The organism is Stenotrophomonas sp. YIM B06876 (assembly GCF_030711595.1).
Taxonomy (GTDB): Bacteria; Pseudomonadota; Gammaproteobacteria; order Xanthomonadales; family Xanthomonadaceae; genus Stenotrophomonas.
In genome coordinates this window covers 1-57671 of record NZ_JAUJUJ010000014.1, presented here as the reverse complement: position 1 = coordinate 57671, position 57671 = coordinate 1, and the positions used below count along the sequence as shown (strand labels likewise).

Sequence of the window (57671 nt, the reverse complement as noted above, 5' to 3'; positions counted from 1 at the left end):
CCTACAGAAACCCCCGGCGATTCCATGACATAAACGCGATCGAAGGATCCGGATCGCCCCATCTGACTCAAGGACCGGGACATGCCAGAGTTCGACATCAATACCTCAGCCAATGAAGTCGTCGCGCTGCTGCAGCAGGGCCGCGCGCGTCATGCCGCTGCCCATCTTGAAACATTGCGCCACGGCCAGCCCCGGGTAATCCAGGAGGCGCTGGACCGCTTTGTCGCATCCCGTGCAGAAGCGCAATTTGCCACTCTGCGCCAAGCCAACAATATCCCTGTTCCTGATGCCGCTATCGTGCAACCCCTGCTGGACCGGGTGGCACAAGCGCGGCTTCCGCCTCGTTTTCCTTCCGACACCGAAACCGACAGGCTTACGCAAGCCCAGTTGCACGATATATATGCCAGCATCGTAGCCATCGGCGGCAATGACGCAGCGCGTGAGACGTTGACCGGACAGGACAGGGTGATTCTGGGATTGCGTCAGGAAAACCGCACCACACAAGGCACATCGCGGGACGGTACCCCAAACTCCCATGGCAACGGTGTTTACGATGACCGCATCGTGGTGCTGTGGACCGACGCGAGCGGCGAACGCCACGCCCAGGAATTCCACAAAGCCACGACCGAACCCACCGCGCAATACGATGGTCATGCCAAGACCGTGGTGCGCAGCCCGGGTTTCGAGGATGTCATCACCCGTCCCAAGACCCAAGGTAGCGACGTCAACGGCGATGGCGTGCGGGACCTGGGGCGCTTGGCCGAAGGCACCACCGAGATGTTGGCCACCACGCACCCGCGCACGCGCTTCCCCGATGACTTTTCGCTGCGCCCCAGCCCTACTGCGATAGTGGCCGGAACCAATCGCGTGGAGCGCGACAGCAACGGCGATGGCTGGTTCGACGCGCGCGACGTGCAGGGCGTGCAGCACCTCAACAACACGTTCAAGATCCACCGGGGCGGCAAGTACAACACCGATTCCGCCGGCTGCCAGACCATCGAAAACGACGACTACGATGCCTTCGTTGCTACCGTGCGCGGCACACCCGGGCAAACCCGCTGGCAGTATGTTCTGACCTCGGTGGCACCGGAGCAAACCTTGGCACGCGACATCGATACCCGCACACCGTTGAATTCCGTCAATGACCCGCGGATGTCGCAGCATCCCGACCATCAGTTGCTGCGTCAGATCGACACTCACCTGCAAGCGCTGGGCGGCCTCCATACCGAAAGGGCCGAGGTCCATGGCCTGGTTTTGTTGCACGAAGCCAAGGCCAGGGGCATTACCCGCGTGGACCAGATCGTGGTCAACAACGCCACCGCCACCCGGGCCGCGGGCGAAACGCTGTTCCTGGTGCAAGGTGGCGTCACTGACCCTGCTGCAGTGCGAATAGCCATTTCCGCAGCCGAACTGGCCACAACCTCCATCGACATCAGCCTGCGCCAACTTCAGGAACAGGCCATGCAATCTTTCCCTTCGATGGAACAGGACCAGCAACACCACCCACCACATGTCCGGGGCCACTGATTCATGAACAGCACACCTGTAAGGCACATTGCCGGTGCCCTATTCCTGTGGTTCCTATTGGGAGCTTCCGCTTCATCGTCTGCAACCCCGGGTAATCCGGAACCTTTGCAAGTATCCGTCCAGTCCGTGGCGAAGGCCGACATTCCCCCGTTGCCGGGCCCTCCCGGCCTCAACAGCCGACGCCCTCCCACCGACATGCGCATGCAGCAATTTCCTGCCGATATCGCAGGGACCCTGCTGTCGCTCCCCTCGGAGGATCTGCACATCCCCAGGACCGTATTGGAATACGTACTCGCGAGAGCTCCTGCCTATATAGTCAAAGTTCCCCGGGTGGCCCACCTTCCAGACAGGCGCATCAGCGCCTCCAGCCATCCCTACTTTCCCTATTTCATTTGGGTCCGCACGTTTGAATCCGAAACGCCGGGAACCACTGGCTATCTGGTTGATGTAAGCGTCGCCTGCAAACTATCGAGAGAGATTTCTCCATCCCCAACCAACACAGCAGCCATGAATCACTGTGCCGATTCGCTCACGAGCCGACTAAGCAGCGGCCTGCGCGCCTACCGCAAGGTAGCCGGCCAGCCTATCGAAGACGTCACCGCACAATTGACGCCACCGGAGCAGGTGTTGGGAAAAGTCGCGCTCAAGCGCTATGAACAACTGGGCGCAAGCGGACCGTTTCTTGATGATTCCCGTCTGGATACCGTGCCGGTGGCGCGCTGGATCGTCGAGTCAGATCCAGAAAATCCCCTGCCCAAGGATGCACACACTTTCGATTCGGGCAACTATGTCCATGCGGGCTTTCTGCTGTGGAACGGCGACCACTTCGAAACCCGCGCCACCGTGCCAGCCACGCTATGGCCGTGCCCGGTGGATCCTCCGCAGAAAGATCCCTGGCGATGCCCTAAGGACGACATTTTCGTAACACCCCCGTAGGCAAGCCGTCGACCTGAACAACCACCTCACCGATGCGCGTGGCAAATGTGGACCCACGCCTACCGGCGCGAGCTGGCCGCCTTCCCGCTGGCCAGCCTGAAGCAGCAGAAATACTGGCCGCCGGTGGCGCGCGTGGACAACGTCTACGGCGACAAGAACATCATGTGCGCCTGCATCCCGGTGGATGCGTACAAGGATGAAGTCGAAGCCTGATCGGGCCGAGGCTTGCAGCAGATGAAACGACCCGCGCGAGCGGGCCGTTTTCTTTCCGGCGATCCGTACTGCCGGAAGCCTGCGATTGCCCAACCCACCCCTCGCCCGCTTGTCCGCACCACCACCAGGTGATAACGTCCGTTATAACAACCCCCGAATTCCCGCCATGAAACTCAAGATCACCAGCATCGGCAACTCGTCCGGCATCATCCTGCCCAAGGAACTGCTTGCGCGCCTGCGCCTGGAGAAAGGCGACGAGCTGTACGCGCTGGAAACCCCCGACGGCATCCGCCTGAGCGCATTCGACCCGGAACTTGCCGCGCAGATGGAAGTGGCCGAGGCGGTGATGCGCAAGCGCCGCACCCTGCTGCACAAGCTCGCGCAGTAAGGAGCCGGCGTGATCATCTGGATCAGTCGCACATTCGCCCTCGCCGTCCATGAGCGGCAACTGGCCGAACATGGCGGGGCCAGTGGCGTGCGCGACGACAAATTGCTCGATTCCGCACTCGCGCGCCCCCAGCAACTGCATGCCTATGGCGACCCGCCGCCGGATCTTGCCGATCTGGCGGCCAGCCTGGCCTATGGCCTGGCGCGCAACCATCCATTCGTCGACGGCAACAAACGCATGGCAGCCGTTGCCTGCGAAGTGTTCATCATGCTCAATGGCGGCGAGCTCGACGCCGAAGACCTCGAACTCTACCCGCTGTACCTGGGCCTGGCAGAAGACTCCATCAGCGAAGCCGAGTTCGCGGTCTGGCTGCGTCCGCGCATCCGCATCCGCGCCCGCGCCGGCGTGCAGGAATCGCGCGCGAACTTTCCGGACTGAGGCGGGGCGCAACCGTCGCCCCCCGTCCACCGCTGGCGTCAGCAACCGTTTTTCTTCAGCCACGCGTCGATCTGCGGCTTGCAGTTTCAAGCGGGTCTGGATGCCGGTGATCGCCGTTTCCGCATCGCGGCGCGATGTACCGGTCGGCATAGGCCTTGATCTTGTCGACCATCTGCAGGTTGCCGGGGCTTGCACCCAGCTCCGGGTGGTAGCCGGCACACGAGATCGAGTCCACCAGCCTGTCCCTCTGCCCGCGATGGACCAGCTCAAAGTCGAACGCCAGATCGGCATGGTCGCGGGCCATTGCCGAGGTCTCCTGCCGCGCCATTGCATGCAACTGGTCCAAGTGGCGGCATCGGCATTGCGCGCGACCACGCCCAGCACGGTGCGGCGCAGATCCAGTAACACCTCGGCAGGTTTTCAGCAGGTCATTACATTGGTCTCCTCCGGCATGCACCTGCGCGCGGTGATGGACCAGGCAAAAGACCGTCATTGCCTCACGTGCGACACTGCCGCCCTTGTTTTGCCCGCAAAGGACTGTGTTGAATGAAATGGGATTGGCAATGGCTTATCGCCCCCGGCAGCGCACTGTGGATCTTCCCGATGAGCCTGGCGCTCGGTCTTGCGCTGCTCGCCACCCGCCAGCCTTGGCGCCCGGTGCTGCACTGGTGGCTGGCATTGGCTGTGGCCTCAGCCATCACCGCCGCCAGCAAGATCGCGTTTTACGCCTGGGGCACCGGCATCCGCGCGTGGGACCTCACCTGCTTCAGCGGCCACACCGTGCTGGCATTGTCTGGCTGGCCGGTAGCCGCGGCATTGCTGGCACCGCCCACGCGCCCTCGACTACGCGTGGCGCTCACCGTTTCAGGTATCGCGTTCGCTCTGCTGATCGGCTTCTCGCGGGTGGAGCTGCGCGCCCACCCGTGGTCGGAAGTAATTGCGGGCGCGCTGCTGGGCGGCGCGGTTGCCGCCTATGCGTTACGCACGCTGCGTAACCATCACTTGCCGATAAGCGTGTCCATCACACTGCTGATAGCCGCGCTGGCCACCAGCCAGCTGGTCCCGTCGCACAACTATTCCAAACTACTGCGAACCGAGGACTGGTTCGCGCAGATTGGGAAGACCTTTTCGGGAAGCGACAAGCCGGTGAATCGCCAGCAATGGCGAACTGCTGGTCAGCATGACTCCCGGACCAACAGGTAGTGCCCCAGCACGCACCTCCCGGCAGCGTCTGCTCCACCTTCAATCGCCACCTCAGCGGATGGCCGCACCGCTTTCAAAAATAATCGTTGTTACCAGGGTTGCGATTGATGCCAGCGCCAGGCACTTTCGATTATCGGTCCCAGCTCGGTCCACGCCGGCGTCCACCCCAGCTGCTCGCGCGCCTTGCTGCTGGATGCCACCAGTACGGCAGGGTCACCCGTGCGACGTGGCGCCACCTCGTAATCGATGGAGTTTCCGACCACTGTCGCAGCAGTCTCGATTACCTCACGCACCGAGAATCCACGCCCGTTGCCTAGATTGAAGGCGTGCGCGCCCGGATGGTCCTGCAGGTAGTCCACCGCCAACAGATGGGCCTGTGCCAAGTCCTCCACATGCACGTAATCACGCACGCAGGTGCCGTCCGGCGTGGCGTAGTCGTCGCCAAATAACTTCAGTGCCGGACCGGTGCCCAGTGCTGACTTCAGTACATTGGGAATCAAATGGGTTTCACAGGCGTGCGCCTCGCCGATGCAAGCATCGCTGGTAGCACCGGCTGCGTTGAAGTAGCGAAGCGCCACTGAGCGCAAGCCGTACGCCTCCGCAGCATCAGTGAGAATGCGCTCAACCATCAGCTTGCTAGCACCATAAGGATTGATCGGTGTCTTGGGGTGCTCTTCATCAATGACATCGGCTACCGGGTTGCCGAAGACCGCTGCGGTGGACGAGAACACCAAACGCTTCACATCATGCCGACGCATCGCTTCCAGCAGGTTGAGCGTGCCAGTGACGTTGTTGGCGTAGTAAGCATAGGGCTGCGCTACCGATTCACCCACCAGCGACCGCGCGCAGAAATGCATCACCGCATCGACGTTCCGTCTTGCGAAAACCCGATCCAACGAAGCGGGATCCATCAGATCCGCCTCAACCAGCTGCCCCCATTGCACCGCCTCCCGGTGCCCGGTGGACAGATTGTCTAACACCATCACCTCATGATCACGCTCGGTCAACCACCGCACCATATGGCTGCCGATATAGCCAGCGCCACCGCAGATCAAAACACTCATTATTGAAATTCTCTAGTGGAGAAATTTTCCATGCCGTGGCCTACCAACCACGCTCTAGCGCTGCGCCGATTCTTCATCGGCGCGTGCGAATATCGTAGCTAGCCGTCGCATGCTTGCGGCATATGCCGTTCCATACGCCAGACCAAGAAGCTCTGATTGCTTATTAAGAACATCGACGTTACGCCATTGATCGACAACCAAATTGGCGAAATCGATTGCATTCGAAGCGATGGCAACCCCCCTTCCACAGAATTCTTCGATCCCCCGTGCTGCGTTAGTCGTACAAATGATTGGAATGCCTCGGCTCAATGCGTCTAAATTCTTTATTGCAAGTCCTGTGCCCAGCGAAACTGGATTCAACATAAATCTACAATCCGCGAAAAGCTCATCCAGAGAAGTAAATTCACCGACGATTTCGATGCCTTCGTGCTTGGAAAAATGGGCTGCTACCCGTCCCGCCACTGAAAGACGAAAATCAGGCGCTTCGCGCAGCACGAGCGGAAGGACCTCTTCCACTAGCCAGCGCAATCCTGATCGGTTCATCCTGTTGTCTGAGCCGAGAAATATGACCCTCCGCGATGTAGGTGACCATAGAGAGCGAGGCGGAGCAATGAAATCACACAACTCCACGCCGATAACTCCCAAATCATTAAAGTGGCGTTGGTCGGTGCGCGAAATTGCCAGAACAACATCGGCCCGTCTGCAGCCGACAAGTTCATCACGTTTGCTTAGTGAGTACCATACGTTTGGGACCTCATCCGGGGGAAACATCCGCCACCGATCACTCATCAAATCGTTAGTGTCGATAATTTTTATGGAATTATCGTTAGCCACTTCCAGACATGCACTTAAGTAAAGATACTGACACTGGACGAAATCAAAAGCCTTTCCTTCGCCTAGGCTCCGCACTGCGGACTGCGCTGCCTTGCAGCCCCATGAATCGAGCGGATAGTTCCTCCACCTATGCATGCCGATAAGTCCCATTCCAAAGCGCAGAATTCGCCCAAAAAGAATCCTCAACCTTTCTATGGGCGAGCGATGACAGACCAGAAGCCTTCCACCAAGCCTTTTACGCATTTCCTCGATATTGCCAGTGCCCTCAATGAGGATAACCGTTACATCAATACCTAGTTTCTCATAGGCCTCGATGAGATCAGAAATACGCTTGCGATTGCCCTCGTTGGCTGGAGAGAAGGCGACGTCAGACACGATCAGCATCGTTTTCATTGAGGATTCTTGCGCAGACTGATGAACTGCCGAGTGCGGCGACGGACATTCCCATTAAGGGCAATAAGCGATTTGCGGACCAACTTCAATAATCCGATAGGATCAAAAAACCTGTGCGCAACACATGCGGAGAAATACGTGCGAAATCCATCTGTGATCCTACCACTCTCAATCTCAGTTCTTGCTAAAGTTCGACTAAGTGCAAAAAAGTAAATGCGAGGATGCAGCTCATGAGCAAGTCTCGAAAGGAACTCGCGAACTGCCTTCGAATCCGGACATCCAGTCATTTGCCCGCCGTGGCCGAAATGATAGACGGAGAGGCGGTCGCTCAGGTAACCGATGCGGAATCCAGACAACTCGGATCTGATTAAGAAGTCCCAGTCCTGAAACTTCCGAACTTCCTTTGGAAATCCAATCGATTCTGCAAGCTCTCTAGTCATCAACATCGTGCTTGTCTGAAGGTGCCCACCTTGCTTCAAGAGGTACTCCGTTCCACTTCCCCTATAGGGAATAGAACGTTCGCAAACTAGATCTTCCGAGCCAAAGCACTTATAGAAAGCAGTAGCGCAAAGGTCGTAAGAGCCACGACGCATGTATTCAACTTGGTAGAAAAGCTTCGTAGGGAGCCATTCGTCGTCGGAATCCAGCAAGGCGATTATCCCGAAGCGGCTGGCCCTGACACCGACGCTCCGCGCATTCTGGCTTCCCGCGTTACGCTCAAGTTTAAGAACGCGCAGAAGGGTAGATTTAGGTAGTGCTGAGAGAATGTCTGCTTCCGTCAAGGTCGGTGAACAGTCGTCGACTACGATGATCTCGCCAACAAGAGGCCCCTGAGCGAGAGCGGAATCAACAGCACGAATTAATAAAAATAAACGATCGTAATGTGTAATGACAACGCTAATTTTTTTTCCATGAAGCTCACTCAAACTAAATCCCTCTTTTCGGAATAGCTATCCTTTCCAAGCAGAAAAACTCGCATCGAACACCAGGCCATTACTGAGCGAGAGCGCGGAGTATTCTCTAACGATAACGCCGAGCTGAAAATACTCGGAGGACGATCGCATCTTTTATGAGATGAGCAGATGCTACCGGGTATGAGATGAAGTAACGTTTCCAAAGTTTTGGCTCATCGATCAGTCGATAGAGCCAGCGCAAGTGAAGGCGATCGAAGATCGGCGGATAGTATTTTCCGCCCTTGGCCGCAGTTTGATGAATGAAACCTCCGCATGTATACGCGACTCCCGACCACCCCTTATCTAGGACATCAATAATAAAATCCTCCTGAAGCGGAGCACCCATACCGACAAGGAGGACGTCTGGCTTCAGGTCGACAATTTTAGCAATACAGTTGGCGCGATTAGTATCACTTTCAAAATGACCACTCTCGAACCCAACAATGGAGATTGCGGGATATCGATCTCTCAGGCAGGTCACGAATGATACAATTTCACCCTGCTGCGCCCCTGCTATGAACAAAGTCTTCCTATTCATCTCAAGCCATTGAAAAACAGCATCAGCAATTGACGAGTAGTCGAAACTTAGCCTACTAGCCCTGACTCCGAAAGCGCGAAGTAGCCATACCATTGCAATGCCATCTACATGGATAGCATCGAAAGCGTCCAAGCGGGTGCCACACCGCTTGTGAACGAGATAACTGTAATGATTAAGAAACGTCGTACACCCCATAGCGCCATCTAACTTGACGGCAGAAACGAGTCCTAAAATGTTCACGGACAGCTCCTTTTGTAGCTTGCAGTGGGGCGCGGCAAGAGCAAAAAAAGGAGAAACAAGAAGTAGTTCGGAGAAAACAAGCTCGAGGTGGCGATATTAGCCACCAGGATGAATACGAGAATAGTTAGCGGAAGCATACTTCCTCGCTGCATCCTTCCTCTATAAATATGAGTTTTTATGAACTTCGATAAAAAAGCTAAGAAGGCCAGTCCCCCTATTACCCCGAGATCCAGAAGGAGATCCAAGTACCCATTATGGGCATGTGGAATGACGTAAGACTCGCCAGTATTGACGAAGTACGCACGCTCGCTCCAGAACGCTCCGATGCCATGCCCCCATACCGGGCTCTCAGCAATCCCAGCAATCGCTTGAGGCCATATGGACGTTCTGCCCGTAAGCGACCTATCCTTCTGGAGCTGATCGAAGAGGACGTCAATCGCGAGGTATGCCATCAAGAAGATAGCTACTGTTGCGCCCGTGAAGAAGAGCCAGCCCAGAAGCCGATCAGTACTTCGGCCAAATCTGCTTATGGTGAAGATACCAAACGCAAACCATGCGGTAGCCACGGCTGTAACGATGGCGTTTCCGGACCTTGATAGCAGCATACCAACCATGGAAAGAGCTATTATGACGATAGAGGTTTTAGTGTGCTCTCGCTGCCCGGCAGCGCATAGGCTGACAATAAGGCTGATGGCGCAAAATGCTCCGAACTGATTCTTGTGCAGGAATATTCCTTGCCATGCGCCCTCATGCACGCCCGCTGCTGTCCCATAACTCGGGAGTGCTATGGCTGTGACGAATGACAGGACGAGAATAACGGCTGAAAAGCAAAGAAGCACAAGGTGCATCGCCTCTGCACTCCACCTAGACCTGAGAGAGACAGCGAGAAGATAGATAGCAATGAGTTTCATGGAATCCTTTATGGTATCCACGGGACTTATCGACCAAGCAAAAGAACACAATCCGAGTAAAATTAGCGCGAACCCACTAGACAAGTGAATTTGTGATCGAAACTCTCTCCAAAGACATGGTATTGCCAATATCCAAAGGTAGGAAACCGCGAAAACCAAGGTGGAGTTCACGCCTTCGTCAAAGCCAGCTTCATCAATCGCGCCCTGATGACTAAACATCCAGAAGCCAGCTTTGAGAAGAGATAGGCTCGCCAATGAAAACGCGACGAATAATGCGATATTGGCAAGGGATGTACGGCGAAGCATCTTCATTAGTTGCGTTTATAAATGGACTCAGGGACGAGATTGCATTATAGAGCGAAGTGCTCTGCAACGATCCGCTTAGCTTTGAAATATAAGACAATATACATGGCGGCCATCACGGCCGAGTAAGCAATGACTGTAATGAGAAAGCTTGCACCGGAAAATGCAAAAAATATAACGCTCAATGCGACCACTGCTGTGCGCGCACAGTCCCAAAAAAATACCCACGACGCCCCACCCGACATGGTAATTACAGGCGAGAGTGTTGACGCGACGAGCTGGGTCGCAACGGATGGCGCTAGCGCAGCCAAAAGCGATCCGGTTGAACCCCATGCCTTCCCACCGAAAACCATCCCCATGAACAACGGCCCCGCCAAGCAGAAGAGGAACAAAGGAGCAGAGAGAGTAAAAAGTAGAAGGCTCGTACGTTTAAATGTATTTTGCAGGTCATTCCGCTGCGAGTGTTTGGCTTGAGCTGCTTCTCCCCAAAAGCTCTGGTAAATAGCAGTACTTATCGCCGACGTTGGGGCAATTGCAATCTTTTGCGCCAAGGCTAGCAGGCCGACCTCATGTGCTGAGAAAAACAATCCAAACATTAGGGTTGGAAGAAATAGCCCCATAGAGTTGATAACGCTGGATCCACCGGAGAAGGCCATATGTCGTGCGTTAGCGGCCGCTACTTTTTTTATATAACCGCTCCGGATTCTGGTGGCGGCGCTAAACAGTTCAGAAGAGGCATCGCGGAACAGTTTAACGACCCCCGCGCTCGTATTTGCGATACTCCCCCCAACGAGACCCACTGCACCGGCTCCGGCAAAACCTAAGGCAATACCTACTGCCGCCCCAATCACGCCCTGGATCATCCTCGATGAAGATAGGGCACGAATTCTAGCTTGACGCACGTACCATGCCGAAGTGAGCGAAAACAAGCTATAGCCTGCCACTCCGATAGGGATAAGCCATGCCACTGGCCGAATGGCGCTGAAGATGCCGGTGTTTGAAGCTGGGCTTGAAAGGAGAAAGAGTGCGCCCATCACAATGCTAGCTAGCAGAACGCAGATTAGGAGAGCGAGGCCTAGCGCGAGTCCCACAGCAGCCCGAAATCGGTTTCGTGTGGCAGACACGAACCAATCCATTCGAAACGTGGCGACTGACCCCAAGATCGAAATGATTGCAACATAGATGGAGAGGGTTCCAAAGTCGTCTGGTACGTAAAGGCGCGTCAATATAGGCAAAACAAGCAGAGGCACCGCCTGAGTGAATGCGTTTGCCAATGCACCGTGGATAAGATTTTTTTTGTATCGAGACCCCTCTAACAGAATTTTTCGAATGTGCGCAATCTTCTTGATCAAATTTATGGCCCCTAACGACATCTGCGCTCAGCTGTCGCGAAAAAGATCGCGGCTGTAGATTTTTTCGGTTACGTCTTGCAACTCATCCGCGATGCGATTGGCCACGATCACGTCGGCCTGCACCTTAAACGCCGCCAGATCGTTAATGACCCGTGAGTTAAAGAAGTCCGTCTCCTCCAAGACTGGCTCATGGACGATCACCTCCACGCCTTTGGCCTTAAGGCGCTTCATAACGCCTTGGATGCTAGACGCACGGAAATTGTCTGAGCCGGCCTTCATCACCAAGCGATAGATCCCGACCACGCGAGGACTCCGTCGCAGAATATCGTCTGCGATGAAATCCTTGCGAGTGGTGTTGGAGTCAACGATTGCACGGACTAGGGTCTGCGGCACGTCGTTGTAGTTGGCCAATAGCTGCTTGGTGTCCTTTGGCAGGCAGTAACCCCCGTAGCCAAAGGATGGATTGTTGTAATGATTGCCGATTCGTGGATCAAGACATACACCTCCGATGATCTGCCGGGCATCCAGCCCATGATGAGCCGCATAGGTATCCAGCTCATTGAAATAAGCCACCCGCATTGCCAGATAGGTATTGGCGAACAGCTTGATCGCCTCGGCCTCGGTGGACTCGGTAAAGAGCACCGAAATATCTGTCTTTACAGCACCCTGCTGAAGCAGCGCCGCGAAAACGCCAGCACGCTCGGAGCGTTCACCCACGATGATGCGGCTGGGATGCAGGTTGTCGTATAACGCCCGGCCCTCGCGCAGAAACTCGGGGGAGAAAATGATGTTTTGCGTGTTGAATAGTTCGCGAAGCTTGGCGGTGTGGCCGACGGGGATAGTCGACTTGATCACCATGGTGGCCGACGGGTTGATCGCCAGCACATCGCGGATGACGGATTCTACCGAGCCGGTATTGAAATAGTTGCTGACCGGATCGTAGTCCGTCGGCGTAGCGATGATCACGAAGTCGGCATCGCGGTAGGCCTGCTCTTTTTCTTGCGTTGCGGTCAGTTGCAGCGGCTTGTTGGCAAGGTATTCGGCCAGTTCGACATCTTCGATCGGCGAGCGGCGGCTGTTCACTAGCTCCACACGGCGTGAATCGATGTCCAGCGCTACTACTTCATTGTGCTGTGCCAAAAGCACTGCGTTCGATAGGCCGACGTATCCGAGGCCGGCAACGGCAATTTTCATTGTTATTTTTCGCTAGAAGGACAGAAGAGGGTTGATTGAGGGATGGAGGGACTACCCTCATCCGCCCCTTCGGGGCACCTTCTCCCAAAGGGAGAAGGGTTTCCTGCCGGAGACGAGCACCTTCTCCCAAAGGGAGAAGGGTTTGATATCAGTAGGCATTGCGGTTCACGAAGCCCTTGAACACGGTCATCGCGATGATCCGCAGGTCGAACAGCAGCGACCAGTTCTGCAGGTAGTACAGGTCGTATTCCACGCGGCGCTGCATCTTTTCCAGCGTGTCGGTTTCCCCGCGCAACCCGTTTACCTGCGCCCAGCCGGTGATACCCGGCTTGATGCGGTGGCGCTGCATGTAATCGTCCACCTGCTCCATGTACTGCAGGTTGTGGGCCACCGCATGTGGCCGCGGACCGACGATGGACATGCGCCCTTGCAGCACATTGATGAACTGAGGCAGCTCATCCAGGCTGGAACGGCGCAGGAAGTTGCCGAAGCGGGTCACCCGCGGGTCTTTCTTCTGGGCCTGGGTAACCTTTCCGTCACTTTCGGCATGCACCCGCATGCTGCGGAACTTCCATACCTTGATCTCGGTGCCGCCACGCCCGTGCCGTTTCTGTTTGAACAGCACGGGTCCGGGGGAGCTGAGCTTGACGCCGATGGCGATGGCCAGCAGCAGCGGCGCGATCAGCAGCAGGATCAGCGCGGCCAGCACCCGATCTTCCAACGCCTTGAGCAGGCGCGCATTGGCATCCATTGGCGTGGCGCGCAGGTTGATCACCGGCAATCCTGCCAGTTGCTGCACCGAATGGTTGAGCAACTGCAGCCCGAAGATGTCCGGCACCATCTTGATGTCCGCCGTGGAGTGCCGCAGCTCGGTAAGGATCTTCGCGATCTGCCCCTGCTCGCTTATCGGCAACGCAATCCACACCTGATCGATCTCGTGCACATTCACGTAGTGGTTGAGGTCGTCGATGTCACCGGGCAGCGCCCCCTCTTCTTGACCTTCGGAGGCGCCGAACCAGCCGGCAACAGTGATGCCGATCCAGGGCTGGCATTCCAACGCACGAATCACGCGCTGCGCATCCGCCGTCGCCCCGACCACTACCGCGGTGCGACTGTCCACCCCGCGCACGCGCAGCCAATGCGCAGTACGCCGGACCACGATACGGGCCCCCGTGGCAGCGCCAAGACTCATAACGAACCACGCTGCCCACCAGCTCCGCGAAAGCCCATGAATTTCAGTAAGCAGTTCGCTGTACAGCGCCATTGCCGTGAACAGCACCACCCAGGTACTGGCCAGGCCTGCAATCTCGACATTGAGCCCGCGACCGCGCCAGCTGCGATAGAGGTTGGAACCGTTGAAAACAATCAACCCGAACAACAGTGCCCTGCAGACGGTACGCAGGTAGTCGGTCGGCAGAACAACATCGCCTTTTACCAGTCGATAGGCGAGAAATCCCGTGCCCACCACCACTGCGAGATCGACAAAGCGCAAGGCAAGACCGAGCAGCGCCGCGGTCTTGTTGCTGGCGTGCGGATCAAGCCGCGTCTCCAGCCGGACAGGTGTAAACAACATACTGCGAATATCCTTATTCCCGGCCTGCTGCCCCCCTGTGTGCGGCAGATCCGTGTCAATTATGCCAGCAAGCGAGAACTGTTTCACACAAAGTTAATTTTTGCCGTGCTAGCGAATTCACCCATCGTATTCACGAACATAAAGCCGACGGTTCTTTTTGAATCAAGGGCGCATCAAAGCGGTCGCCATGCCGCGCCCTTATGGCCTGAGGCGCACCCCATCGGCGACGCCGGTCAGTTTGCGATCTCCCCCAGGTTGGCGTCGAAGAATTCGGTATTGCGCTCGCTGGTCAAGCCATACAGCCCGTACTTGCGCCCCAGCCAGGCGCCGCCATCGCGGGTCAGCGGGCTCCAGGTCAGCGTGGCGCGGGAGCGGCTGGCGCGCGGCAATAGGAAGTCCATCGGCACCGAGACGAAGATGCCCTTGTCGAAGCTGCCTTCACCGAAGTCGGCCGAGGACACATTAGTCTTGGTCGCATACGCGCCCATGGTGATGCCGTTGTCGAACAGCCGCGCCACATTGGCGGTCACGCCCCAGTCGCCGGCGAGGTAGCGCCCGGCACTGAAGGCGGCCTGCACCCGCTGCTCGCGGCCAAAGCCGTAGTACAGCGTGGCGTGGCCAGTGCCCACCTCGTAATCACGGAAGCTGGCGTCCTGCCTGAAGCCGCGCTGGCGCACCCAGTTGGCGTTTGCGCCCACGGCCCAACGCTGGCCGAACGGCCGGTACAGCACTTCACCACCTACACCGCCAAACATCGACTCCAGCAGGCCGGCATATGCCATGCCGTAAAGGTCACGCCCGAACTGGTGGCTGGCCGTCAGCTGCAGGTTGGGCACGGTCACGTCGGCGCTGGTGAGGTACTGGCGCTGGTAGGTGCGCACCCGCGGCAGCTTGCTGGGCGCGTCATAGCGGAACTTGTCGTAGTTGTTGAGCAGGTTGCCGCTGACGGTGCCGCTGAGCCACAGATTGCGGCTGAAGCGGTACTCGGCCGAATAGTCGGCACTGAACTGGTAGAGGATGAAGCCGTCCGGCCCGCCCAGGATCTGCCCGTAACCCAGGCCGAAGCCACCTTCGAACCGGTCGAGTGGCGCCTGGTAGAGCGGTTCGCTTTTCACCCTGCCCGGCGGATTGATCTCCACCTGCCTGGCCAGCACGTCCAGCCCGGTGCGGTGCTGCACGTAATCGGCGAATGCGGCGCGGTTGACGCTGTTTTCGGCGATCGACATCCCCAGCCGGCGGTTGACCAGCGTGAACCACTGGAAATCCTCCGGCGCGGTGTTATCGAGCACGCGTGCGGCACGGCCCAGGCCTTGTGCGGGATGGAAGTAGCGCCGTTGTTCGCCACTGACGATAAGCTCTTCACCGCGCAGGCTGATCGATTCCACGTCGATACCGGCATTGGCGCGCAGACGCGCCGCCACCGCCGGCCAGTCGGTGGCAGCCGCGGAGGCCAGCACCTGTTCGCGGGTGGCTGCGACCTTGTCCGCCGCATCGCGATAGTGCGGCGTGGCGGCGGGTGCGGCGGCCGGTTTTACCTGCAGGGATTCCGGTGCGGGATCCAGCAACTTGGCCATCGGCGTGGCGCGGCGCAGGTTGCCATGCAGGGTCAGCGCGAACAGTGCCGTATTGCCCCGCTCCCAGCCCAGGCTCAGCTGGGTATTCGGATTGAGCGTGTAGACCGCGCCGATATTGAACGGTGTGTCCGCACTCACCTTGAGTCGGCGCGGCTCATGCCGGTAATCGTTGCCGTCATATTCGAGCTTGAGCAGCAGCGGCTCCCACGGCGTCTGGTAGGCGATGCCGCCGAATGCACCAATCCGACCGCGAAACATGGCGCTGGCGCCAAACTTGCCGGCATTCACCACGGCACTCGTCGGCACTGGCCGCGTGTCGAAACGGTCATCGATCGCCCCCAGTGGATTACCGAAGTCGCCGCGCTTGCCCATATAGCCGGTCGCCAGGCCAAAGCTGGCGTCAACCGGTCCGAAGCGCTTGCTGGCGACCGCGTATTCGCTGGAGAACAAGCCGGTGCCACCGATATCGCGCAGCCCGACCGCCACTTCCGGCAGCCAGCGCCGCTCCGCCCAAAGCCGCAGCTTCAGGTCGATCGACTTGTCCTTGTAGTTCTGGTTGCCACTGAACGACTGCGCGCCGTAACGGATGCCGGTGACATTCATATAGCGGAACGAGCCTTCCAGCCACGGGAACGGCTGCATCGCCACGCTGTAGCGGCTGTAAGGCGAGGTACGGCTGGCGGTGAACGCCAGCTCGCCTTCATCAGCCATGCGCGCGGTCGGCGTCTGCAGCAGCCCCACCCCGCCCCAGTCATCACGGGTCACCAAGTCCTGCGCGGTCGCGATACCGCTCGCACCACACAGCATCAACGCGATCTGCGCGCTGAGCGCCCGCCGCTTCACCAACCCGCTCATGGCTGCCCCACCGGCAGCGGCTGGGTGGCGATGAAGCTGGCCAGCTGTGCATTGAAACCGGCATCCACTTCGCCCAGCCACTTCGCTGCGAGCGGCACATACAGCGTGGCGCCCGGCGCCAATGCGGCCAGCTCCTGCCCACGGTTCCACAGGGCAATGCCGATCCGTTGCACATTGCCGTCCGGCTGGATCACATACAGCCAGTCACGGTCGGCCAACGGCAGCACGTTGCAGTGGCGCAGATAGTCGCGCGCCTGCTGCAGCGGCTTATGCGCCAGTACGCAGGTATTCCCGACCGCCCCCATCACCTGCACGGTGGTGGGACGGCGCGGATAGATGAAACGGTCCCCGTCGGCCAGCAGGCGGTTGTGCGCAGTCGACAGTTCCAGCGGGCGCGGATCCAGCAGGGCCGTCACCCGGCCGGTCACCGGCATCGCATCGACCACGGATGCCAACTGATTGGCAAATCCGGCCGTGGCTTCATTGAGCGCCAGCTGCTGCAGATCGTGCTCGATGCCGGCCTTGAGGCGACGTTGCAGCACCAGCGCTTCGCGACGCAGCAATGCCGCCCCCAGCACGTAGGCATCCGCTGTGGGGCGTGCGGCCAGCACGGCGGTGGCGTAACGCGCATCGGGGGCAAAATCCTGCGGGCCGGGCGCCTGCACCGCGCCTTCCACAATCACCTGCAAGCTGCTTGCCTGCGGCTGCGCGCTGGCACCCGCCACGCCTGCAACAAGCATCAGACCCAGAAGCGGGCGGAAAACAGGCGGAAGACGCGTCATTGCCCGCCCTCGCGATAGGGCTTGAGCACGGTGAACTCCAGGCTCTTGCCCGGCCGCACCAGCTGGCGGCTTTTCACAATCGCGCCGTCCTGCGGGTCGACGTAATAGTTGTTGAGCGCATCCACGCCCGGGCCGGACAGCCGCTCGTCGATGCGCAGCAGCGTTCTGTTCTGGCCAAGAATTTCGACCTGCACCATGGGGCCGCGCCGCATATCCCCGCGCACCTGCACGCCATAGCGGTAGCCGGGCATCCAGTCATAGCTGCGTTGCACGCGGGTGCCATCGCCAACCTCGCGCAGATCGTCGAACACGGCCGGGTTGTCGACAGTGATGCCCGCCGCATCCCCGCCGGGCATGCCCGCGGTGCCGGTCAGCAGGCCATTGCGCAGAAACACGATGCGCCGGTCGCCGCTGTACCAGGCCTGGCGCCCGTCATCGACATTGCCCAGCACCATCACCACCGGGCGCTCCATCCCTTCCACCGCGATCTGCGCATACCGAAGGGCAGCCACCTGATCAGCGGAAACGGCATGCGCCCTGCGGTCAGCGATCGCCAGCCGCACCTGGTCGAAGCTGCTGCGGGTAAGGGTGCTGCAGCCCGTCATCAGCAACGCGGCAAATACCAGACACGCGTAGCCAAACGCACGTGACCACGCTGCTCGATCACTCAGGCCCAGCCCCACCTCATGCACGGGTGCATGCTGCATCAACGATATCGGCACCGGCGTCAGTCGGAAAGATTGGACTTGGCGCTCGCGGCGCCGCTGATGATGCCGGAGAACGGCAACAGCTGGCTCACGAAACGGCTCCAACGAGTGATGCCGGCCGCACCGATGAACACCACGTCACCGGGCAGCAACTCGAACTGGCTGGCCACGGCGAAGGCGGCCGGTGAGCGGGCTTCGAGCTGGTAGATCTGCGACGGCGCCTGCGCCAGATCATTGCTGCCGCGGATCACATACACCGCATTGCCATTGGCGGTGGCCTGGGCCAGACCGCGGGCACGGCCCAGCGCCTGGCTCAGGCGCAGCGAACCGGTGCGGAAGCTCTGCGCACCGGGCTGGTTGATTTCGCCGACAACAAAAATTTCCTTGTCGTCCAGGAACGGGACGTAGATCTTGTCATTGGCCTTGAGATAGACCGTGCTGCCGGACAGGCGATCCAGATTGATCGTATACGTCACTCCGTCGCGGGCCAGACGGACGCCCGACAGGTCGGCACCGGTGGGGTTGAGCCCCGCCTGGCTGATCGCATCGGACAGCGTCAACGGCACCACCGACAGCGGAATAGAGGCCGGATTGGCGGTTGCGCCGGTCACCCACACGCGCTGGCTTGCATAGGTCAGCACCGATACATCCACCTGCGGCGATTCGACATAACGCGCCAGCTTCGAGGCCAGCAGGTCACGCAGTTCGCCCGGCGTCAGGCCCGCAGCTTGGACCTTGCCGATATACGGATAGAACAGCACCCCATCGGCCTGCACCAGTCGCCCAGCAGCATTGAGCTGCTGTTGCGCGCCCGCCGGCACGGTCAACTCGGGGTGGTCCCACACGGTGATGTAAAGCAGGTCGCCCGAACCGATCCGGTAGGACTCGGGGCGGAAGTCCGCCAGTTCCGGCGCAACCACGTCGGCGCCGCGCGCCGCCGTGTCCATCGCAATCAGCTTGGAGGTGATCGGAATGATCTCCACCGCATCATTGCCGATCTGCGTGCTGCTGCCGCGCATGGCCGAGCGACTGAGGTGCTGGCCCGGAGCCAGGGCGCAACCGGACAGGACAGCGGCAGCCAGCAAGGCAAGAAGGGGGAGACGTACGGGTTTCATCAAAAACTCCATCGGGCGCGGAATGTCGTCACCCGACCCGTGCAACGAAAAACCCCGCAGACATCGCGCCTGCGGGGCTCCAGGCATTACTGCAAGACAAATGAACCCGCGTTAGCGCGAGGTTCCCGTGGTGCCGGTGGTGCCCGTAGTGCCAGTGGTACCACCACCGCCGCCACCGCCACCGCCGCCGCCACCATCGCCGCCACCGCCGGCGTTGCCATTTCCGCTATCGCTACCACCACCGGAGGCGGCAACCGCAATGGCCGCCGCTGCGGCTGCACCAATGGCAATCGTCGTGGCCGAGACGCCTGCGGCAGCCACTGCGCCACCCGTGCCCGCAGCAGCGCCTGCACCTGCACCTGCAGTAGTGCCAGCCGTGGCAGCTGCGCCACCTTCCGCGGCCCCGCCCGCAGCAGCGGCATCAACCCCGGCTGCAGCCTGCGCCTGCGGCAGCGCTTCTGCGCTCGTGGCCGGAGCCGACTGCGGGGCGGCAACCGCCATCGAGGAGCAGGCTGCCAGTGCAGCGATACCGAACATGCGTGTGATTGAATTCATTGAGCAGCTTCCAAGCTAAACGGGGTGGGAGCGGCATAGTTAAAAAGTTGTCAAGGCGGAAGTCAAGCCAACTTGTCAACGCGGCCGGTCACGCCGCGCGGACTTTTCCAATCATGTATGATTCGCCGCCAAACGTTGGCCAAGCGCTTCTTACAATCGGAAACCCGGCCTCGTGTTCAAAAGCATCCTGTTTGTCTGTGTCGGCAACATCTGCCGCAGCCCCACCGCCGAAGTTGTCATGCGTCACCATCTTGCCCGCGACGGCGTACAGATGGGCTCCGCCGGACTGCAGGCACTCGCAGGCAAGCCCATCGATCCGATGGCGCAGCAAATCCTCCAGGAACACCAGCTTGATGGCAGCATGCACCGCGGCCGTCAGCTCACTGCGGCGCTGTTGCGGGAAACCGATCTGGTATTGGTGATGGAGCGCAGGCACGTTGCTTCGATCACCAACGAGTTTCCGCAAGCCAGCGGCAAAACGTTCCTGCTGGGAAAGTGGTGCGGCGATCGCGAGATTCCCGACCCGTATCGCCAGCAGCGACCGGCCTTCGAGCATGTGTACGCGCTGATCGACGAATGCACTCAAGCGTGGACCCGATACATCCGTTAAGTAGTGGGTCCCACCTGCGTTGCCGGTGGCGCCCTCTCCCTGAAATTTTCAAACTGATTTGTGATGGCAAACGAAATGACGAAGACGTCCAGCCAGGATGGCGATGAAATTGATCTGCGTGAGCTTCTGGGAGTCCTGATCGACCGTAAATGGCTGATCATCACCGTGACCGCGGTCTTCATGCTGGGCGGCATCGCGTATGCCCTGCTCAGCGCTCCGGTCTTCCAGGCGCAGGCGATCGTGCAGGTCGAATCGAAGATGCCGTCGATCCCGGGTTTGGCGGAGCTCAGCTCGCTGGGCTTGGGTGAAGGCAGCTCGCAGGCCACCACCGAGGTGGCACTGATCACTTCGCGCACCGTGGTTGGCGAGGCAGTGGATCAGTTGAAGCTGGACATCGACGTGCAGCCCTACCGGCTGCCGCTGCTGGGCGATTTCATTGCCCGCCGCTTCTCGCCCGGCACCGATAACGAAGTCGCCTCGCCATGGCTGGGCATGAACAGCTATGGCTGGGGTGGCGAGACGCTGGATATCTTCCGGCTCACCGTGCCCAACGCCATGCTGGGCAAGGAGATGATGCTGCGGGCCGGCGACAAGCCTGGCAGCTACGTGCTGTATGACGATGATGGCAGGCAAGTGCTGGCCGGTACCGTTGGCGAAACCGCAGAAGGCCGCGGCGTACTGATCGAAGTGGTGGGCTTGAACGCCAATCCAGGCACACGCTTCCATGTCGCCAAGCTGCGCCCTTTGACTGTGATCAACGCGCTGCAGAAGGAAATCAAGGTTTCCGAACAGGGCAAGGAATCGGGCATCCTGAGCCTGAGCTACGAAAACACCGACGCCGCGTTCGCCCAGACCTTCCTGCAGAAGATCGCCGAGGCCTACGTGATGCAGAACGTGGAGCGCAACTCGGCGCAGGCGTCCTCGCAGCTGCGGTTCGTCAAGGAACAGCTGCCGGACGTGCGCAAGCAGGTGGAGAAGGCGCAGGCGGCGATGAACGCCTACCAGACCCAGGTCAATTCGGTGGATCTGGGCATGCAGACCCAGGGCCTGCTGCAGCAGGAAGTGGCAGTGGAAACCAGCATCCAGCAGCTGCGCATGCAGCAGGCGGAGATGGATCGCAGCTTCACCCGCGAGCACCCCGCCTACCGCGCACTGCTCAAGCAGATCGGTGAACTGGAAAGCCGCAAGGCCGGGTTCAAGGACCAGGTGAGCGCGTTGCCAGATACCCAGCAGCAGCTGCTGCGCCTGACCCGCGACCTGCAGGTCAGCAACGAGCTGTACACCGCCCTGCTCAACCAGGCACAGCAGCTGGACGTGGCCCGGGCCGGCACCGTGGGCAACGTGCGCATTGTCGACGCGGCCGCGGTTGACGAGCTGGAACCGGTCAAACCGAAGAAGCCGCTGATCGTGCTGGTGGCGACGCTGCTGGGCGGCTTCCTGTCGGTCGGTTATGTGTTCCTGCAGCGCATGCTCAATCCCGGCATCGAGGATCCAGCGCTGATCGAGGAGCTTGGCCTGCCGGTCTACGCCTCGATTCCGCTCAGCGAAATGGCACAGAAAGCGGCCACCCAAAAGCCCGGGCGGAACGGAAGCAGCCGAGCGTCGCGCCTGCTGGCCATTTCCGAGCCGGCCGACCTGGCGGTGGAGGCAATCCGCAGCCTGCGTACCAGCCTGCACTTCGCCATGCTCGAAGCGCAGAACAACATCCTGATGATCTCCGGCCCCGCGCCCGGCGTCGGCAAGACCTTTGTTTCGTCCAATCTGGCGGCGGTGATCGCCCAGAGCGGCCAGCGGGTGTTGCTGATCGACGTGGATATGCGCAAGGGCTCGCTGCACAAGGCCACCGGTGTTGCGGCCAAGGGCGGACTGTCGGACATCCTGGGCGGCGGCTTGAGCGCCGAAGCGGCCATCCGCACGCTCGACGGGCAGCCGGGGTTCCATTACATCACCCGCGGCGATGCGCCACCGAACCCCTCCGAGTTGCTGATGCACCCGCGTTTCGGACACCTGCTGGAGACACTGGCGCCGCAGTATGACCTGGTGATCGTCGATACCCCTCCGATCCTGGCGGTGACCGACGCGGCAATCGTGGCCCGCTACACCGGCGCCAACCTGCTGGTGACGCGTTTCGGCCTGAACCAGCCCAAGGAAGTGGCGCTGGCGAAGAAGCGTTTCGAACAGAATGGCATCGTCATCAAGGGCGCGATCTTCAACGCGGTGGAGCGCCGTTCCACCGGCCTCTACAGTTACGGTTATTACGAGTACAAGTCCGAAGCCCAGGGCGCCTGAGCCCGCGGCCCGGATGAACAGACAGACGGGGCAGCAGTCGCAAGACCGCTGCCCCGTCTGCGTTTGTGTCCCCTGTCATCGAGATGCGGCAGCCGCGCACCCACCCGCCAGCAAGCGGTTTTTCAGCGATGGCGGTTTGCGTCGCGCCCGCACGTCCCCGACGCCATGCCGCCCGGTGAATACCCTTTCGGCCCGACCAGTCGGCCATCACCGGTGATGGTTGCGGTGCCATGGCCAGCTGCAGCTCCCTGGGACATTGCCGCCGACGGCAATGTTCCGGCCATCATTCCGGGAACCCGCTGCTTTCGGAGTGCGCAGTTTCGCGTGCGCTGATCTGCTGCCGGTACGCCCGCGGCGCCATCCCCACTTCGGCCTTGAACTTGCGGGTGAACGCGCTCTGGTCAGTGAAGCCGCAGGCCAGGCCGATGCTGGCGATGCTGTCCCCGCCATGTAGCAGGTGCAGGGCGATCTGGATGCGCAGGCGCGTGAGTACCTGTTGCGGGGTCATCTGGAACACCTTGCGGAACGAGCGCTCCAGCTTGGACAGCGAGAACCCGGTGATATCGAGCAGGGTCTGCATGCGCACGTTTTCGGCGTAGTGCGTGTTGAGATAATCCAGTGCCAGCCGCAGCGGTTCGTAGCGCGATTCCAGCCCGCCCTTCTGGCCCAGATCGCGGGAGATGCCGATGATGCCCTGCACCTTGCCATCGACGACCAGCGGCCGCTTGCAGGTCAGGCACCAGCCCGGCTCCTGGTTGGCGAACAGGTGCAGCTCCATCAGGTTTTCGATGATCTCCCCGGCCAGCACGCGTTCGTCCTGGCGGGTGTATTCGGCGCTCAGTCCGGCCGGGTAGATCTCGCTTGCGCGCTTGCCGATCACCGCGCCGCGCGACTTCAGCCCGAGCCGCCGCATCATGGTCATGTTGACGTGGGTATAGCGGCCATCACTGTCCTTGACGAAGAACAGCACACTGGGAATGGCGTCGAACAGGGCTTCGATTTCAGCAGGATCGATTCGCATCGGAAAACCGGGCCAGAGCGGGGGATTGGTGCGGGCAATGAAGACGCTCGCGCGCGGCGATGGGCGACTGCCGCCATTCTAGCGACCCTGCCGTCTATTCCGCGCCCGTCATCGCGCCGCGGCCCATGCGGCAAATCCCAACTTTCACGCCGCGCTTTCGCCGCTCGCCCTATACCGCTCGGCACGTCGGGTACAACAGGAGTGGGCCATGCCACGCGGAGACAAATCCAGCTACACGGACAAGCAGAAGCGCCAGGCCGCGCACATCGAGCACAGCGAGAAAGCCAAAGGGCACAGCGAAAAAACCGCGGAACGGATCGCCTGGGCCACGGTGAACAAACAAGACGGCGGCGGCAAGCAGTCCGGCAGCGGCCGCAAGTCCCCCGGCAGCGGCAAGCCCTGACGGCGGGCGCGTCACCAGATGGCGCAGCGACAGGCCGGCCATGCTCATGCTTCAGCGCGGGCAGTGCGATGCCACGAGCAGCAGCCATCCGTTCCCCGCATCAATGAGGGCGGGCGGCAATCTTCAACACAGGCCCGTAGATGACGGCGCTGCCCCAACCGAACGGCAATTCAACGGCATTGCGCTGGACCGCCTTGGCTTGCTCAGCGCGCGGCAGGCGGAGGCGTCGCAGGTGGCTGGCCGGCGTTCGGCGCAAGCTTCGACTTCGATTTCAACGGCCGTGCCTGCAATTGCCGTACCGACGTGATCGGCACGGCCTCGGCGCGCTGCTGCGCCGGCCACCACAGGTAGACGAACGCGCTGCTGGTGCCAAGCAGGCGCGCATCGCCGGGCAATGCCGCGGCATCGCCGATCAGATGCACGCGCACCGGCGCGCCACGCCCCTTCTCGCGCAACAACTCGCCCTTGGTCTGCATGTAGATCGCCGAGCCCAGCAGCATGAAGGACGCCACCACCATGCTGACGCCGGTGATCGGGTGGATACCGACGCCATCCCAGGTCATGAGCTTCGCGCGCGGGAACACCATGCGTGCCCACCAGCGCTGGCGGCGCAAGCCAGCGACATAGTCCGGGTGACGGCGGCGCAGCGCCTCCGGCCAGCTCACCATCACCGCCAGCAGCACACCGATGGCGAAGATCAGCCCATAAGCCGGATCGCGCAGGCCCGCCACCAGGTAATCGCTGGCCTGCAGGTAATCCAGGATGGCGATGCCGAAGCCATGGTAGAACCACGCGCTCGACCACAGCCCGAGAAACGCCACCAGCACGTAGCCGCTGGAGAACATCAGCGCCGGCTCGCGGCAGCCGCGCCGCCAGAGGCTGAGCACCCAGGACTGGTCGCCCGGGCCAACATCGGGAATCGGCGACCAGTTGATCGGCGCGGCCGGGGAGGCATCCTGCGCTGCCCCGGGCTCCGGTCCGGAAGTCTGACTGCTGACGTCCTGATCCTCGTGCATCATCCCTTCCCCCTTTCGTTGCCGCGAGCATCGCCGATCGCCGTGCCCGGGGGAAGCATCAGTACAGGTGCACGCTATACGACCGTTCGGCAGGTGCCTGCCACGGATCCCTGGACAAGCGCACCGCGGGAGCAGGCAGGCTGCCCGTCATCGCCAAGGGATCCACCCCGCATTCGCGGGGCGTCCCGGGTACAACCTCATCGTGCCGGTTCGATCCGCCCCACTCCCACTCGCGGGAGTGCAAGCAAACGATCGATCAGCCCCACGGATCCTGCAGGATCATGGTGTGGTCACGGTCCGGACCGGTGGACACGATCGAGATCGGGCAACCGGCCAGTTCTTCCAACGCGCGCAGGTAGGCGCGGGCGGCCGGCGGCAGTGCGTCCCAGCTGGTAACGCCGTGGGTGTTCTCGCTCCAACCCGGGAATTCCAGGTACACCGGCGTGCACTCTTCCCAGCCCTGCGCGTCCAGCGGCGCGTACTCGGTGCGCTTGCCGCGGTACTCGTAGGCGATGCAGATCTTGAGCTTTTCCATGCCGTCGAGCACGTCGAGCTTGGTGATGCACAGGCCACTGATGCCGTTGATGGCGACGGCGCGCTTGAGCGCAACGATATCCATCCAGCCGCAACGACGCGGACGGCCGGTCGAGGCGCCGTACTCGGCACCGCGATCGCGAAGGCCCTGGCCGATGTCATCGTCCAGCTCGGTCGGGAACGGGCCGCCGCCGACGCGGGTGGCATAGGCCTTGGCGATACCCAGCACGTAGTCGATCGCATCGGCGCCCACGCCGGCACCGGCCAGCGCGCCGCCGACGGTGGTGTTGGAAGAAGTGACATACGGATAGGTGCCGTGGTCGATATCCAGCAGCGCACCCTGTGCGCCTTCGAACATCACGCGCTTACCCTGCTTGCGCAGGTCGTGCAGGATGCCGGCCACATCCGACTTCATCGGTTCGACGTATTCGCCGAAGGCCAGCGCCTCGTCGTAGGTCTTCTGGAAATCGACCGCATCGGTGCCCAGGTATTTGGTCAGCACGAAGTTGTGGTAATCCAGCGCGGTGCGCAGCAGTTCTTCCAGCTGCTTGGGATAGTGCAGGTCGGCGATGCGGATACCGCGGCGCGCCACCTTGTCTTCATAGGCCGGGCCGATGCCGCGACCGGTGGTGCCGATCGCCTTGCCGCCGGCGGCGCGTTCGCGCGCCTGGTCCAGGGCGATGTGGTACGGCATGATCAGCGGCGCGGCCGGGGAGATCTTCAGGCGCGAGCGCACTTCCACGCAGGCGGTTTCCAGCTCTTCGATTTCCTTCTGCAACGCAGCCGGGGAAATCACCACGCCGTTGCCGATCAGGCACAGCGCGTCGTCGCGCAGGATGCCGGACGGAATCAGGTGCAAGACGGTTTTCTTGCCGTTGATGACCAGCGTATGGCCGGCGTTATGGCCGCCCTGGAAACGGACGACGGCACCGATCTTTTCGGTAAGCAGATCGACGATCTTGCCCTTGCCTTCATCGCCCCACTGGGCACCGAGAACAACAACTGACTGACCCATGACGGGTGACTCCTGATTTGCTGCGGCCATCGGGGCCGCGGACGGGAACCATGCAGGCCGGCGTTTACACCCAGCGACACTCCATCGGGGAGCATCCGGTAAACCCCACGCCACACACGGAAAAAGCCGGACGGGACGCTCCATCTGAGAGCAGGCCCGACCGGCTTTTGTGGATTATCCGGGTTTTCCGCGGCGCCTACCACCCCGGCCCATTCAGGGCCGCCATCGCGCCGGGTATCGGTTCAGTGTCGCAGCCACCACAGCACCAGCAGCCCCGCGCCCAGCGTCACCGCGCCCATCCGCCGTAGCAGCGCCGATGGCATGGCCAGCAATTGCCCGGCCATGCGCTTCCATGCGTTTGGTGCGACAAACAGGAACAGGCCTTCGAGCACGGCGACCAGACAGAGAGCGGAGAAGAGGTCTTGCATGAGTTATCCAGTTGGCGCGGATGCGGATTTCCCTCTCCCACCGGAGAAAGCGGCACATAGCGCGGGGTGATTTAGCCTCCTTCATCGGGAGAAGGTGGCGCGCAGCGTGGGGCGACTTGCCCCCTCCCGGCGGGAGAAGCGAACCCGCCGCGTCGGGAGCGGCGCGCCTTTCTCCCTCGGGAAAAAGTGGCGGGTAACGCAGGGGCGGCTTGCCCTTCTCCCAGCAGGAGAAGGTGGCGGGTAACGCAAGGACGGCTTGCCCTTCTCCCAGCGGGAGAAGGTGGCAGGTAACGCAGGGGCGGCTTGCCCTTCTCCCAGCAGGAGAAGGTGGCGGGTAACGCAGGGGCAGCTTGCCCTTCTCCCAGCGGGAGAAGGTGGCGGGTAACGCAAGGACGGCTTGCCCTTCTCCCAGCGGGAGAAGGTGGCAGGTAACGCAAGAACGGCTTGCCCTTCTCCCAGCGGGAGAAGGTGGCAGGTAACGCAGAGGCAACTTCCCCTTCTCCCAGCGGGAGAAGGTGGCAGGTAACGCAGGGGCAGCTTGCCCTTCTCCCAGCGGGAAAAGGTGGCGGGTAACGCAGGGGCGGCTTCCCCTTCTCCCAGCGGGAGAAGGTGGCGGGTAACTCAGGGGCAACCTCCCCTTCTCCCAGCAGGAGAAGGTGGCGGGTAACTCAGGGGCAACTTCCCCTTCTCCCAGCGGGAGAAGGTGGCGCGCAGCGCCGGATGAGGGGCGGCGGCAACGGCGGAAACGATGAATGCCCTGTCCCCCACCGCGCCGGGAATCAGCCGCGTGGATGCTGGACCCCGCTGATGCCGCGCGCCGTCCGGCGACCCGCCCCTCTCCCGACGGGAGAGGGGCGACGAGGACGCTCAGCGGTCGTTTTTCATGTACTGCAGGAACGGGTCGTTCTTGTCGAGCACGATCACGCCGTTGCCGTCGGTCATCGAGCCGCGATAGGCCTCCAGACTGCGGTAGAACGCGTAGAACGAAGGATCGGCCGAACCGGCCTTGCCATAGATGGCCGCGGCCTGGGCATCCCCTTCACCGCGCAGCAGCTGCGCATCGCGCTCGGCCTCGGCGACGATCACCGTGCTTTCGCGGTCGGCCTGGGCGCGGATCGTCAACGACTGCTCCTCGCCTTCGGCCCGCAGCTTGGCGGCCTCCTGCTTGCGCTGGGCGCGCATGCGCTCGTACACGTCGGTGATCACCTGGCTGTCGGTCGGCAGGTCGATCTGCTTGATGCGCAGGTCGGTGATCTGCATGCCCAGGGTCTTCACCGCATCGTTGATCCCGGTCAGCTGGCCGGCAATCAGCTCGCTGCGATCGCCCGATACCAGCTGCTGCAAGGTGCGCGAGTTGATCTGGTTGCGCAGCGAGTCGGTGATGATCGGCGCCAGCCGCGCGTTGGCCACGCGACTGTCACCGCCGGTGGCACGGTAGTAGGCGCGCACGTCGGAGATGTAGCCGATGGCGAAGAAATCGACGCTGACGTCCTTCTGCTCGGCGGTGAAGTAACGCGCCGGCGCGGTGTCCAGCACCTGGAAGCGGCGGTCGAACACCCGCACCGTTTCCACCAGCGGCACCTTGAAGTGCAGGCCCGGCTTGATGTCGGCACGCACCACCTTGCCGAGGTTCAACACCATCCCGGTCTGATCCTCACGCACCACGTAGACCGAACCCAGCAGGCCCAGCAGGATGACAACGATCAGGCCTACCCAAACGGAACTCTTCATCGACCCGCCTCCTCACGATTTACCGAGCGCGATACGGTGCGGTCCGGATTGCGAACACTGTCGGTACCGCCCTGCAACGCGGGCGCCACCATCTCCGGGGTCAGCTGCGGCGCGGCGGAAGTTTTGCCGGCATCGGCCGGCATCGGCACGTAGATCAGCTGGCGGCCATCGCCGCCGATCACCTTGCGGTTCTCAGACAGCACCTGCTGCAGGGTTTCCAGCCACAGGCGCTTGCGGGTCACCTCCGGCGCGTTCCTGTACTCGGCCTGCAACAGGCTGAAACGCTGCGCATCACCCTGCGAACGGGCGATCAGCGCCTGCTTGTAACCTTCGGCCACGGTGCGGGTACGCGACGCCTGGCCGCGGGCTTCGGGCACCACCTTGGCGGCATAGGCCTGGGCTTCGTTGATCAGCCGCTCCTTGACCTGCTGCGCACCGTTGACCTCGTCAAACGCCGGCTTCACCTCTTCGGGCGGGCGCGCGTCGGGCAGGGTCAGTCCGGTCACGGCCAGGCCGGTACGGTAGACCTTCAAGGCGGCCTGCAGCCGCTCTTCGGCGGCGATGGCCAGCGGGCCGCGGTTGTTCAGCACCGCGTTGAGATCGGCCCGGCCGACCTGCTCGCGCACCGCACTCTGCGCCGACTGTTCCAGCACCTGGTCCGCATCGACCGCGCCGAACAGGTACAGACGCGGGTCGTCGACCCGGTACTGCACGTTGAGCGAGACATTGACGATGTTCTCGTCACGGGTCAGCACCGGCACGTTGCTGCTGAAGGTCTTGATCTGGGTGGCATTGACCTTGACCACCGATTCGATCGGCCACGGCAGCTTGAAGCTGGGGCCGGGCTGCAGGATCCGCGAGAACTGGCCGAAACGCAGCACCACGCCACGCTGCTGTTCGCCGATCAGCTGGAAGCTGGAAAACAGCACCAGCAATACCACTGCCACCAGCACCCACCGCCAGATACCGCCATCAATCAAATCGCGCAGCGGGCCCGGCAGGCCGCCGGGAAAACCGCCCCAGCCCCCGCCATTGCCACCGCGGGGCTTCCACGGGCTGCGTCGATTGTCGTCTGGGCCATCTCCGCCCTTGCCGCCGGGTGTGTTCCAGGCCATGCACGCTCCACTCTGGTTAGGCTGCAGCGCGGGCCATTCCCGCAATGCCAGCCGTAAATCGGACATTGATTCTACTAGATGGGGCAGACCTGCCGTTTAGGAAGGGCTATCTTGGCTTTCTTTTACAGCGATCCAGGTCTTTCCATGCCCCTGCCCGCCCGATTTCCCGCTTTCCGCATCCACAACGACGACGCCGGCTACCGCAGCGGGATCGAGCCACTGGCATTGGAACAGCTCAGCCCGGGCGAGGTGGTGATCCGCGCACGCTGGTCTTCGGTCAACTACAAGGATGCGCTGGCCGGAACCGGCCAGGGCAAGATCCTGCGTCGTTTCCCGCTGGTCGGCGGCATCGATGTGGCCGGCGAAGTGGCGGCTTCCACCGACCCGGCGTTCCGCGAAGGTGACCTCGTACTGACCACCGGCTGCGGCCTGAGCGAGGTCCGCGATGGCGGTTACAGCCAATATGTGCGGCTGGAATCGAAGTGGGTGATCCCGCTGCCCACCGGGCTGTCGCTGCGCGAGGCGATGGTGCTGGGCACCGCCGGCTTCACCGCCGCGCTGGCCTTGCTGCGGATGCTGGAGAACCGGCAGAAGCCGGAACTCGGGCCGCTGGCGGTGACGGGAGCGACCGGCGGGGTCGGCTCGCTGGCGGTGGACATCTTCAGCCGTGCCGGCTTCGAGGTGCATGCGATCAGCGGCAAGGCCGACCGCGCCGATTACCTCAAGACCCTGGGCGCCCGCGCAGTGCTCGGCCGCGAGGCGCTGGCCACCACCCGGCCGCTGGAATCGGCCCGCTTCGGCGGCGGCCTGGACAACGTTGGCGGCAGCATGCTGACCAGCCTGCTGGCGCAGACCGCGCCCTATGGCAATGTCGCCTCGGCCGGGCTGGCCGCCACCGGGGAGCTGGACATGACCGTGATGCCTTTCATCATCCGCGGCGTATCGCTGCTGGGCGTGGCTTCGGCCGGCACCGCGCGCGACCTCCGCGACCAGGTCTGGCAACACCTGGGCAGTGACTGGAAGCCGGCCCACCTGGATCTGATCTGCACCCGTGAAGCCAGCCTCGACGAGTTGCCGGCGGTCTTTTCCACCATGCTGGAAGGCCGCTCTTTCGGCCGCACCGTGGTCCGGCTGGATTGAGCCGGCACCTGCCGCGATAGACGTGACGCATGTGGCTTCACGTCCATGCATGGCCGGCACTACACTGGCCGCTACATTCCGGGGGAACACATGGCTCGCATCCTGATCGTCGACGATTCGCCTTCGCAATTGCTGGGCATCCAACGCATTGTCGAAAAACTGGGGCATGAAACCCTCACCGCCACCGATGGTGCCGCGGGCGTGGAAGCGGCCAAGGCCGGATTGCCCGACCTGGTGCTGATGGATGTGGTGATGCCCAACCTCAACGGTTTCCAGGCCACCCGCACCTTGCGCCGCGAAGCCACCACCCAGCACATTCCGGTAGTGCTGGTGACCACCAAGGACCAGGACACCGACCGCATGTGGGGCATGCGCCAGGGCGCCAAGGCGTATATCACCAAGCCGTTTTCCGAGGACGAACTGTCCGAGGTGATCGAGCGGGTGTTCAGCAGCGAACAGCCGCCCGCAGCCTGACCTGTAGGACGGGGCAGCGCCCCGCCCGGGTTACCCGTTATGCCGGCCAGCGGGGCGTTGCCTCGCTCTACGATCGGATCGTCTCGCCGGAAGCATTGGCCAAGATGCGATACGCCCTGCGTTGCGCTTCGCCGGTGGGCGGCGGCGCCACGAACTCCAGTTCCACACGGGTCGCCATCGGGATTACCCGACAGCCCTCCGCCCGCGCCGGTGCAGCTTGCGCCCGGCTCCAGAGCGCAGCGGGGCAAGCCCCGCCCTGCGGCTACACCGTCTCGCCGAACGCCTTGGCCAGGGTGCGATACGCCTTGCGCTGGGCCTCGTCGGTGGGCACCGGCGCCATGATCTCCAGCTCCACGATCTGGTCACCGTCCGGATTGCCCGGCAGCCCGCGCCCGCGCAGGCGCAGCTTGCGCCCGGCTTCGGAGTCGGCCGGCACTTTCAGTTCCACCGCGCCGCCCAACGTGGGCACGCTGATGCTGGTGCCCAGCGCCGCCTGCCACGGCATCACCTGCAGCGTGTAGAGGATGTTGCGGCCGTCGACCACGAATTCGGGGTGTTCGGCGTATTCCACTTCCAGCATCAGGTTGCCGCCGCCACTGCCCTGCCCGGCCAGCCGGATCACCTGTCCCGGCCGGATGCCCTTGGGCACGCGCACTTCCAGCTGGCGGCCGCCCACGGTGATGCGCAGGCTCTCGCCCTTGTAGGCTGCTTCCAACGGCACCGCCAGCTTGGCCCGGGTATCGCGCGGCGGCTGCGGACCACCGCCGCCGAAGCCGGCACCCGGCCGGCCGCCCCCGCGCTGACGCGCGAACAGGCTTTCGAAGAAATCGCTGAAGCCGCCGTTGCCGTTGCCGCCGCCAAACACCTCCTCGAAATCGAACCCCTGGCCGCCACCGAAATCCGGCGGCGCATGGAACTCTTCGCCGGGCCGGTACCCCCGGGCCTTGAGCTGGTCGTAGGCCTTGCGCTTCTGCGGATCGCGCAGCGCCTCGTAGGCCTCGTTGACCGCCTTGAACTTCTCCTCGGCGCCGGCCTCCTTGCTGACATCGGGATGGTATTTGCGCGCCAGGCGCCGATAGGCGGTCTTGATCTCGGCATCACCCGCGCTGGGTTCCACGCCCAAGGTGGCGTAGTAGTCCTTGAATTCCATCCTTACACCTCGAAAATTTCGGCCCGACACGCCACCGCGACGGGTCGTTACGCGCCGGGCGGCGACCAGGCCGCCATTCTAGCGGCCACCGGCACCGGCGAGCAGGACCGTTTTCGTCCCCTTTGCCCGGGCGCCCGCAGGCCGGGCGCTTGCGGCTGAACCGGCAGGCGGCGATGCGTGCGCTGCCGCGGGATACGTGCGGTTGCCCGAACCGGTTGCCCGCCGCCGCAAACGCTGCAGGTGCTGCCGGTTGCCGGCACCGCCGCGGGTGCGGCATTCCGCGCCGCGGGCGGTGACGTACGATGCTCCATGCGCGGCACGAACCGCTGGCAATGCATCGCGAGCTGGGCGCTGCGAGGTGCTGCGGAAGCCGGGCAACCGGTTCTTCCCCTCGCCTTGACGCTGTTCTCGCACCCGATCACTGAAACTGCCCCCCATCAGGAGACCTCCATGTCCATCGACGTCGGCGAACACATTCCCGAAGTAACCCTCAAGCGCATCCGCGAAGGCATGGAAACTGTCGACACGCGGGCGCTGTTCGAAGGTCGCAATGTGGTGCTGTTCGCGGTCCCCGGCGCCTTCACCCCGACCTGCTCGGCACGCCACCTGCCCGGCTACGTTGAGCATTTCAGCGAGTTCCGCCGCCGCGGCATCGAGGTGTACTGCATGGCCGTGAACGACCCCTTCGTGATGCACGCCTGGGGCGTCGCGCAGGCGGTCCCGGACGGCCTGCAGATGCTGTCCGATGGCAATGGCGAACTCACCCGCGCCCTCGGCCTGGAAATGGATGCCAGCAGCTCCGGCATGGGCCGGCGCTCGCGCCGCTTCGCGCTGTACGTCGAGGACGGGGTGGTACGCGCCCATTTTGTCGAAGAACCGGGCAAGTTCGAGGTCTCCTCCGCCGAGCACGTGCTAGCGCACCTGCCCAAATAGTTTTCCCCGCAGATTAAGGAACGGCCCGCCATGTCCAAACAGCACGCCCACCACAGCTCGAACGCCTCCGCTATCGAAGGCATCAGCGACCGCAGCGTGATCCGTGCCAATGCCCGCAAGAGCATTGAAGATGGTGCCATCACACCGACCTACCATGCCGACCGCAAGGCGGTGATCAAGCTGCTCAACGATGCGCTGGCCACCGAATACGTCTGTGTGCTGCGCTACTACCGGCACTTCTACATGGCCAAGGGCATGCTGGCCGATGCGGTGAAAGCCGAGTTCCTTGAACATGCACAGCAGGAACAGGCGCATGCCGGGATGCTGGCCGAACGCATCGTGCAGCTGGGCGGGGAGCCGGACTTCAATCCGGACACCCTCACCGCCCGCTCGCATGCCGAATACAAGGAAGGCGGCGACCTGCGCGACATGGTGCGCGAGAACCTGATCGCCGAGCGCATCGCCATCGACAGCTACCGCGAGATGATCAACTTCGTCGGCGACAAGGACACCACCACCAAGCGCATGCTTGAGCAGATCCTGGCGCAGGAAGAAGAGCACGCCGACGACTTCGCCGACCTGCTCGACGGCTGGATCGGCGAATAGGCGGCGCCAGCCGGCACCCAGCACCCGGGCCCGCCCATGCGGGCCCGCGCGTTCAACGCACCAGCTGGAATCCGACCCGGGTCCAGGCGCCATCGGCGGCCAGCGCGGTGAGGGTGTGTTCGCCGGGTTCGTCGTAATCACGCAGGAATGGGCGCGCGCCGTGGGTCTGCGCGATCCAGCGGCCATCCAGCAGCCAGTCGATCGGTCCGTCGCTGCCCAGCGCACGCACCTGCAGCCGCACCCCGTGCGTGGAGCCGGGCGCGCGGGCCAGCACCGCGCGGTCGTTGAGCCCTTCGATATGCAGGCTGCCAGCGGCATCGTGGCCGTCGGCCGGACACCCCGCTGCCAGCGGCGGCAAGCGCGAAGCCTGTCGCTGTGCCGCCGGCAACCACGGCGACAGGCGCGCCGGCCAGCGCGCGATCTCGCGCTCCTCCCGCTGCGGATGACCCGCGCACCCGGCCGACAGCCGCAGGCCGCTGCGCGCATCCACCTCGAAGCGCACCCGCCCCGGCTGCCACAGCCGTGCATCGCGTTCGGCAAACGTCGGCGGCACTCCGCCATCGAGGACATGCGCGCTGACACGGCGATGGCACAACGCCGCCGGTGTCTGCGCCGCGGCGATGCCCAGCGGCCAGCAGATGTCCTGCGCCTGCACGCTGGCCGGCATCGCGGGCGGCGCGGCGTCGCCGGGCAGTCGCGGCAGGCTGTCGATCACCTCGAACATCAGCGGCAACGCGGTGACCGCGCCGTACTGGCCGGGCAGCGGGGTGCCGTCCGGGCGTCCGACCCACACCCCGACGGTGTAGCGGCGGGTGCTGCCCAGCGCCCAGGCATCGCGGTAGCCGTAGCTGGTGCCGGTCTTCCACGCCACCGGCGGCCGCGTGGCGACATCGAAGGCGCCGTTGCCATAACCCGGCCGCGGGTTGGACTGGAGGATGTCGCGCACGATCCATGCCGCGCCCGGCGACACCAGCCGGCGCTCGATCCGCGCATCCTGCGGGGTATAGCGCACGCGGCCGGCAATGCCCTCGCGGTTGAACGCGGCGAACGCACCGACCAGTTCCTCCAGCCGGGCGCCCGTGCCACCGAGGATCAGCGCCAGGCTGGGTTGGCTGCCATGCGGAAATTTCAGGCCGATGCCGGCATTGGCCAGCCGTGCGGCGAACCGTGACGGACCGACCCGGTCGAGCAGATCCACCGCCGGCACGTTCAGTGACAGCCGCAGCGCGGTGGCGGCGCTGACCGGTCCGTTGAACGCCGCATCGAAATTGCCCGGCCGGTACCCGCCGAAACTCTGCGGCGCGTCCACGAGCAGGCTCTCCGAATGGATCAGGCCATCGTCCAGCGCCATCGCATACAGGAACGGCTTGAGCGTTGAGCCGGGCGAGCGCCAGGCCTGCACCATGTCCACGTGCCCCAGCCGCTGGGTGTCGGCGAACTCGACCGAGCCGACATAGGCGCGCGCTTCCAGGGTGGCGTTGTCCACCACCAGCAAGGCGGCCGAGGTGCGCTCGGGCAGCTGCGAGAAATAGCTGGCCACGCGCTCTTCCAGGGTGCGCTGCAGGCCGCTGTCCAGCGTGGTGCGGATCTGCGCCGCGCGCGGCTGCTGCGAGCGCAGGCGCTGCGCCAGCAAGGCCGCATGCAGCGGGCTCTGCAACGAACGCGCCACCACCGGTTCGATCCGCGCATCGGCCACTGCGGCGGGCGACCACACCCCCAGCGTGGCCATGCGCTCAAGCACCTTGTCGCGCGCCCGCTGCGCCGCCTGCGGATGCCGGTCCGGCCGCAGCCGACTGGGCGATTGCGGCAGCACCGCCAGCAACGCGGCTTCGGCGTGCGACAGCCGCGCGGCCGGCTTGCCCAGATACGCCCAGCTCGCCGCCTCGACCCCTTCGATGGTGCCGCCATAAGGTGCGCGTTGCAGGTACAGCGCGAGAATCCGGCGCTTGTCCAGATGCACTTCCAGCTGCACGGCGCGCAGCAGCTGCCTGGTCTTTCCCCACGGCGTGCGCGTATGCGGATCGAGGATGCGCGCCACCTGCATGGTCAGCGTGGAGCCGCCGGAGACGATGCGGCGCTCGAACAGCCATTGCTTGCCCGCGCGCAGCAGCGCCCACGGATTGATGCCGGGGTGTCGCCAGAACCAGCGGTCCTCGTAATTCAGCAGCGCCTGCAGGTACAGCGGCGACACCGAGCCGGCATCGGCCGGATAGCGCCACACCCCTTCGGCATCGGCGAACGCGCGCAGCGGGCTGCCATCACTGGCCACCACCAGCGTGCTGGTGTCGCGTGATTTCGGCAGCGGCAACGGAAACGCCAGATCGAGCAGCAGCAACGCCGACAGCACCGCCACCGTGCCCCAGCGCAGTGCGCGCAGCAGCAGGCGCCGGAGGTGGCGCCCGCCACTGCTGTGTTCCGGTACCGCTGCGTGCATCACTGGCGTCCGGCTGTGCTCATCCATCCTGCAACGCGGCGGCAATCATGGCTGCACCACCGTGATCGTGGCCGGGTTGGCGCGGCCCACGCCGCGCAGATCGGGACGGTACATGTCCTCGGCCAGCGGTGGCGGCACGGTGTAGGTGCCCGGGGTCACCGCGCGCACCAGATAGAACAGCCTGGCGGTGTTGCCCCGCGCGAGCTTGAGCGCGGCCACGTAGCGGTCGTCGCGGAACTCCTCGTGCTTGACGTCGGCGGCCTCGGAACGGTCGCTGATGCCGATGCCGTCGACCACCACGTCGGCCCACTGTCTGGCATCGCCCAGGTTGAAGTTCTCGATCTCCAGCCCGGCCGGCAGCAGGTCGGTCAGCAACGCGTCGGGCATGTCCGAATTGGCGGTCACGCTCAGCCGCACGATCAGCGCCTCGCCTTCCTTGAGCGGACGCGGTGACCACGGCTTGCCATCGGCGGTGTACCAGCTGCGCTCGATGCCGATGACGCGGTTGTCCGGCGCCGGTGCCCGCTTCGGAACGCCGGCCACTTCCAGGCTGGCGAACATCGGCGGCTCGCCTTGCGGGGTGAAGCGCACGCCGCGCGCCAGCTGCGCGGCATCGAACACCCGCGCGAAGATCCTGCGCGCGGCAATGGCCTCGGTACTTTCGCCCACGGCCAGCACACCGGACACCTGTTTGTTCTGGTTGGCCATCAACGCCTTGCCCAGCCGCGCCAGTGCCACCTGCTCCTGGGTGCTGAGCCACAACCAGCCGCTCTTGCGCCGCACCTCCAGTTCGCGGCCCAGCGCCACCGCGCGGGCGTCGTACCCGGGCTTGGCCAGTCCGCGCTCGTGCAGCAACGCGATCATCAGCGCGTCATCGCGCAGCGCGCTGCCGTAGTCGCCGAAGTACGCCGGGCGATCGGCACTGCTGCGGGCGAACCCGGCCGCAATCGCGGCCTCGCCCCGCTTGCGGTCGCCCTGCAACGCCAGCGCCGCGCCCAGATGCACCAGCGACAGCCCGGTAACGGCCTTGCCGCGTTCGTTGTCGTACAGCGCGCGCAGCGTACCCAGCGGCGCGCGGTTGACCCGGGCCAGCACGTAGCCCGAATACGCCTGGTTGGCGAACTTCAGGTTCTCGCGGCGGTCCTGGCCGTAGAACTGGTTGCCACCACTGAGCAGGTCCTCGCTGAGACGGTTCAGCGCCTTCTGCAGCACGTTGTCGGGCACCGCGAAACCGCCTTCTTTCGCATCGAGCAGGAACTCGGCGATGTAGGGCGTCAGCGCCGGATTGACGTAGCCGTCGTCGCCCCACATCGAGAAATTGCCATTGGCCACCTGCATCGAGGCCAGCCGCCCGAACGCGCCTTCCATGCGCTCGCGGCGGGTCTTGGCATCCAGGCCGTCAGCCCCGAGCAGGGCCGAGGTCGCCTCGTCCAGCATCAGCGCGGCGTAGCCCTTGCTGGCGGTCTGCTCGGCGCAGCCGTAGGGATAGTTCAGCGCACCCTGCAAGGCACTGGCGAACGGGATCGGCGGCAAGGCGCTGACCAGCATGCGCGCGTTGACCGAACCGTCCATCAGGCCCTCGGCGAAATCGCTGCCCAGCGTCACCGCCGCCAGCGGATCGAGCGTGCGGGTCTGCGAGCGCAGCACCTGCGGCCACGCCGCGCGCACCGGCAGGTCGTAACGACGGTCCACCTTGAAGCCGTTGCCCTCCACCCGCACCCGCACCTTGGCCACGCGGTAACCCTCCTGCGCCACCAGCGGGAAACTCAGCGTGGTTTTGGCCTCGCTGGCCAGCGTGGCGCTGCGTGGGGATTCGCCGATCGCCAGCGGGCCTTCGCCGTCCACGCGCACGCTGAACCGGCCGGGCTGGCCGGTGAAGTTCTGCACATCCAGCGTCACCGTGCTGCGGTCGCCCGGCGCCATCACCCGCGGCATGCTGGCCTCGGCCAGGATCGGCGCACGCACCACGGTTTCCACCGCGCGGTTGCCGTAATACTCATCCGAATACACCAGCGCCGACACCCGCAGCGTGCCGTTGAAGTCGGGCACTGGCAGGCGGATGCGGGCGTTGCCCTGCGCATCGAGCTGCACCGGCCCGGAGAACAGGTCCACCGTCTGCACCCGCGCGGTCGGCCGTCTGGCCTGCGGCAAGGCGGCCAGTGCCATGTCGCCACCGAAGCGCAGCTTGCCGCTGCCGCCTTCAAAGCTTTCGATCACCCGGCCGTAGATGTCGTAGGCATCCACCCCCAGCCGCCGCTGCGCGAAGAAATGCGCATTGGCATCGGGCACCGGGAAGCGGGTGATGTTGAGGATGCCCACATCCACCGCCGACACGGTGACATGGGCCAGCTTGCTGGCCAGCGCCGGGGCACTGACCGTCACCGGCAACGGCTGCTGCGGGCGCATCTGCGCCGGTGCCACCAGCCCCACCGCCACCCGGCGCGCCTTGCGGTCCATCGGCACATGCACCACGCCCACGGCGCGGGCCGGGGTGATCCTGCTGGGCGCGCTGCCACCGCGGAACACCAGCGCGGTGATGTAGACATCGTGCCGTTCCCACTCGGCGCTGACCGGAATCTCGAAGCTGCTGCCCGGCTTGACGTCGATGTCCTGCACGTACAGCAGCTTGTCGCTTTCCACCATCAGCACGCCGCGGCCGGCATGCGGCGGCGTCAGCGTCACCTTGAGGGTGTCACCGGCGCGGTAGCCGCTCTTGTCCAGCGCCAGCTTGACCTTGTCCGGGCGTGCATCCACCCCGCGGTTGTCGTCGTTCCAGCTCCAGCCGGCGCGGAACGGATAGCGGGCCGTCAGCCCGGTGGCCGGGTCGAACACGTCCAACCGGTACTCGCCCCATTCCACCGCGAAATCGAGCCGGGCTGCCGTGGCGCCGACATCGATGGTGCGCGTCTCCTTGTTCTCGAAGCGGCGGGTGAAGTCGTAATCCCAGCGGTTGTCGTTGTAGGCCCAGTGGTAATCGCGCAGCTCGCGCACCAGCGTGACCTTGAGCCCCTTGCCCGGCTGCGGCGTACCACCCGCATCGACCCGCAGCAGTTCGAAACGCGCATTGCTGTTGGCGTCGGCGCCGTCCTTGTCGTCAAACAGCGGGCGCACCCCGACCAGTACCGGCGCCGGCCACAGCACCCGCTTGAGGGTACGGGTGACGGTGCGGCCGCCGGTTTCATAGACGCTGCCGGAAACCACCGCGGCAATCGTGGTCAGCGGCTTGGCCTCGGCCGGCAGCACGATGTCCTCGCGCAAGGTGCCATCGGCCGGGAAGTGGGTGTCGATCACGTCCTTGGCTTCGCGCGGCAACTCCAGCGTCGGGTCGCCGAAGAACCAGCCCGGCAGCGACTCCAGCGGATGCTGTTCCACCGCCACCGCCAGTCGCGCGGTGAAGCGGTTGCCAGCGGCCGGCGCGCCATACAGATACGCGGCGTCGGCCTGCAGTTTGAGCGGCTCGCCGGGTTTGAGGGTCTTCTGCGCGCTGTCCAGATCCAGCTTCATGCGCTCGGGCAGAAATTCCTCGATCCGCAGCGTCATGCCCTGCACCGCCTCCTTGCTGGCCGGATCGGTGCGGAATTCCACCTGCCAGCGTCCGGTCGGCGCATCGGCCGGAATCGCCTGTTCAAAACTGAAATAGCCCTGTTCGCCCGGCTGCAGCCGGGTTTCCCGGAACACCTTGCCGTCGGGCTGCTTCAGCCGCAGGAACACCGGTTGAGGTTTCACCGGCTTGCCGTCGTTGTCACGCAGCAACGCCGACACCTGCACGGTCTCGCCGGGGCGATAGAGATCGCGACCGGACCAGGCGAACACGTCAAACCAGGCGTTCTGGCGCCCGGCCACCGCGAACTCGCTCAGGTCCAGCGCCGGCTGGTTGAACGGCAGCAGCGTGGTATCGCCGCCATTGCTGGCCACCAGCACGTGGCCGGCGTCGAGTCTGTAATTGAGCAGGGCGTTGCCATTGGCGTCGGTCTGGCCCTTCAGCACCCGCTCGCCCTTGGCATCGAGGATGCGCAGCTCGACCTTCCGCGCCGGCGCCCCGCTCTGCAACGAGGCGGTGTGCACGAACAGCTGGTCCTTGTAGGCGCGCGCGTGCAGGCCGATGTCGCTGACGCTGAAGAACGCGGTGTCGTACTCGCCCCCATAGGTGCCGGTGCGCTTCATCACCGCGAAATACAGGCCCGGCTGCTGCAGCTCCTTGATGTCCTGGATCGGCAGATAGGTCAGCGCGCGCTCGTTCTGCTTGCCACCCAGCACGAAACGGTTGAGATATACCGAATCGGCCAGCTGTGACAGCGGCGTCTTGTCGCCATAGTCGCTGTCCAGCTCCCAGCTGCCGCGACGGCCGCCGCGCTGGTACTGGCGGAAGAAATTCGGCAGTTCCTTCTCGCGCACCCGCAGGAATTCCACGTCCACTTCGGGCACGTTGACCGACACCACCGGCAGGCCGCGGCTCTCGCGCGCCGGCAGCACGCTGCCCTGCGAGGCGAAGCCGGCGGCCGGCTGCAACTGGCCGGTATGCACCTTCTCTTTGAGTTCGCGGCCCAGCCGGCTGCCATCGGCGGCCAGCAGGTCGGCCGAAATCACCACCGTGTAGTCCTTGGCCGCTTCGACAAACGGGTAGCGCAGGGTCAGGCCATCATCGGACAGCGACCAGCTGCTCTCCTCGGTGCCGGCCTTTTCCTCGAAGCGGACCAGTTTGTCGAAGTCCTGGGTGCCGACCAGCGGCCGCGAGAATTCCAGCGCCAGCGACAACCCGTCGTTCTTCTGGTCGGGCCACGCCCGGACCAGGCCGAAGCCGGTGATGGCCTGCTTCTGCGCCTGGATCGCCTCGCCAGTGGCCACCGGCAGCTGCCCGGACTCGTTGCGTTTGCAGCCCCCCAGGGTCGCCGCCAGCATCGCCAGCAGCAGTACCGGCACGCATTTCCACCGCCATGTTCCCTGGCCTTTGTCCGAGGTGGTGTGCATCGTCTGGCTCCCTGGATGTCCGCCGAAGTATAGACGGGCACCGGTGAGGCGCCGCGGCGCGGATCAGCCCAGGTAGAGCCCGACGTAGGCATCGACCGGCATCGCATCGAGCACCTGCGGATCGAGCGAGACGGCGAGGATCCGCGCCTGCCGGTCAGCGGGCAGGCGCCGCGCCAGATTGCGCCGGAACTTCTCCCGCAGCAGGGGGATGCCCTCGTCCCGGCGGCGGCGATGGCCCAGCGGATATTCGACCACCACCTCGTCCAACGCACCGCCGTCGCTGAACTCGATACGCAGCGCATTGGCGATGGAGCGCTTGCCCGGATCGAGGTAGTCGGCAGTGAACCCCGGTTCCTCGCTGCAGACGATCTTCGCGCGCAGGCGATCAATGCGCGGATCGGCCGCCACCGCGTCCTCGTAATCGGCCGCGGTCAACCGGCCGAAGATCAGCGCCACCGCCACCATGTACTGGATGCAGTGGTCGCGGTCGGCCGGATTGTCCAGCGGCCCGCGCTTGTCGATGATGCGCAGGCAGGCCTGCTGAGTGCGGATGCTGAGGTGGCCGATGTCTTCCACGCTGCGCCCGGCCGCCGCCAGCTGCGCGTGCAGCGTCATCGCCGCCTCCACCGCCGTCTGTGCGTGGAACTCGGCCGGATAGCTGATCTTGAACAGCACGTTCTCCATCACATAGCTGCCGTAGGGCCGCTGGAACGAAAACGGCTGGCCACGGAACAGCACGTCGTAGAACCCCCAGACCGGCGCGGTCAGTGCCGACGGATAACCCATCTCGCCGGCCTGGGCCATCAGCGCCAGGCGCACCCCGCGGCTGCTCGCATCACCGGCAGCCCAGCTCTTGCGCGAACCGGTGTTGGGCGCATGCCGGTAGGTGCGCAGGCTCTGCCCGTCGACCCAGGCCAGCGACAGCGCGGCCAGCATCTGCGCGCGGTCCAGCCCCAGCAGGCCGGCGACCACCGCGGTGGTGGCCACCTTCACCAGCAGCACGTGATCCAGCCCGACCCGGTTGAAGCTGTTCTCCAGCGCGATGCAGCCCTGGATCTCATGCGCCTTGATCATCGCCTCGAGCACCGCGTGCATCGTCAGCGGGGGCCGGCCCGCGGCGATGTGGCTGCGGCTGAGCCAGTCGGCCACCGCCAGGATGCCGCCGAGGTTGTCGGAAGGATGGCCCCACTCGGCCGCCAGCCAGGTGTCGTTGAAATCCAGCCAGCGGATCATCGCGCCGAGGTTGAACGCGGCCTGCACCGGGTCCAGCTCGAACGCGGTGCCCGGTACCCGCGCGCCATTTGCCACCACCGTGCCGGGCACCAGCGGCCCGAGCAGCCGGGTGCAGGCCGGATACTCCAACGCTTCCAGCGCGCAGCCCAGGCTGTCGATCAGGCACAGCCGCGCGGTTTCAAACGCGAGCGGCGAGTCGATGCGGTAGTGCTGGACGTAGTCGGCGATTTCGACCAGCACCCTGTCCCAGGGCGGTCGGCCGGATACAACCCCTGCGGAATCGGACATGAGCGCGGCACTCCTGCGGTGGCATAACGGTGGTCACGACCCGTCGTGGCAACCGCCCGCAGGTCCTGGCACAAGCGCGGCAGGACCGTGGACACATTCAGATCGTGTCGGCCGGCACCCGCACCCAGCCTTCCATCAGCACGCGTGCGCTGCGGCTCATGATGGCCCGGGTCACGGTCCACTGGCCGTGAACCTGCTGCGCTTCGGCCCCCACGCGCAAGGTGCCGGAAGGATGGCCAAAGCGCACCGCGCTGCGTGCGCCACCGCCGGCGGCCAGGTTCACCAGCGTGCCCGGCACCGCCGCCGCCGTGGCGATGGCCACCGAGGCGGTGCCCATCATCGCGTGGTGCAGCTTGCCCATCGACATCGCCCGCACATTGAGATCGATGTCGGCCGCGGCAACCGGCTTGCCGCTGCTGGAGACGTAGTCACTGGCCGGCGCCACGAACGCCACCTTCGGCGTGTGCTGGCGGGTGAGCGCTTCTTCCGCCGTCCTGATCAGGCCCATGCGCAGCGCCCCGGCCACGCGGATGGCTTCGAGCTTTGCCAGCGCCGCCCGGTCTTCATTGATCACCGGCTGCAGCTCGGTACCGCTGTAACCGATGTCGGCCGCGTTGACGAACACGGTGGGGATGCCGGCGCTGATCATCGTCGCCTGCAACCGGCCCACGCCGGGCACGTCGAGCGCATCCACCAGATTGCCAGTCGGGAACAGGGCACCGCCGCCCTCGCCTTCACCCTCATCGGACGGGTCGAGGAACTCCAGCACGATCTCCGCCGCCGGGAAGCTCACCCCGTCCAGTTCGAAGTCGCCGCTTTCCTGCACCTGGCCATCGACGATCGGCACCTGCGCCAGGATGGTCTTGTGGATGTTGGCCTGCCAGATCCGCACCGTGCAGATGCCGTTGGCCGGTACCCGCGCCGGATCGACATAACCGGCATGCAGCGCGAACGCGCCGGCGGCGGTGGACAGGTTGCCGCAGTTGCCGGACCAGTCGACGAAATCGGTGTCGATCGACACCTGCCCGTACAGATAGTCCACATCGTGACCGGGCCGGCGGCTGGGCGAGACGATCACGCATTTGCTGGTGCTCGACGTCGCCCCGCCCATGCCGTCGGTCTGCTTGCCGTACGGATCCGGCGAGCCGATCACCCGCTGCAACAGCGCATCACGCGCCGCGCCGGGCACCTGCGCGCTGGCCGGCAGATCTTCAAGGCGGAAGAACACCCCCTTGGAGGTGCCGCCACGCATATAGGTGGCGGGGATCTTGATCTGGGGGATGTGCTTCATGACGACTGTTCTTCCAGTTGCCTCCCCTGTCTGCGGGAAGGGTCAGGGTGAGGATATACCCCGCCGCCAGACCATCAGGCCTGTGACGAAGGGGTTGTTGATGGACTTGAAGGAAAGGGAATCACCTGCGCGGCCGGCAGCAGCCGCTGCCGCAGCAGGTTCAGTGGCATGTGCCAGTCCATGTTGTGGCGGGTGTTGCGGCCCAGTGCCGGATGTTTGAACAGCCCCTCCCAGTCATGGGCCGCCACTTCCGGCAGTGACCTGTCGCTGTGTTCCAGGTCCAGCCAGAAAGCAAACTTGCGCTGGTTGAGCGAGGCCAGCAGGCTGCGGTCGCGGGTGGCGGCGTAGGTGAAGCCGGCGTGGAAGCCGGCCAGTTCGGCCTCCACGCCCTGCCCGTGCAAACCGTGATGGTGGCAGATCCCGGCGAACTGCAGCAGCGCGCTCTCGTGCAACCGGCGCAATCCCGCCGCATTACCGGGCAGCACCAGCACTGCGCCGGTGGCAGCATTGAGCAGCACCACGAACGGCTGCCGCCGCCAGAAGTCGATATCGGCATACCACTCGCCCAGCGGGTTGGCCTGCGGCTCGGGCTCCGGCGGCTTGGCAGGCAGTTTCAGGCGCTTGAGCAGTTTGGCCGTGCAGCGCAGGACAGTCATGACACGCGCACCTGGCCGTTCATCAGCAGCGGCAGCAGCCAGTCGCGGAGCCGGGTGAGTTCGCGATTCTGCTTGTCGAGGTTGTCCGTCTTTTGAAGCATCGGCCTCAGAAGCGACGAGAATTCGTCTACAAGTCTCCGGCCCGGATAAGCCAGTGCGAAGGACTTGAGGACAGAATGGCGAATGCCCTTGTGAATGCTTCCTGCCGACGAATTCCTAGTGAATACCTTCATCTCTGATGACGAAAGCAGCATAAGAAGATACTCGGATGAAACCATGTCGGTGTCGGGCCTGATGGTGAACACGGATTCGTTGATGTTCCAGTTGGTTGGCTTTTCTTGGATCAGGTAGGTGACGCCAACTGGTTCGATGCTTGTAAAAAGCACGTCTCCTGCCCGCAGTTGGGATCGACGATCGATGACGGCCATGGCTTCGTCATCGATTCGGTCACATTTGTCGTCAAGGAAAATTCGGCCGTTGGTGACGTTCTTTATCGTCACGTAGTAGTTGTTTCCTTTGCCAAGCACGAAGTGGTCGCGAGGGTTCAATCCAGTGCCGGCGCGACTGATGATTGTGCCAAGCGTACGCACCTCCCACCCAGCCGGAATCTCGCGCTTGAGGGTGTCGTTCCAGACCATCGGGCCGCCGCTGGATTTGTAGGGGCGGCCGTTGGCGTCGGGGAAGTCGAACTGCACGAACCAGTAGTCGTAGATCGTCTTCGCCAGCGCCTCAAGTTCCGCGTTGATGCGGTTGTTGACGTCGATCTTGGCATCGAGGGTGGAGAGGACGGCGGAGATTTTTTCTTGAACTGCTGGTCTTGGTGCTGCGACCTTCAGCAAATGCGCGTAATTCCTGTTGAGCGTCGGATTCGCAGAGCCAGAATCGAGGCGCTCAAGCGGAATGCTCTTCAATAAGTAGTAAATGAACTTTTCGTCGTTCCTTTTGAAGTCCTTGACCCACAGGGTTGTGTCGTGTGGCCAGTAATCTTCGGGAATGAAAAATGCAGTGCCGAGCGTACCCTTCCTGCCAATTACGACACCGGGACCCTTTGCCATGAATTGATCGTGAAAGCTGGCGATACCGCCAGAAGATACAACGGGGTACGGACCTTCGCTTTGTGCAGCTTTCGTTATGTCGAACCCTCGCTGCAAGGTAATCAAGTCACCAAGAGTTCCCTGAACCCAGTCAGACATGCAGCAAGCTCCCGATTGCCTCGGCAACTTCCATCTCCAGTTCATGCGATTGTTTGAACATCTTGGCAAGGCTTATCTGGTACGCATCGATCCGCGTTGCAAACTCTTCTGGCGTCAGAGCGTCATACGCAATTCTCACCTCGAAATACTGCCCCGCGCTGAGCGAATAATTCTTCGCGGCGATCGCGGCGTAATCCACGACAACGGAGAAATCCTCCACTGCCTCGCGGGCGTTGAAGGTCTCGACGATGCGCTGTTCCTCGGCGTGGCTGAGCAGGGTCTTCTGGTTCTTGCCTTCCTTGACCTTGGTGCCCAGCGCGGAGGCATCGAGCAGCACCACGCTGTCGTGCTTGCTGCCATCCAGAAACAGGATGGAGACGTTGGTACCGGTAGTGGCGAAGATGTTGCTGGGCATGGAAACCACGCCGGCAATCAGCTTTTCATCCACCAGCTTCTGGCGGATGCGCAGCTCGATGCCGCTGGCGGCGGTGATGAAGCCGGTGGGCACGACAATGGCGGCTTTGCCACCGGGTTTGAGGCTGGCGATGATGTGCTGGATGAACAGCAGGTAGATCGCCATCTTGTCCTTGGCCTTGTTCGGCACCTTGGGCATGCCGGCAAAGAAGCGCGTGGCGTTGGCGTCGGTGTCCAGATCGTCGCGGAAATCCGAAAAATCCATCTTGAACGGTGGATTGGAGACGATGTAGTCGAAGCGGCGCAGCGCCCTGCCCTCCTTGTGCACGGGGTGCAGGATGGTGTTGCCCTGGGTGATGTGCGGGATGGAGTGCACCAGCTTGTTGAGCACCAGGTTCAGGCGCAGCAGGCTGGAGGACTTCTGCGAAATATCCTGCGAGAAGATGCTGCAGTGGTGTTCGCCGATGGCGTGGGCCAGTGCCATCAGCAGGGTGCCGGAACCGGATGCCGGGTCGTAACAGGTGACGTTCTTGACCTTGCCGCGCTGGTCTTTGGGCACCAGGATGTCGGCCATGATGGTGGCCACCGCGTGCGGGGTGTAGTACTCGGCGTATTTGCCGCCGTTGTCCTTGTTGTAGTCCTGGATCAGGTACTCGAACAGGGCGGCCCAGAAGTCGTATTTCTGCTCGAACAGGCGCTCGAAACTGACGCCGACCAGCTTGTTGAACAGCGCACGCACGAAGCCGTCTTTCTTGTCGGCGCTGCCGGTGACGTAATCGCTCAGGCGGTCGAACAGCGGCACCTTTTCACCATCGTCGGTCTGCACCGCGAAGATGTCGTGGTTGGCCACGGCAATGGCGATCAGCGTGTCGTCGAAGCGCTTGGCAAAGCCGGCCTCGCTTTGCCGGTTGAACAGGCTGGCGATGAGCTGGCCGGGCTGCAGGCGCGGTACGTCGGCATCGAGCCGCAGTTCCAACATTTCGCGCTCGCCCTGCGGCAGCGCCTGCCAGGCGGCGATCCAGTCGTCCACGCTGGCCAGCGCCGGCTCGATGCGCTTCATCTCGTGGGCGAACTTGTCGCACAGCAGTTTGTACAGAAAGGTCTGCACGATGATCTTGTATTCGTTGCCATCGTTGCCGAGGCCGTTGCTGGCGCACACGGCCTTGAGGCCGTCGATGAGGTCGCGGGTCTGTTGCTGGTAGCTGGGGGACATGGTGGTCTGTCTGGTAGTGAACGGACGCGGGCGGCGTCAGTGGTAGTCGTCTTCGCGCTGGTGGCGGACAGCGAGGATGGTGAGGGTGGTGTCGTCGTCGATCTCGTACAGCAGCACGTAGCCGGCACCACCGAACGCAATCACCAGCTCGCGCAGGAAGGGATTGGCGTCGTCGGCCTTGCGGCAGGCGAACGGCATTTCCGCAAGCGAGCGGTAGCCGCGTTCGATTGCGGCGCGTGCGCGCAAGGCCGCTGCGTAGTCCACCGGTGCGAGAAAATCCAGCAGGCGCTCCAGGTCTTCCTGCGCGGTCTTGCTGACCCGGACGCGGTAGCTCACGGCGTGCCGGGCTTGTGCCGGGCAAGCACCGCGTCCAGCCTGGTCAGCGATTCCTCCACGGTGAAGCATGTGCCCGCGTGCTTGCTCTCCTCGCGCGAGGCCAGGCCACGGGCGATGAACTCGGCCTGCATGCGGCGCCGGTTCACCTCACCGCGCAGGGATTGCTCCATGAGGCTGGACAGGCTTTCGCCTTCACGCAGCACGGATTCAGCGGACTGGCGCAGTTCCGGCGCGACACGAAGTGACGGCAAAGTGGCGGTTTTCATGGCGGAACCTCGTGCATTGCGTTTGCGATGCAAACTCTAGCATGGCGCGGAATACCCGGTCAGAAAATCCTTCCGGCATCACAGGAAGGACAGACGGCCTTGCGATTCGTCCAGGTATTCGCGGGCGAGCAACTGGTGAATCAGCCGGCAGGTGTCGGCATCCGGGGCGGGCGGTTGCGCAGTGAACGCGCGCACCACGATGGGCATGAGCTGTTTTTCGAAGTAATCCGGCGTACCGAGCAGTTCACGGTTGCCCAGCACCGCGTGGTCGGCGGCCTGCTTCACCGCGTTCAGCGCGGCATGCAGGCGGTTCTGGCTGTCGCCCACCCGGCGCGACTCCAGCAGGCGCTTGTGCACACGCATCAGCTTGGTGTCGCCGCCGTAACGGGCGGCGAGGTTGGCATTGACCTGGTTGAGTGCGCGGGCGCGTAGTTCAAGCTCGCGCAGTGCGCCGATGTTGGCCTGCATTTCAGCCTGGGTCACTTCACTGAGTTTTCTGGCCTTGAACAGGCGCTCCAGTTCTTCTTTCAGACCGACCCACTCCGGATCGCGCGGATCGTGGGTGGCGGCCAGGGTTTCGCGGGTACGGCGCAGGCTGTCCTTCAGCTCATCGGCCAGCTTCAGCTCGGCTTCGCCGACCTTTTCAAACTTGAAGACGATGTCTTCCAGCGCCTGGTTGAGCAGGCCGGAGGTGTCCTGCGCGTGCTCCAGCCGGTGCTTGAGGTTGAGCGCGGCCAGCGCGTTCCGGGCTTCGTTGTGCAACTGCCGCAGTTTGCTGAAGTCGAGCAGACCGGCGAGCTCCTCATGACCGCCGAGCCGGATCAGGTTGTGCAGTTCGCGCGCGGTGGTCAACGCCTTGACGATGGCGCGCAGAGTGTCGCGGTCGGTGACCTGGCCGATCTGCTGCGAGAACAGTTCGGCATCATCCAGCGCGTATTCAAACAGCGCTTCACCGATGGCATCGAGACTGGTGCGGATATCCTCGGCGCTCATGAACAGCTGGCTGTAGTGCTCGATTTCATCGCCCAGCTCGGCGGCAAGTTCGTCGTAATACTCGCGATTGACCTTGTCGAATTCGCTCTGGATATCGGCGAAGTCCACCACATAGCCGAAGCGGAACGCCCGGTAGCGACGGTTGACACGGGTGAGCGCCTGCAACAGGTTGTGCTCGCGGATCACCCGGCCGAAATAGAGCTTCTTCAGCCGTGGCGCATCAAAGCCGGTGAGCAGCATGTTGTAGACGAACAGGAAATCGACGCGGCCCTTCTTGTAGGCCTTGATCTCCGCTTCACGGGAGGCCTTGTCGCCCTCGTCGTGCAGGATCAGCGCGGCACTGAGCGGGGCTGCGCCGTAGCGTGGAGTTTGCTCGGCGACGCGGGATTCCCGGTAATCGGCATCGTTGGCGGGCTGAACTGTGCGCGCCGCTACAAGCGCCATGCGTCGCTGGAAATCGTGATGCAACGCACGCGCCTGCTCGGCGCTGTCGCAGACCACCATGCCACCGATGCTGTCGTCGCCGAAGGCGACGCGGGACTGCGCGAAGTCGTCGAGGATGTAGTCCAGCATCGCGCTGACAAAGCGCGGGTGGGCATACAGCGCCTTGCGCTCGATACCGCCCTGGCGCACCTCGATTTCGGCCAGCGTCTGTTTCAGCTGCATGGCGTAGCGGGCGGATATCTGCTCGCGGATCAACCTCAGCGTGTAGCCGTCGGCGATGGAGGCGTTGTAGTAGTACTTGTGGATGTAATCGCCGAACAACGCCTTGGATTGCAGCGCCTCGCCAATCAGCGGAGTGCCGGTGAGGCCGATCTTGATGGCGTTGCGATCGGACTGTTCCAGGTTGGCAAGGAAACTGCCTTTGGGGTTGTAGCTGCGATGCACTTCATCAAGGAAGTACACGCGCTGCACGGCAAGGTTGTAGTCCTGCACGGCGGCGACATCCGGGTCGTCCTTGAATTTCTGGATATTGACCACGGTGATTTCAGCCGCACCACGGTCATTGCGGGCGGCCACGCTCTGCTTGATGTCGCGTGCGAACGCATCGCGGCTGTCGATAACATGCACAGTGAGCCCGCGCAGGCGGAATTCGTCTCGCGCCTGACGGAGCAGATCGAGCCGGTCGACGATGAAGTAGAAGCGCGGCACTTGCCCCTGTTGCTGGAACCAGTCGGTGAGGAATCGCACGTTGTAGTACGCCAATGCGGTCTTGCCGCTGCCCTGCGTGTGCCAGACGATGCCCTTGCGCACACCGGCAGCGAGGCGGTCGGCAATGGCCAACGTCGCGAACAGCTGCGGGTAGCGCATCACGTGCTTCTGGATGCCGTCCTCCTCGTCCAACCACGCGAAGGCGTATTGCAGGATGAAGGCAAGACGGCGACGGCTGAACAGTGAGGTGAGCAGGCGGTGGGTCGGCGTATCCGGCGCCTTGTTGCGCTCGAACTCGGGCGTACCGGTGATACTGACCAGATTGGTATCGACGAGGATCGCGTCTTCGGTTTCCCCGAGCAGCGGCCCGACGGCAGCGGCCAGTTCGGCGGCGCGCTCCTCGCGGAAGTAGTTGAAATGCGCCTCGCCGTAGGTGGAAGCGGCGTAGAACGCACCCTGCACCGGATCGATGGCCGCCTCGTCATACTCCATGTTGTTGGAGAACACCTGCAGCTGGATCAGGTTGAAAAAATGCCGGAACTTGCGGTTGGCATGACGCCGATCCATGCGCTTGCGCTCTTCGAGCACGCCGCCAGAGTTCATGCGCTTCTTCACTTCGATGATGGCCAACGGCAGGCCGTTGACCAGCAGGGTGATGTCGGGGCGGAAGCTGTCTTCGCCGTTCTCGAACGGCAGCTCGGTGACAACCTGGAAATGGTTGTTGTCCAGATTGTCGAAGTCGATCAGGCGCACGCCGGCGCGCGCGACCAGGCGCTGATGGAAGGCCTTGCCGAGGTCTTCGTTCTGCAGGTCGAGATGGATCGCGTCGAGCAGCGCTGGAATGTCATCACGACCCAGTTCGGGATTGAGCCGCAGCACGGCGGCTCCAAAGATGTCAGGAAAGATGTTGCTGCGCGTATCCCAGCGTGCCTGCTTCAGGGAGAGGTAGTCGTATCCCAGCCGCGCGAGGTGCAGCAGCGCCGGAATCTTGACCCGCGAATCTTCGTTGAATGCACTCACACAGCTCCCCCGTCCATGCTGGATTGCCGCCATTGCCGCATCCGGACCCAGACTATAGATCACCGGTTGTTGAACGTACCGCCCCAGAGCTTGAGGGTATGCAGGGCATGTTTCCTTTCGCCTCCATTCGCGCAGGAGCGCACTTCGTGCGTGATGGGCTCTACCGGGAGGCCTCATCGCGCACGAAGTGCGCTCCTGCGAAAAGGCGTCAGGCGACGCTGCCCTCCAGGAAATCCTGGGCAAAGCGCTGCAGCACGCCGCCGGCTTCGTAGATCGCCACTTCCTCGTCGCTGTCCAGCCGGCAGGTCACCGGCACCTGCACGGTGGTGCCGTCGCGGCGCTGGATCACCAGCGTCAGCTCCGCGCCCGGGGTGCGTGCGCCGATCACATCGAAGGTCTCGGTGCCGTCGATGCCCAGCGTCCTGCGGGTGACACCCGGCTTGAACTCCAGCGGCAGCACGCCCATGCCGATCAGGTTGGTGCGGTGGATGCGCTCGAAACCTTCGGCGGCAATGGCTTCGACCCCGGCCAGGCGCACGCCCTTGGCCGCCCAGTCGCGCGAGCTGCCCTGGCCGTAATCGGCGCCGGCAATGATGATCAGCGGCTGCTTGCGCTGCATGTAGGTCTCGATCGCCTCCCACATGCGCATCACCTGGCCTTCCGGCTCCACCCGCGCCAGCGAGCCCTGTTTCACCGAGCCGTCCTCGTTGCGCACCATCTCGTTGAACAGCTTCGGGTTGGCGAAAGTGGCGCGCTGCGCGGTGAGGTGGTCGCCACGATGGGTAGCGTAGGAATTGAAGTCCTCTTCCGGCACGCCCATCTTGGCCAGGTATTCGCCGGCGGCGCTGTTGGCCATGATCGCGTTGGACGGCGACAGGTGGTCAGTGGTGATGTTGTCCGGCAGCACCGCCAGCGGACGCATGCCACGTAGCGTGCGCTCGCCGGCCAGCGCGCCTTCCCAGTACGGCGGACGGCGGATGTAGGTGCTTTGCGGGCGCCAGTCGTAGAGCGGGCTGACCGGCGCATCGTGTTCCACGCGCACGTTGAACATCGGGTTGTAGACGCTGCGGAACTGTTCCGGCTTGACCGAGGCGGCGACCACCGCGTCGATCTCGGCATCGCTGGGCCACAGATCCTTCAGGCGGATTTCGCGGCCATCGACCACGCCCAGCACGTCCTTTTCGATGTCGAAGCGGATGGTGCCGGCGATGGCATAGGCGATCACCAGCGGCGGCGAGGCCAGGAACGCCTGCTTGGCGTAGGGATGGATGCGGCCGTCGAAATTGCGGTTGCCCGACAGCACCGCGGTGGCATACAGGTCGCGGTCGATGATCTCCTGCTGGATCACCGGATCGAGCGCACCGGACATGCCGTTGCATGTGGTGCAGGCGAAGCCGACGATGCCGAACCCCAGTTGCTCCAACTCCGGCAGCAGCCCGGCTTCTTCCAGATACAGCTGCACCGCCTTGGAACCGGGCGCCAGCGACGACTTCACCCACGACTTGCGCACCAGCCCGAGGCGGTTGGCGTTGCGCGCCAGCAGGCCGGCGGCGATCACGTTGCGCGGATTGGAGGTGTTGGTGCAGCTGGTGATGGCGGCGATGATCACCGCGCCATCGGGCAGCAGCCCGCGTGCCTCTTCGTCCTTGCCGGCTTCCAGCTTGGCTTCGTCGGCGATGCCGCGCTCGGCCAGGTCGGTCACCGGCAGGCGCCGGTGCGGATTGCTGGGGCCGGCCATGTTGCGCACCACACTGGACAGGTCGAAGGTGAGCACGCGTTCGTACTGCACCTTGGCCAGCGAATCGGCCCACAGGCCCGCCGCCCTGGCATAGGTTTCCACCAGTTGCACCTGCGCGTCCTCGCGCCCGGTCAGGCGCAGGTAGTCGATGGTCTGCTGGTCGATGGAGAACATCGCCGCGGTGGCGCCGAACTCCGGGGTCATGTTGGAGATGGTGGCGCGATCGCCCAGCGTCAGCGCCGCGGCACCTTCGCCGAAGAATTCCAGCCAGGCGCCGACCACTTTTTCCCTGCGCAGGAATTCGGTCAGCGCCAGCACCACGTCGGTGGCGGTGATGCCCGGCTGCGGGCGGCCGGTCAGTTCCACGCCGATGATGTCGGGCAGACGCATCCACGAGGCGCGGCCGAGCATCACGCTCTCCGCTTCCAGCCCACCCACGCCGATGGCGATCACGCCCAGCGCGTCCACGTGCGGGGTGTGGCTGTCGGTGCCGACGCAGGTATCCGGGAACGCCACGCCGTCACGCACCTGCACCACCGGCGACATTTTCTCCAGATTGATCTGGTGCATGATGCCGTTGCCCGGCGGAATCACATCGACGTTCTTGAACGCCTTGCTGGTCCAGTCGATGAAGTGGAAGCGGTCCTCGTTGCGACGGTCCTCGATGGCGCGGTTCTTGGCGAACGCATCCGGATCGAAACCGCCGCATTCCACCGCCAGCGAGTGATCGACGATCAGCTGGGTCGGCACCACCGGGTTCACTTTTGCCGGATCACCGCCCTTGTCGGCGATCGCATCGCGCAGACCGGCCAGATCCACCAGCGCGGTCTGGCCGAGGATGTCGTGGCACACCACGCGCGCCGGGAACCACGGGAAATCGAGATCGCGCTTGCGCTCGATCAGCTGCTTGAGCGAGTCGACGAGCGTGGCGGGGTTGCAGCGGCGCACCAGGTTCTCCGCCAGTACCCGCGAGGTGTAGGGCAACGTGTCATACGCGCCCGGCGCGATCGCATCGACCGCGGCGCGGGCATCGAAATAGTCCAGCGCGGTGCCGGGAAGGTTCTTGCGGTAATCGGTGTTCATGGCTGGCTCGGAAAACTGGGAGTTGGAAACGGAGCGGGGACCTGCTTTTCCTTCTCCCTTCGGGAGAAGGTGGCGCGAGGTGCCGGATGAGGGTGCGAGCGGAGCCTCGTGCAATCGAACATCGAGGGGGCTTCGCCCCGCCCCTCACCCCAACCCTTGCTTCGCGCCCCAGCCCTTGCGCTGGCGCAAGGGCGTTCGAGGGACAGCGAACCGGTGGTTCGCAAACTGCCCCTCTCACCCCGCGGGGAGAGGGGCTCAGGCAGCGCGCATCAAGCGCGCTTGTCCAGCGGCACGAAGGCCTGGTCTTCCGGGCCGGTGTAGTTGGCGCTGGGGCGGATGATCTTGCCGTCGATGCGCTGCTCGATGATGTGCGCGCTCCAGCCGGCGGTACGGGCGATCACGAACAGCGGGGTGAACATCGCCGTCGGCACGCCCATCATGTGGTAGCTGACCGCGCTGAACCAGTCCAGGTTCGGGAACATTTTCTTGATGTCCCACATCACCGTTTCCAGGCGCTCGGCGATGTCGTACATCTTCATGCTTTCCTGCTCGGCCGACAGCTCGCGCGCGACCTCCTTGATCACCTTGTTGCGCGGATCGGACACGGTGTAGACCGGGTGGCCGAAACCGATCACCACTTCCTTGCGCTCCACCCGTGCCTTGATGTCGGCCTCGGCCTCGTCCGGATTGTCGTAGCGCTTCTGCACTTCGAACGCGACTTCGTTGGCGCCGCCGTGCTTGGGCCCGCGCAGCGCGCCGATGCCGCCGGTGATGGCGCTGTACATGTCGCTGCCGGTGCCGGCGATGACGCGGCAGGCGAAGGTCGAGGCGTTGAACTCGTGCTCGGCATACAGGATCAGCGAGGTGTGCATCGCCTTGACCCACGACTCGCGCGGCGGCTCGCCGTGCAGCAGGTGCAGGAAATGGCCGCCGATCGAATCATCGTCGGTCTCCACGTCGATGACGCGGCCGTTGTGGCTCCAGTGGTACCAGTACAGCAGCATCGAGCCGAGGTTGGCCATCAGCTTGTCGGCGATGTCGCGTGCGCCCGGATGGTTGTGGTCGTCCTTCTCCGGCGATACGCAACCCAGCACCGAGACGCCGGTGCGCATCACGTCCATCGGGTGGGCGGACGGCGGCAGTTCTTCCAGCGCGGCCTTGACCGCGGCCGGGATGCCGCGCAGCGATTTCAGCCTGGCCTTGTAGGCGCGCAGTTCGGCCTTGTTCGGCAGCTTGCCGTGCACCAGCAGGTGGGCGATTTCCTCGAACTCGCTGGTGCCGGCCAGATCGAGGATGTCGTAACCGCGGTAGTGCAGGTCGTTGCCGCTGCGGCCGACGGTGCACAGCGCGGTGTTGCCGGCGGCGGTGCCGGACAGGGCGACGGATTTCTTCGGCTTGAATGCCGGTGCGGCGGTGGATTCGGACATGGTGTGAACCTCGATCAGGTGCGGGATTTTGAAGCCCCTCTCCCTTTATGGGAGAGGGGGTGGGGAGGGTGTGGCCTCTCGATGAAGGCGGACGCACCCTCATCCGGCGCTACGCGCCACCTTCATTCGCGCCGTCCCTGGCGCTCACCCTTCGGGCGGCTTGCGCCGTGCAAAACGGCATCCATGCCGTTTTTGTCACCCGGCGGGAGAAGGGAGTTGCAATCACTTCTTCGCAGCGGATGAAGGTGGGCGCCCCCTCATCCGGCGCTACGCGCCACCTTCATTCGCGCCGTCCCTGGCGCTCACCCTTCGGGCGGCTGGCGCCGTGCAAAACGGCATCCATGCCGTGTTTGTCACCCGGCGGGAGAAGGGAGTTGCAATCACTTCGTCGCAGCGGATGAAGGTGGGCGCCCCCTCAGCCGGCGCTACGCGCCACCTTCCTCCGCGCCGTCCCTGGCGCTCATCCGTCGGGCGGCTTGCGCCGTGCAAAACGGCATCCATGCCGTTTTTGTCACCCGTCGGGAGAAGGCAGTTGCAATCACTTCTTCGCAGCGAACGTCCTGTCCAGACTGCGCTCGAACTCGTGGTAGCCGATGCGGTCGTACAGCTCCTCGCGGGTCTGCATGGTATCGACCACGTTACGCTGGTGGCCGTCGCGACGGATGGCTTCGTACACGTTCTCGGCCGCCTTGTTGGCCGCGCGGAACGCCGACAGCGGGAACAGCTGCATCGCCACGCCGGCCGAGGCCAGTTCGTCACGGCTGAACAGCGGCGTGGCGCCGAATTCGGTGATGTTGGCCAGCAGCGGCACCTTCACCGCATCGGCAAAGCGCTTGTAGGTGTCCAGATCGTAGGCGGCCTCGGCGAAGATGCCGTCGGCACCAGCCTCCACACAGGCCAGCGCGCGCTCGATGGCCGCGTCCACGCCTTCCATCTGGATGGCGTCGGTGCGGGCGATCAGGAAGAAGTCCGGATCGGTTCGGGCATCGGCGGCCGCCTTGACCCGGTCCACCATCTCGCCCTGCGACACGATTTCCTTGCCGGGACGATGGCCGCAACGCTTGGCGCCCACCTGGTCCTCGATATGGCAGGCGGCCGCACCGGCCTTGATCAGCGACTTCACGGTGCGGGCGATGTTGAACGCGCTGGGCCCAAAGCCGGTATCGATGTCCACCATCAGCGGCAGGTCGCAGACATCGGTGATGCGGCGCACGTCGATCAGCACGTCTTCCATCGTGTTGATGCCCAGGTCCGGCAGGCCCAGCGAACCGGCGGCAACACCGCCACCGGACAGATAGATGGCGCGATAACCGGCGCGCTTGGCCAGCAGCGCGTGGTTGGCGTTGATCGCACCGATCACCTGCAGCGGCGATTCGGCGGCCAGTGCGGCGCGGAAGGCGGCGCCGGCGGAAGAAAGACTCATGACATGGCTCCTGTCGTGGCGGAGGCGATGGTGCCGTTCCGCAATGGCGTCCAATCTGTCATTATCGCAATCATTGATCAATCTTGATTCATAAAATCAACATATTGAATACGCCATGTCCGATCGTCCTGATCCCGAGCTGATCCCGGCCAGCGACGCCTGCGCCCTGCTCGGCATCAGCGCCGCCACGCTGTACGCCTATGTCAGCCGCGGGCAGCTGAGTTCGCGTCCCGGCCCCGATCCGCGCAGCCGGGTCTACCTGCGCGCGGAAGTCGAGCGGCTGGCACAACGCAAGCAGGCCGGCCGCGGCGCCGCGCGCGGCGCGGCACAGAGCCTGGATCGCGGGCTGCCGGTACTGGAAACCGGTATCTCGCTGATCCGCCCGGACGCACCCTATTACCGCGGCCGCTCGGCGGTGGCCGCGGCGCGC

45 protein-coding genes and 2 pseudogenes are annotated in these 57671 nt (G+C 63.6%); 14 read left to right on the top strand and 33 right to left on the bottom strand.

Going from position 1 to position 57671, the window contains the following annotated elements; translation table 11 throughout:
* Positions 1-81 precede the first annotated feature (81 nt).
* From QZH66_RS07900 to QZH66_RS07880, 5 genes are all read left to right on the top strand, one after another.
* Positions 82-1527, top strand: a complete 1446-nt coding sequence (locus tag QZH66_RS07900; protein WP_305805404.1) for an XVIPCD domain-containing protein — start codon at positions 82-84, stop codon at positions 1525-1527.
* Positions 1528-1653: 126 nt separating this feature from the next.
* Entirely contained in the window at positions 1654-2463 is an 810-nt protein-coding gene (locus tag QZH66_RS07895; protein ID WP_305805403.1) for a hypothetical protein, read from the top strand.
* Between the two features lie 45 nt (positions 2464-2508).
* Entirely contained in the window at positions 2509-2676 is a 168-nt protein-coding gene (locus QZH66_RS07890; RefSeq protein WP_305805417.1) for a hypothetical protein, read from the top strand.
* Between the two features lie 166 nt (positions 2677-2842).
* Positions 2843-3064: an AbrB/MazE/SpoVT family DNA-binding domain-containing protein gene (locus QZH66_RS07885; protein ID WP_305805402.1), complete on the top strand. Its 222-nt coding sequence runs from the start codon at positions 2843-2845 to the stop codon at positions 3062-3064.
* A 9-nt stretch (positions 3065-3073) separates the two neighbouring features.
* Complete coding sequence (locus tag QZH66_RS07880) at positions 3074-3502, top strand: type II toxin-antitoxin system death-on-curing family toxin (protein ID WP_305805401.1); 429 nt, start codon at positions 3074-3076, stop codon at positions 3500-3502.
* Between the two features lie 38 nt (positions 3503-3540).
* On the opposite strand, the pseudogene QZH66_RS07875 reads toward QZH66_RS07880, so the two are convergent.
* Positions 3541-3898 (bottom strand): annotated as a pseudogene (locus QZH66_RS07875) (M1 family peptidase); the annotation flags it as partial.
* Between the two features lie 150 nt (positions 3899-4048).
* Here QZH66_RS07875 and QZH66_RS07870 point away from each other — a divergent pair.
* On the top strand, positions 4049-4705 hold the full coding sequence (locus QZH66_RS07870; protein ID WP_305805400.1) for a phosphatase PAP2 family protein: 657 nt from the start codon (positions 4049-4051) through the stop codon (positions 4703-4705).
* Positions 4706-4794: 89 nt separating this feature from the next.
* Here QZH66_RS07870 and galE read toward each other — a convergent pair whose 3' ends face one another.
* The 12 genes from galE to QZH66_RS07810 all read right to left on the bottom strand — a co-directional run bounded on the left by galE (position 4795) and on the right by QZH66_RS07810 (position 19093).
* Entirely contained in the window at positions 4795-5769 is a 975-nt protein-coding gene (galE, locus tag QZH66_RS07865; RefSeq protein ID WP_305805399.1) for a UDP-glucose 4-epimerase GalE, read from the bottom strand.
* Between the two features lie 54 nt (positions 5770-5823).
* Positions 5824-6996, bottom strand: a complete 1173-nt coding sequence (locus QZH66_RS07860) for a glycosyltransferase (RefSeq protein ID WP_305805398.1) — start codon at positions 6994-6996, stop codon at positions 5824-5826.
* Entirely contained in the window at positions 6993-7922 is a 930-nt protein-coding gene (locus QZH66_RS07855) for a glycosyltransferase family 2 protein (RefSeq protein ID WP_305805397.1), read from the bottom strand. Before QZH66_RS07855 ends, QZH66_RS07860 begins: the two co-directional genes overlap by 4 nt.
* A gap of 94 nt (positions 7923-8016) precedes the next feature.
* Positions 8017-8727: a WecB/TagA/CpsF family glycosyltransferase gene (locus QZH66_RS07850; RefSeq protein ID WP_305805396.1), complete on the bottom strand. Its 711-nt coding sequence runs from the start codon at positions 8725-8727 to the stop codon at positions 8017-8019.
* Positions 8724-9659, bottom strand: coding sequence for an O-antigen ligase family protein (locus QZH66_RS07845; protein WP_305805395.1), 936 nt, complete (start codon positions 9657-9659; stop codon positions 8724-8726). The genes QZH66_RS07850 and QZH66_RS07845 overlap by 4 nt, the downstream gene beginning before the upstream one ends.
* Positions 9660-9988: 329 nt before the next feature.
* Positions 9989-11293, bottom strand: a complete 1305-nt coding sequence (locus QZH66_RS07840) for an oligosaccharide flippase family protein (RefSeq protein ID WP_305805394.1) — start codon at positions 11291-11293, stop codon at positions 9989-9991.
* A 27-nt stretch (positions 11294-11320) separates the two neighbouring features.
* On the bottom strand, positions 11321-12487 hold the full coding sequence (locus QZH66_RS07835) for a nucleotide sugar dehydrogenase (RefSeq protein WP_305805393.1): 1167 nt from the start codon (positions 12485-12487) through the stop codon (positions 11321-11323).
* Positions 12488-12635: 148 nt separating this feature from the next.
* Positions 12636-14147: an undecaprenyl-phosphate glucose phosphotransferase gene (locus QZH66_RS07830; RefSeq protein WP_305805392.1), complete on the bottom strand. Its 1512-nt coding sequence runs from the start codon at positions 14145-14147 to the stop codon at positions 12636-12638.
* 146 nt (positions 14148-14293) lie between these two features.
* The gene (locus QZH66_RS07825) at positions 14294-16489 is read right to left on the bottom strand and encodes a YjbH domain-containing protein (RefSeq protein WP_305805391.1); all 2196 of its coding nucleotides are present in this window, start codon (positions 16487-16489) and stop codon (positions 14294-14296) included.
* Complete coding sequence (locus tag QZH66_RS07820) at positions 16486-17229, bottom strand: capsule biosynthesis GfcC family protein (protein ID WP_305805390.1); 744 nt, start codon at positions 17227-17229, stop codon at positions 16486-16488. Before QZH66_RS07820 ends, QZH66_RS07825 begins: the two co-directional genes overlap by 4 nt.
* Positions 17230-17267: 38 nt before the next feature.
* Positions 17268-17978, bottom strand: coding sequence for a YjbF family lipoprotein (locus QZH66_RS07815; protein WP_305805389.1), 711 nt, complete (start codon positions 17976-17978; stop codon positions 17268-17270).
* 20 nt (positions 17979-17998) lie between these two features.
* Entirely contained in the window at positions 17999-19093 is a 1095-nt protein-coding gene (locus tag QZH66_RS07810; RefSeq protein ID WP_305805388.1) for a polysaccharide biosynthesis/export family protein, read from the bottom strand.
* 727 nt (positions 19094-19820) lie between these two features.
* Between QZH66_RS07810 and QZH66_RS07805 the strand changes: the two genes are divergently transcribed.
* Together QZH66_RS07805 and QZH66_RS07800 are read left to right on the top strand one after the other, a co-directional pair.
* A complete protein-coding gene (locus QZH66_RS07805; protein WP_305805387.1) occupies positions 19821-20258 on the top strand; it encodes a low molecular weight protein-tyrosine-phosphatase in 438 nt (145 codons plus the stop codon).
* A 75-nt stretch (positions 20259-20333) separates the two neighbouring features.
* Positions 20334-22547, top strand: a complete 2214-nt coding sequence (locus QZH66_RS07800) for a polysaccharide biosynthesis tyrosine autokinase (RefSeq protein WP_305805386.1) — start codon at positions 20334-20336, stop codon at positions 22545-22547.
* A gap of 283 nt (positions 22548-22830) precedes the next feature.
* On the opposite strand, the gene QZH66_RS07795 is transcribed toward QZH66_RS07800, so the two are convergent.
* Entirely contained in the window at positions 22831-23568 is a 738-nt protein-coding gene (locus QZH66_RS07795; protein ID WP_305805385.1) for an AraC family transcriptional regulator, read from the bottom strand.
* A 208-nt stretch (positions 23569-23776) separates the two neighbouring features.
* Here QZH66_RS07795 and QZH66_RS07790 point away from each other — a divergent pair, with 208 nt between their 5' ends.
* On the top strand, positions 23777-23971 hold the full coding sequence (locus QZH66_RS07790) for a hypothetical protein (RefSeq protein WP_305805416.1): 195 nt from the start codon (positions 23777-23779) through the stop codon (positions 23969-23971).
* Between the two features lie 203 nt (positions 23972-24174).
* On the opposite strand, the gene QZH66_RS07785 is transcribed toward QZH66_RS07790, so the two are convergent.
* The 5 genes from QZH66_RS07785 to hflK all read right to left on the bottom strand — a co-directional run bounded on the left by QZH66_RS07785 (position 24175) and on the right by hflK (position 29810).
* Positions 24175-24987: a hypothetical protein gene (locus QZH66_RS07785; RefSeq protein WP_305805384.1), complete on the bottom strand. Its 813-nt coding sequence runs from the start codon at positions 24985-24987 to the stop codon at positions 24175-24177.
* 256 nt (positions 24988-25243) lie between these two features.
* On the bottom strand, positions 25244-26536 hold the full coding sequence (locus tag QZH66_RS07780) for an adenylosuccinate synthase (RefSeq protein WP_305805383.1): 1293 nt from the start codon (positions 26534-26536) through the stop codon (positions 25244-25246).
* A 242-nt stretch (positions 26537-26778) separates the two neighbouring features.
* On the bottom strand, positions 26779-26964 hold the full coding sequence (locus QZH66_RS07775; protein ID WP_305805382.1) for a DUF2065 family protein: 186 nt from the start codon (positions 26962-26964) through the stop codon (positions 26779-26781).
* An 867-nt stretch (positions 26965-27831) separates the two neighbouring features.
* Positions 27832-28695 (bottom strand): protease modulator HflC, encoded by an 864-nt coding sequence (locus QZH66_RS07770; RefSeq protein WP_305805381.1) that lies wholly within the window; start codon positions 28693-28695, stop codon positions 27832-27834.
* On the bottom strand, positions 28692-29810 hold the full coding sequence (gene hflK, locus QZH66_RS07765; protein ID WP_305805380.1) for an FtsH protease activity modulator HflK: 1119 nt from the start codon (positions 29808-29810) through the stop codon (positions 28692-28694). Before hflK ends, QZH66_RS07770 begins: the two co-directional genes overlap by 4 nt.
* Before the next feature lie 144 nt (positions 29811-29954).
* On the opposite strand from hflK, the gene QZH66_RS07760 reads away from it, so the two are divergent.
* On the top strand, positions 29955-30950 hold the full coding sequence (locus QZH66_RS07760) for a YhdH/YhfP family quinone oxidoreductase (RefSeq protein ID WP_305805379.1): 996 nt from the start codon (positions 29955-29957) through the stop codon (positions 30948-30950).
* A gap of 90 nt (positions 30951-31040) precedes the next feature.
* The gene (pilH, locus tag QZH66_RS07755; RefSeq protein ID WP_305805378.1) at positions 31041-31424 is read left to right on the top strand and encodes a twitching motility response regulator PilH; all 384 of its coding nucleotides are present in this window, start codon (positions 31041-31043) and stop codon (positions 31422-31424) included.
* Between the two features lie 262 nt (positions 31425-31686).
* Here the strand turns inward: pilH and QZH66_RS07750 are convergent, their stop codons facing one another.
* Positions 31687-32574 (bottom strand): DnaJ C-terminal domain-containing protein, encoded by an 888-nt coding sequence (locus QZH66_RS07750; RefSeq protein ID WP_305805377.1) that lies wholly within the window; start codon positions 32572-32574, stop codon positions 31687-31689.
* Between the two features lie 450 nt (positions 32575-33024).
* Between QZH66_RS07750 and QZH66_RS07745 the strand changes: the two genes are divergently transcribed.
* A complete protein-coding gene (locus QZH66_RS07745) occupies positions 33025-33507 on the top strand; it encodes a peroxiredoxin (protein ID WP_305805376.1) in 483 nt (160 codons plus the stop codon).
* Positions 33508-33537: 30 nt separating this feature from the next.
* Positions 33538-34113, top strand: a complete 576-nt coding sequence (locus QZH66_RS07740; protein WP_305805375.1) for a ferritin-like domain-containing protein — start codon at positions 33538-33540, stop codon at positions 34111-34113.
* 52 nt (positions 34114-34165) lie between these two features.
* Here QZH66_RS07740 and pbpC read toward each other — a convergent pair whose 3' ends face one another.
* From pbpC to prpB, 13 genes and pseudogenes are all read right to left on the bottom strand, one after another.
* Positions 34166-36547 (bottom strand): penicillin-binding protein 1C, encoded by a 2382-nt coding sequence (gene pbpC / locus QZH66_RS07735; RefSeq protein ID WP_305805374.1) that lies wholly within the window; start codon positions 36545-36547, stop codon positions 34166-34168.
* A 45-nt stretch (positions 36548-36592) separates the two neighbouring features.
* A pseudogene (locus QZH66_RS07730) lies at positions 36593-41431 on the bottom strand (alpha-2-macroglobulin); the annotation flags it as partial.
* Positions 41432-41578: 147 nt separating this feature from the next.
* Positions 41579-43036: a bifunctional 2-methylcitrate dehydratase/aconitate hydratase gene (locus QZH66_RS07725; protein WP_305805373.1), complete on the bottom strand. Its 1458-nt coding sequence runs from the start codon at positions 43034-43036 to the stop codon at positions 41579-41581.
* Positions 43037-43133: 97 nt separating this feature from the next.
* On the bottom strand, positions 43134-44327 hold the full coding sequence (gene prpF / locus QZH66_RS07720; protein ID WP_305805372.1) for a 2-methylaconitate cis-trans isomerase PrpF: 1194 nt from the start codon (positions 44325-44327) through the stop codon (positions 43134-43136).
* Positions 44328-44401: 74 nt separating this feature from the next.
* On the bottom strand, positions 44402-44983 hold the full coding sequence (locus QZH66_RS07715) for a hypothetical protein (protein WP_305805371.1): 582 nt from the start codon (positions 44981-44983) through the stop codon (positions 44402-44404).
* Positions 44980-46176: a restriction endonuclease subunit S gene (locus QZH66_RS07710; protein WP_305805370.1), complete on the bottom strand. Its 1197-nt coding sequence runs from the start codon at positions 46174-46176 to the stop codon at positions 44980-44982. The genes QZH66_RS07715 and QZH66_RS07710 overlap by 4 nt, the downstream gene beginning before the upstream one ends.
* Positions 46169-47803, bottom strand: a complete 1635-nt coding sequence (locus tag QZH66_RS07705) for a class I SAM-dependent DNA methyltransferase (protein ID WP_305805369.1) — start codon at positions 47801-47803, stop codon at positions 46169-46171. The genes QZH66_RS07710 and QZH66_RS07705 overlap by 8 nt, the downstream gene beginning before the upstream one ends.
* A 36-nt stretch (positions 47804-47839) precedes the next feature.
* Positions 47840-48139 carry a type II toxin-antitoxin system RelE/ParE family toxin gene (locus QZH66_RS07700; protein ID WP_305805368.1) on the bottom strand — a complete coding sequence of 100 codons (300 nt, stop codon included), beginning with the start codon at positions 48137-48139 and terminating at the stop codon, positions 47840-47842.
* Entirely contained in the window at positions 48136-48405 is a 270-nt protein-coding gene (locus tag QZH66_RS07695; protein WP_305805367.1) for a YlcI/YnfO family protein, read from the bottom strand. Before QZH66_RS07695 ends, QZH66_RS07700 begins: the two co-directional genes overlap by 4 nt.
* A 78-nt stretch (positions 48406-48483) precedes the next feature.
* Positions 48484-51570 carry a type I restriction endonuclease gene (locus tag QZH66_RS07690; protein ID WP_305805366.1) on the bottom strand — a complete coding sequence of 1029 codons (3087 nt, stop codon included), beginning with the start codon at positions 51568-51570 and terminating at the stop codon, positions 48484-48486.
* Between the two features lie 208 nt (positions 51571-51778).
* A complete protein-coding gene (gene acnD / locus QZH66_RS07685; protein ID WP_305805365.1) occupies positions 51779-54391 on the bottom strand; it encodes a Fe/S-dependent 2-methylisocitrate dehydratase AcnD in 2613 nt (870 codons plus the stop codon).
* A gap of 269 nt (positions 54392-54660) precedes the next feature.
* Positions 54661-55818 (bottom strand): 2-methylcitrate synthase, encoded by a 1158-nt coding sequence (gene prpC, locus QZH66_RS07680; protein WP_305805364.1) that lies wholly within the window; start codon positions 55816-55818, stop codon positions 54661-54663.
* A 538-nt stretch (positions 55819-56356) separates the two neighbouring features.
* Positions 56357-57241 carry a methylisocitrate lyase gene (prpB, locus tag QZH66_RS07675; RefSeq protein ID WP_305805363.1) on the bottom strand — a complete coding sequence of 295 codons (885 nt, stop codon included), beginning with the start codon at positions 57239-57241 and terminating at the stop codon, positions 56357-56359.
* Positions 57242-57356: 115 nt separating this feature from the next.
* On the opposite strand from prpB, the gene QZH66_RS07670 reads away from it, so the two are divergent.
* On the top strand, positions 57357-57671 hold a 315-nt coding region (locus QZH66_RS07670; protein WP_305805362.1), incomplete at its 3' end, for a citrate synthase.

Coding starts and splice junctions, on each gene's coding strand:
- QZH66_RS07760 (WP_305805379.1), top strand. CDS start 29,955: ATGCCCCTGCCCGCCCGATTTCCCGCTTTCCGCATCCACAACGACGAC.
- hflK (WP_305805380.1), bottom strand. CDS start 29,810: ATGGCCTGGAACACACCCGGCGGCAAGGGCGGAGATGGCCCAGACGAC.
- QZH66_RS07890 (WP_305805417.1), top strand. CDS start 2,509: ATGTGGACCCACGCCTACCGGCGCGAGCTGGCCGCCTTCCCGCTGGCC.
- QZH66_RS07695 (WP_305805367.1), bottom strand. CDS start 48,405: ATGAAAACCGCCACTTTGCCGTCACTTCGTGTCGCGCCGGAACTGCGC.
- QZH66_RS07725 (WP_305805373.1), bottom strand. CDS start 43,036: ATGTCCGATTCCGCAGGGGTTGTATCCGGCCGACCGCCCTGGGACAGG.
- QZH66_RS07815 (WP_305805389.1), bottom strand. CDS start 17,978: ATGCAGCATGCACCCGTGCATGAGGTGGGGCTGGGCCTGAGTGATCGA.
- QZH66_RS07860 (WP_305805398.1), bottom strand. CDS start 6,996: ATGAAAACGATGCTGATCGTGTCTGACGTCGCCTTCTCTCCAGCCAAC.
- QZH66_RS07870 (WP_305805400.1), top strand. CDS start 4,049: ATGAAATGGGATTGGCAATGGCTTATCGCCCCCGGCAGCGCACTGTGG.
- prpB (WP_305805363.1), bottom strand. CDS start 57,241: ATGAGTCTTTCTTCCGCCGGCGCCGCCTTCCGCGCCGCACTGGCCGCC.
- QZH66_RS07795 (WP_305805385.1), bottom strand. CDS start 23,568: ATGCGAATCGATCCTGCTGAAATCGAAGCCCTGTTCGACGCCATTCCC.
- QZH66_RS07900 (WP_305805404.1), top strand. CDS start 82: ATGCCAGAGTTCGACATCAATACCTCAGCCAATGAAGTCGTCGCGCTG.
- QZH66_RS07715 (WP_305805371.1), bottom strand. CDS start 44,983: ATGACTGTCCTGCGCTGCACGGCCAAACTGCTCAAGCGCCTGAAACTG.
- QZH66_RS07785 (WP_305805384.1), bottom strand. CDS start 24,987: ATGCACGAGGATCAGGACGTCAGCAGTCAGACTTCCGGACCGGAGCCC.
- acnD (WP_305805365.1), bottom strand. CDS start 54,391: ATGAACACCGATTACCGCAAGAACCTTCCCGGCACCGCGCTGGACTAT.
- QZH66_RS07770 (WP_305805381.1), bottom strand. CDS start 28,695: ATGAAGAGTTCCGTTTGGGTAGGCCTGATCGTTGTCATCCTGCTGGGC.
- QZH66_RS07775 (WP_305805382.1), bottom strand. CDS start 26,964: ATGCAAGACCTCTTCTCCGCTCTCTGTCTGGTCGCCGTGCTCGAAGGC.
- QZH66_RS07800 (WP_305805386.1), top strand. CDS start 20,334: ATGACGAAGACGTCCAGCCAGGATGGCGATGAAATTGATCTGCGTGAG.
- QZH66_RS07835 (WP_305805393.1), bottom strand. CDS start 12,487: ATGAAAATTGCCGTTGCCGGCCTCGGATACGTCGGCCTATCGAACGCA.
- QZH66_RS07745 (WP_305805376.1), top strand. CDS start 33,025: ATGTCCATCGACGTCGGCGAACACATTCCCGAAGTAACCCTCAAGCGC.
- QZH66_RS07825 (WP_305805391.1), bottom strand. CDS start 16,489: ATGAGCGGGTTGGTGAAGCGGCGGGCGCTCAGCGCGCAGATCGCGTTG.
- QZH66_RS07810 (WP_305805388.1), bottom strand. CDS start 19,093: ATGAAACCCGTACGTCTCCCCCTTCTTGCCTTGCTGGCTGCCGCTGTC.
- QZH66_RS07885 (WP_305805402.1), top strand. CDS start 2,843: ATGAAACTCAAGATCACCAGCATCGGCAACTCGTCCGGCATCATCCTG.
- QZH66_RS07710 (WP_305805370.1), bottom strand. CDS start 46,176: ATGTCTGACTGGGTTCAGGGAACTCTTGGTGACTTGATTACCTTGCAG.
- QZH66_RS07740 (WP_305805375.1), top strand. CDS start 33,538: ATGTCCAAACAGCACGCCCACCACAGCTCGAACGCCTCCGCTATCGAA.
- QZH66_RS07790 (WP_305805416.1), top strand. CDS start 23,777: ATGCCACGCGGAGACAAATCCAGCTACACGGACAAGCAGAAGCGCCAG.
- QZH66_RS07780 (WP_305805383.1), bottom strand. CDS start 26,536: ATGGGTCAGTCAGTTGTTGTTCTCGGTGCCCAGTGGGGCGATGAAGGC.
- prpF (WP_305805372.1), bottom strand. CDS start 44,327: ATGAAGCACATCCCCCAGATCAAGATCCCCGCCACCTATATGCGTGGC.
- galE (WP_305805399.1), bottom strand. CDS start 5,769: ATGAGTGTTTTGATCTGCGGTGGCGCTGGCTATATCGGCAGCCATATG.
- QZH66_RS07750 (WP_305805377.1), bottom strand. CDS start 32,574: ATGGAATTCAAGGACTACTACGCCACCTTGGGCGTGGAACCCAGCGCG.
- prpC (WP_305805364.1), bottom strand. CDS start 55,818: ATGTCCGAATCCACCGCCGCACCGGCATTCAAGCCGAAGAAATCCGTC.
- pbpC (WP_305805374.1), bottom strand. CDS start 36,547: ATGCACGCAGCGGTACCGGAACACAGCAGTGGCGGGCGCCACCTCCGG.
- QZH66_RS07705 (WP_305805369.1), bottom strand. CDS start 47,803: ATGTCCCCCAGCTACCAGCAACAGACCCGCGACCTCATCGACGGCCTC.
- QZH66_RS07820 (WP_305805390.1), bottom strand. CDS start 17,229: ATGCTTGTTGCAGGCGTGGCGGGTGCCAGCGCGCAGCCGCAGGCAAGC.
- pilH (WP_305805378.1), top strand. CDS start 31,041: ATGGCTCGCATCCTGATCGTCGACGATTCGCCTTCGCAATTGCTGGGC.